This is a genomic window from Glaciihabitans sp. UYNi722 (genome assembly GCF_040549465.1).
GTDB lineage: Bacteria > Actinomycetota > Actinomycetes > Actinomycetales > Microbacteriaceae > Lacisediminihabitans.
In genome coordinates, this window is record NZ_JBEPTL010000012.1 from 1 (window position 1) to 57210 (window position 57210).

General features: G+C 63.7%; 53 protein-coding genes (1 of these 53 only partly in view). 30 read left to right on the forward strand and 23 right to left on the reverse strand.

Features of this window, described 5'->3' with window-relative positions; translation table 11 throughout:
• Window positions 1–171 precede the first annotated feature (171 nt).
• Genes ABIB56_RS10220 through ABIB56_RS10245 form a run of 6 tightly spaced genes read left to right on the forward strand, consistent with a single transcriptional unit; the run spans window position 172 to window position 6298 of the window.
• Entirely contained in the window at window positions 172–1689 is a 1518-nt protein-coding gene (locus ABIB56_RS10220) for an ABC transporter ATP-binding protein (RefSeq protein ID WP_354569099.1), read from the forward strand.
• Window positions 1686–2999: an ABC transporter permease gene (locus ABIB56_RS10225; RefSeq protein WP_354569100.1), complete on the forward strand. Its 1314-nt coding sequence runs from the start codon at window positions 1686–1688 to the stop codon at window positions 2997–2999. Before ABIB56_RS10220 ends, ABIB56_RS10225 begins: the two co-directional genes overlap by 4 nt.
• Entirely contained in the window at window positions 2996–4285 is a 1290-nt protein-coding gene (locus ABIB56_RS10230; RefSeq protein ID WP_502917592.1) for an ABC transporter permease, read from the forward strand. Before ABIB56_RS10225 ends, ABIB56_RS10230 begins: the two co-directional genes overlap by 4 nt.
• A complete protein-coding gene (locus ABIB56_RS10235; RefSeq protein WP_354569101.1) occupies window positions 4282–4722 on the forward strand; it encodes a cytidine deaminase in 441 nt (146 codons plus the stop codon). The genes ABIB56_RS10230 and ABIB56_RS10235 overlap by 4 nt, the downstream gene beginning before the upstream one ends.
• Window positions 4719–6017: a thymidine phosphorylase gene (locus ABIB56_RS10240; RefSeq protein WP_354569102.1), complete on the forward strand. Its 1299-nt coding sequence runs from the start codon at window positions 4719–4721 to the stop codon at window positions 6015–6017. The genes ABIB56_RS10235 and ABIB56_RS10240 overlap by 4 nt, the downstream gene beginning before the upstream one ends.
• Window positions 6014–6298 carry a hypothetical protein gene (locus ABIB56_RS10245; RefSeq protein WP_354569103.1) on the forward strand — a complete coding sequence of 95 codons (285 nt, stop codon included), beginning with the start codon at window positions 6014–6016 and terminating at the stop codon, window positions 6296–6298. The genes ABIB56_RS10240 and ABIB56_RS10245 overlap by 4 nt, the downstream gene beginning before the upstream one ends.
• 186 nt (window positions 6299–6484) lie before the next feature.
• Here the strand turns inward: ABIB56_RS10245 and ABIB56_RS10250 are convergent, their stop codons facing one another.
• Window positions 6485–7120, reverse strand: coding sequence for a putative endonuclease domain-containing protein (locus ABIB56_RS10250; protein ID WP_354569104.1), 636 nt, complete (start codon window positions 7118–7120; stop codon window positions 6485–6487).
• 504 nt (window positions 7121–7624) lie between these two features.
• The gene (gene uriH, locus ABIB56_RS10255; RefSeq protein WP_354569105.1) at window positions 7625–8572 is read right to left on the reverse strand and encodes a uridine-preferring nucleoside hydrolase UriH; all 948 of its coding nucleotides are present in this window, start codon (window positions 8570–8572) and stop codon (window positions 7625–7627) included.
• A 43-nt stretch (window positions 8573–8615) separates the two neighbouring features.
• Here uriH and ABIB56_RS10260 point away from each other — a divergent pair, with 43 nt between their 5' ends.
• Genes ABIB56_RS10260 through ABIB56_RS10270 form a run of 3 tightly spaced genes read left to right on the forward strand, consistent with a single transcriptional unit; the run spans window position 8616 to window position 10458 of the window.
• On the forward strand, window positions 8616–9737 hold the full coding sequence (locus tag ABIB56_RS10260) for an adenosine deaminase (RefSeq protein ID WP_354569106.1): 1122 nt from the start codon (window positions 8616–8618) through the stop codon (window positions 9735–9737).
• A 2-nt stretch (window positions 9738–9739) separates the two neighbouring features.
• Window positions 9740–10186: a PTS sugar transporter subunit IIA gene (locus ABIB56_RS10265; RefSeq protein WP_354569107.1), complete on the forward strand. Its 447-nt coding sequence runs from the start codon at window positions 9740–9742 to the stop codon at window positions 10184–10186.
• Window positions 10183–10458 carry a PTS sugar transporter subunit IIB gene (locus ABIB56_RS10270; protein ID WP_354569108.1) on the forward strand — a complete coding sequence of 92 codons (276 nt, stop codon included), beginning with the start codon at window positions 10183–10185 and terminating at the stop codon, window positions 10456–10458. The genes ABIB56_RS10265 and ABIB56_RS10270 overlap by 4 nt, the downstream gene beginning before the upstream one ends.
• Here ABIB56_RS10270 and ABIB56_RS10275 read toward each other — a convergent pair.
• On the reverse strand, window positions 10455–12194 hold the full coding sequence (locus tag ABIB56_RS10275; protein WP_354569109.1) for a phospho-sugar mutase: 1740 nt from the start codon (window positions 12192–12194) through the stop codon (window positions 10455–10457). The two genes, ABIB56_RS10270 and ABIB56_RS10275, sit on opposite strands and share 4 nt — an antisense overlap.
• On the reverse strand, window positions 12191–13024 hold the full coding sequence (locus ABIB56_RS10280) for a purine-nucleoside phosphorylase (protein WP_354569110.1): 834 nt from the start codon (window positions 13022–13024) through the stop codon (window positions 12191–12193). The genes ABIB56_RS10275 and ABIB56_RS10280 overlap by 4 nt, the downstream gene beginning before the upstream one ends.
• A gap of 172 nt (window positions 13025–13196) precedes the next feature.
• Here ABIB56_RS10280 and ABIB56_RS10285 point away from each other — a divergent pair, with 172 nt between their 5' ends.
• Complete coding sequence (locus ABIB56_RS10285) at window positions 13197–14633, forward strand: NAD(P)H-quinone dehydrogenase (protein WP_354569111.1); 1437 nt, start codon at window positions 13197–13199, stop codon at window positions 14631–14633.
• On the opposite strand, the gene ABIB56_RS10290 is transcribed toward ABIB56_RS10285, so the two are convergent.
• The 6 genes from ABIB56_RS10290 to ABIB56_RS10315 are packed head-to-tail and all read right to left on the reverse strand — an operon-like array spanning window position 14630 to window position 20040.
• Window positions 14630–15436 (reverse strand): hypothetical protein, encoded by an 807-nt coding sequence (locus ABIB56_RS10290; RefSeq protein WP_354569112.1) that lies wholly within the window; start codon window positions 15434–15436, stop codon window positions 14630–14632. The genes ABIB56_RS10285 and ABIB56_RS10290 overlap by 4 nt on opposite strands.
• On the reverse strand, window positions 15429–16262 hold the full coding sequence (locus ABIB56_RS10295) for a class II fructose-bisphosphate aldolase (RefSeq protein WP_354569113.1): 834 nt from the start codon (window positions 16260–16262) through the stop codon (window positions 15429–15431). The genes ABIB56_RS10290 and ABIB56_RS10295 overlap by 8 nt, the downstream gene beginning before the upstream one ends.
• Window positions 16263–16269: 7 nt before the next feature.
• Window positions 16270–17184, reverse strand: coding sequence for a 1-phosphofructokinase family hexose kinase (locus ABIB56_RS10300; protein ID WP_354569114.1), 915 nt, complete (start codon window positions 17182–17184; stop codon window positions 16270–16272).
• Window positions 17163–18290: an N-acetylglucosamine-6-phosphate deacetylase gene (nagA, locus tag ABIB56_RS10305; protein ID WP_354569115.1), complete on the reverse strand. Its 1128-nt coding sequence runs from the start codon at window positions 18288–18290 to the stop codon at window positions 17163–17165. Before nagA ends, ABIB56_RS10300 begins: the two co-directional genes overlap by 22 nt.
• Complete coding sequence (locus ABIB56_RS10310; protein ID WP_354569116.1) at window positions 18290–19162, reverse strand: ROK family protein; 873 nt, start codon at window positions 19160–19162, stop codon at window positions 18290–18292. The genes nagA and ABIB56_RS10310 overlap by 1 nt, the downstream gene beginning before the upstream one ends.
• Complete coding sequence (locus ABIB56_RS10315) at window positions 19159–20040, reverse strand: SIS domain-containing protein (RefSeq protein WP_354569117.1); 882 nt, start codon at window positions 20038–20040, stop codon at window positions 19159–19161. Before ABIB56_RS10315 ends, ABIB56_RS10310 begins: the two co-directional genes overlap by 4 nt.
• A 165-nt stretch (window positions 20041–20205) precedes the next feature.
• On the opposite strand from ABIB56_RS10315, the gene ABIB56_RS10320 reads away from it, so the two are divergent.
• Together ABIB56_RS10320 and ABIB56_RS10325 are read left to right on the forward strand one after the other, a co-directional pair.
• Entirely contained in the window at window positions 20206–20994 is a 789-nt protein-coding gene (locus ABIB56_RS10320) for a DeoR/GlpR family DNA-binding transcription regulator (protein ID WP_354569118.1), read from the forward strand.
• Between the two features lie 346 nt (window positions 20995–21340).
• Complete coding sequence (locus ABIB56_RS10325) at window positions 21341–22297, forward strand: hypothetical protein (protein ID WP_354569119.1); 957 nt, start codon at window positions 21341–21343, stop codon at window positions 22295–22297.
• Window positions 22298–22473: 176 nt separating this feature from the next.
• Here the strand turns inward: ABIB56_RS10325 and ABIB56_RS10330 are convergent, their stop codons facing one another.
• Entirely contained in the window at window positions 22474–24228 is a 1755-nt protein-coding gene (locus ABIB56_RS10330; protein ID WP_354569120.1) for an acetyl/propionyl/methylcrotonyl-CoA carboxylase subunit alpha, read from the reverse strand.
• A 79-nt stretch (window positions 24229–24307) separates the two neighbouring features.
• A complete protein-coding gene (locus ABIB56_RS10335; RefSeq protein ID WP_354569201.1) occupies window positions 24308–24928 on the reverse strand; it encodes a Maf family protein in 621 nt (206 codons plus the stop codon).
• Between the two features lie 40 nt (window positions 24929–24968).
• On the opposite strand from ABIB56_RS10335, the gene ABIB56_RS10340 reads away from it, so the two are divergent.
• From ABIB56_RS10340 to ABIB56_RS10355, 4 genes are all read left to right on the forward strand, one after another.
• Window positions 24969–26204 (forward strand): class I SAM-dependent RNA methyltransferase, encoded by a 1236-nt coding sequence (locus ABIB56_RS10340; RefSeq protein ID WP_354569121.1) that lies wholly within the window; start codon window positions 24969–24971, stop codon window positions 26202–26204.
• Between the two features lie 138 nt (window positions 26205–26342).
• Window positions 26343–27047, forward strand: a complete 705-nt coding sequence (locus ABIB56_RS10345) for a response regulator transcription factor (RefSeq protein WP_354569122.1) — start codon at window positions 26343–26345, stop codon at window positions 27045–27047.
• Entirely contained in the window at window positions 27037–28299 is a 1263-nt protein-coding gene (locus ABIB56_RS10350) for a sensor histidine kinase (protein ID WP_354569123.1), read from the forward strand. The genes ABIB56_RS10345 and ABIB56_RS10350 overlap by 11 nt, the downstream gene beginning before the upstream one ends.
• A complete protein-coding gene (locus tag ABIB56_RS10355) occupies window positions 28296–29330 on the forward strand; it encodes a DUF8320 family protein (protein ID WP_354569124.1) in 1035 nt (344 codons plus the stop codon). The genes ABIB56_RS10350 and ABIB56_RS10355 overlap by 4 nt, the downstream gene beginning before the upstream one ends.
• A 589-nt stretch (window positions 29331–29919) precedes the next feature.
• Here ABIB56_RS10355 and ABIB56_RS10360 read toward each other — a convergent pair.
• Both ABIB56_RS10360 and ABIB56_RS10365 read right to left on the reverse strand, forming a co-directional pair.
• A complete protein-coding gene (locus ABIB56_RS10360; RefSeq protein ID WP_354569125.1) occupies window positions 29920–30150 on the reverse strand; it encodes an acyl-CoA carboxylase subunit epsilon in 231 nt (76 codons plus the stop codon).
• Window positions 30147–31754, reverse strand: coding sequence for an acyl-CoA carboxylase subunit beta (locus ABIB56_RS10365; RefSeq protein ID WP_354569126.1), 1608 nt, complete (start codon window positions 31752–31754; stop codon window positions 30147–30149). The genes ABIB56_RS10360 and ABIB56_RS10365 overlap by 4 nt, the downstream gene beginning before the upstream one ends.
• Window positions 31755–31830: 76 nt before the next feature.
• Here ABIB56_RS10365 and ABIB56_RS10370 point away from each other — a divergent pair, with 76 nt between their 5' ends.
• Window positions 31831–32643, forward strand: a complete 813-nt coding sequence (locus ABIB56_RS10370) for a biotin--[acetyl-CoA-carboxylase] ligase (protein WP_354569127.1) — start codon at window positions 31831–31833, stop codon at window positions 32641–32643.
• Between the two features lie 3 nt (window positions 32644–32646).
• Complete coding sequence (locus ABIB56_RS10375; protein ID WP_354569128.1) at window positions 32647–33183, forward strand: PH domain-containing protein; 537 nt, start codon at window positions 32647–32649, stop codon at window positions 33181–33183.
• Here ABIB56_RS10375 and ABIB56_RS10380 read toward each other — a convergent pair.
• Window positions 33180–33734, reverse strand: a complete 555-nt coding sequence (locus ABIB56_RS10380) for a GtrA family protein (RefSeq protein WP_354569129.1) — start codon at window positions 33732–33734, stop codon at window positions 33180–33182. The genes ABIB56_RS10375 and ABIB56_RS10380 overlap by 4 nt on opposite strands.
• 85 nt (window positions 33735–33819) lie before the next feature.
• Here ABIB56_RS10380 and ABIB56_RS10385 point away from each other — a divergent pair, with 85 nt between their 5' ends.
• The 3 genes from ABIB56_RS10385 to ABIB56_RS10395 are packed head-to-tail and all read left to right on the forward strand — an operon-like array spanning window position 33820 to window position 36778.
• Window positions 33820–34938: a 5-(carboxyamino)imidazole ribonucleotide synthase gene (locus ABIB56_RS10385; RefSeq protein WP_354569130.1), complete on the forward strand. Its 1119-nt coding sequence runs from the start codon at window positions 33820–33822 to the stop codon at window positions 34936–34938.
• Between the two features lie 17 nt (window positions 34939–34955).
• The gene (gene purE / locus ABIB56_RS10390) at window positions 34956–35450 is read left to right on the forward strand and encodes a 5-(carboxyamino)imidazole ribonucleotide mutase (protein ID WP_354569131.1); all 495 of its coding nucleotides are present in this window, start codon (window positions 34956–34958) and stop codon (window positions 35448–35450) included.
• Window positions 35447–36778 carry an LCP family protein gene (locus ABIB56_RS10395; protein WP_354569132.1) on the forward strand — a complete coding sequence of 444 codons (1332 nt, stop codon included), beginning with the start codon at window positions 35447–35449 and terminating at the stop codon, window positions 36776–36778. Before purE ends, ABIB56_RS10395 begins: the two co-directional genes overlap by 4 nt.
• A 3-nt stretch (window positions 36779–36781) precedes the next feature.
• Here ABIB56_RS10395 and ABIB56_RS10400 read toward each other — a convergent pair whose 3' ends face one another.
• The 5 genes from ABIB56_RS10400 to ABIB56_RS10420 form a co-directional block, all read right to left on the reverse strand.
• Window positions 36782–37924 carry a glycosyltransferase family 4 protein gene (locus tag ABIB56_RS10400; protein ID WP_354569133.1) on the reverse strand — a complete coding sequence of 381 codons (1143 nt, stop codon included), beginning with the start codon at window positions 37922–37924 and terminating at the stop codon, window positions 36782–36784.
• 85 nt (window positions 37925–38009) lie between these two features.
• The gene (rfbD, locus tag ABIB56_RS10405; protein WP_354569134.1) at window positions 38010–38861 is read right to left on the reverse strand and encodes a dTDP-4-dehydrorhamnose reductase; all 852 of its coding nucleotides are present in this window, start codon (window positions 38859–38861) and stop codon (window positions 38010–38012) included.
• A gap of 151 nt (window positions 38862–39012) precedes the next feature.
• Window positions 39013–41499: a glycosyltransferase gene (locus tag ABIB56_RS10410; protein WP_502917593.1), complete on the reverse strand. Its 2487-nt coding sequence runs from the start codon at window positions 41497–41499 to the stop codon at window positions 39013–39015.
• Between the two features lie 55 nt (window positions 41500–41554).
• Entirely contained in the window at window positions 41555–42538 is a 984-nt protein-coding gene (rfbB, locus tag ABIB56_RS10415; RefSeq protein WP_354569136.1) for a dTDP-glucose 4,6-dehydratase, read from the reverse strand.
• Window positions 42539–42574: 36 nt separating this feature from the next.
• Complete coding sequence (locus ABIB56_RS10420; protein WP_354569137.1) at window positions 42575–43453, reverse strand: glycosyltransferase family 2 protein; 879 nt, start codon at window positions 43451–43453, stop codon at window positions 42575–42577.
• 82 nt (window positions 43454–43535) lie between these two features.
• Here ABIB56_RS10420 and ABIB56_RS10425 point away from each other — a divergent pair, with 82 nt between their 5' ends.
• The 6 genes from ABIB56_RS10425 to ABIB56_RS10450 are packed head-to-tail and all read left to right on the forward strand — an operon-like array spanning window position 43536 to window position 48572.
• Window positions 43536–44372: an ABC transporter permease gene (locus ABIB56_RS10425; RefSeq protein WP_354569138.1), complete on the forward strand. Its 837-nt coding sequence runs from the start codon at window positions 43536–43538 to the stop codon at window positions 44370–44372.
• Window positions 44369–45112 (forward strand): ABC transporter ATP-binding protein, encoded by a 744-nt coding sequence (locus tag ABIB56_RS10430; protein ID WP_354569139.1) that lies wholly within the window; start codon window positions 44369–44371, stop codon window positions 45110–45112. Before ABIB56_RS10425 ends, ABIB56_RS10430 begins: the two co-directional genes overlap by 4 nt.
• A 4-nt stretch (window positions 45113–45116) precedes the next feature.
• Window positions 45117–46115, forward strand: coding sequence for a glycosyltransferase family 2 protein (locus ABIB56_RS10435; protein ID WP_354569140.1), 999 nt, complete (start codon window positions 45117–45119; stop codon window positions 46113–46115).
• A gap of 10 nt (window positions 46116–46125) precedes the next feature.
• Window positions 46126–46734 (forward strand): dTDP-4-dehydrorhamnose 3,5-epimerase family protein, encoded by a 609-nt coding sequence (locus ABIB56_RS10440; protein ID WP_354569141.1) that lies wholly within the window; start codon window positions 46126–46128, stop codon window positions 46732–46734.
• 3 nt (window positions 46735–46737) lie between these two features.
• The gene (gene rfbA / locus ABIB56_RS10445) at window positions 46738–47640 is read left to right on the forward strand and encodes a glucose-1-phosphate thymidylyltransferase RfbA (RefSeq protein WP_354569142.1); all 903 of its coding nucleotides are present in this window, start codon (window positions 46738–46740) and stop codon (window positions 47638–47640) included.
• Window positions 47641–47675: 35 nt separating this feature from the next.
• On the forward strand, window positions 47676–48572 hold the full coding sequence (locus ABIB56_RS10450; protein ID WP_354569143.1) for a class I SAM-dependent methyltransferase: 897 nt from the start codon (window positions 47676–47678) through the stop codon (window positions 48570–48572).
• A gap of 27 nt (window positions 48573–48599) precedes the next feature.
• On the opposite strand, the gene ABIB56_RS10455 is transcribed toward ABIB56_RS10450, so the two are convergent.
• The 3 genes from ABIB56_RS10455 to ABIB56_RS10465 all read right to left on the reverse strand — a co-directional run bounded on the left by ABIB56_RS10455 (window position 48600) and on the right by ABIB56_RS10465 (window position 52938).
• Window positions 48600–49736 (reverse strand): alginate O-acetyltransferase AlgX-related protein, encoded by a 1137-nt coding sequence (locus ABIB56_RS10455; RefSeq protein ID WP_354569144.1) that lies wholly within the window; start codon window positions 49734–49736, stop codon window positions 48600–48602.
• 71 nt (window positions 49737–49807) lie between these two features.
• On the reverse strand, window positions 49808–51028 hold the full coding sequence (locus ABIB56_RS10460) for an acyltransferase family protein (RefSeq protein WP_354569145.1): 1221 nt from the start codon (window positions 51026–51028) through the stop codon (window positions 49808–49810).
• Window positions 51025–52938: a rhamnan synthesis F family protein gene (locus ABIB56_RS10465; RefSeq protein WP_354569146.1), complete on the reverse strand. Its 1914-nt coding sequence runs from the start codon at window positions 52936–52938 to the stop codon at window positions 51025–51027. Before ABIB56_RS10465 ends, ABIB56_RS10460 begins: the two co-directional genes overlap by 4 nt.
• Window positions 52939–53152: 214 nt before the next feature.
• Between ABIB56_RS10465 and ABIB56_RS10470 the strand changes: the two genes are divergently transcribed.
• The 3 genes from ABIB56_RS10470 to ABIB56_RS10480 all read left to right on the forward strand — a co-directional run.
• A complete protein-coding gene (locus ABIB56_RS10470; RefSeq protein WP_354569147.1) occupies window positions 53153–54214 on the forward strand; it encodes an NAD-dependent epimerase/dehydratase family protein in 1062 nt (353 codons plus the stop codon).
• A 177-nt stretch (window positions 54215–54391) separates the two neighbouring features.
• Window positions 54392–56374 carry a DUF7657 domain-containing protein gene (locus tag ABIB56_RS10475; RefSeq protein WP_502917594.1) on the forward strand — a complete coding sequence of 661 codons (1983 nt, stop codon included), beginning with the start codon at window positions 54392–54394 and terminating at the stop codon, window positions 56372–56374.
• 255 nt (window positions 56375–56629) lie between these two features.
• Window positions 56630–57210 carry the beginning of a DUF2142 domain-containing protein gene (locus ABIB56_RS10480; protein ID WP_354569149.1) on the forward strand. The gene runs 964 nt beyond the window's last position, so 581 of the gene's 1545 nt are visible here — the first part of the coding sequence; it begins with the start codon at window positions 56630–56632; its stop codon lies off the right edge, out of view.

Consider the following 57210-nt stretch of genomic DNA (forward strand, 5'->3'; position numbering starts at 1 on the left):
CCCGGCCCCCCCCCCGCGGGCCCCCGGGGGCCCCATCCGTCTCCCGCGCCCCGCCCGCCGGCCCCCCCCCCCCCCCCCCCCGGGGGGGGCCCCCCCCCCCCCCCCCCCCCCCCCGACCGGCTTAACTAGAGAGACGAATCCGGGCAGCGTCGCGCGGATAGATTGGGAAGCATGAAGCTCGAACTTCGTGGCATCACCAAGCGGTTTGGTGCGCTGGTGGCCAATGACCACATCAACCTCGTGGTGCAGCCGGGGGAGATCCACTGCCTGCTCGGCGAGAACGGCGCGGGCAAGTCCACCCTGATGAACGTGCTCTACGGCCTGTATCAGGCCGAGGAGGGCGAGATCCTGCTCGACGACGTCGTGCAGCACTTCGCCGGACCCGGCGATGCGATGGCCGCGGGCATCGGTATGGTGCACCAGCACTTCATGCTTATTCCGGTCTTCACCGTCGCGGAGAACGTCATGCTCGGTCATGAGCAGACGAAGTTCGGCGGGCGTCTCGACCTCGCGGCCGCTCGCTCACAGGTGCGGGCGATCTCCAGCCGGTTCGGATTCGACATCGACCCCGATGCCCTCGTCGACGACCTGCCGGTCGGCGTGCAGCAGCGGGTGGAGATTATCAAAGCCCTCTCGCGTGATGCAAAGGTGCTGGTGTTCGACGAGCCGACAGCTGTGCTCACCCCGCAGGAGACCGACGAGCTGATCGTGATCATGCGCCAGCTCAAAGAGGCAGGCACCTCCATCGTCTTCATCACGCACAAGCTGCGCGAGGTGCGCGAGGTCGCGGACCGTATCACCGTTATCCGTCTCGGGAAGGTCGTCGACGAGGCTTCGCCGACCGCGACGAACACCGAGCTCGCCTCGCTCATGGTCGGTCGCGCGGTGGAACTCACCGTGCAGAAGAAACCAGCCACGCCCGGCGACCCGGCCTTCGTCATCCGGAACCTCTCCGTGATCGACGCACACGGCCAGCTCGTCGTCAACGATGTGAGCTTCGAGGTGCGCGCGGGGGAGATCCTCGCGATCGCCGGGGTGCAGGGCAACGGGCAAACCGAACTCACCGAGGCGATCCTCGGACTGCAGCCACGGGTCACCGGTTCGATCTCCCTCGATGGCGCTGAACTGCGTCGGGCAAGCGTGCGAACAGTGCTGGATGCCGGTGTCGGCTTCGTACCGGAAGACCGCGGAGAAGACGGACTCATCGCCGAGTTCACCATCGCCGAGAACCTGATGCTCGACCGTTCTGACAAGCCGCCATTCGTCAAAGCGGGAAGCCTGCAGCTCGGCGCACTCGCCGAATTCGCCGAAGAGAAGGTGAAGGAGTTCGACATCCGCGCCCAGGGCATCGGCACTCACGCCGGACGACTCTCCGGTGGAAACCAGCAGAAGGTTGTGCTCGCCCGCGAACTCAGCCGTGACCTCCGCCTGTTCGTGGCCGCCCAGCCGACCCGTGGTCTCGACGTCGGATCGATCGAGTTCGTGCACACCAGGATCGTCGCCACGAGGGACGCCGGTACCCCGGTGATCGTAGTCTCCACCGAACTCGACGAGGTCGTGGCGCTCGCCGACCGCATCGCCGTGATGTATCGCGGCGGGATCGTGGGCATCGTGCCGGGCAACACCCCGCGAGAGGCGCTCGGACTCATGATGGCTGGCGAAACGCCGACGACGGAGGTGGCCGCGTGAGCGACCCGCAGATTCCCGCGCAGGGCCAGAAACCCGCAGAGGAGACAGTTCTCGAGCCGGGGCAGACCCCGGCAGAGATCGAACCGCAGGAGTCGCCGTCGCGTTTCAGCAGCGTGCTGAAAGATATCTCCACTGGCAACGCCATGATCTCGGTGCTCGCCGTCGTTCTGGCCCTGGTGGCCGGTGGCATCCTCATCGCCATCACCGACGAGGGGGTGCGCACCGCATCCGGATACTTCTTCTCCCGGCCCGGTGACACCTTCTCCGCCATCTGGCACGCGGTCTCCGGCGCCTACTCCGCACTGTTCCAGGGAGCGATCTACAACTTCCGCCGGCCGGGCTTCGAGAACGGCATCAAGCCATTCCTCGACACCCTCACCTTTGCTACGCCTCTCATCGCGGCCGGCCTCGGCGTCGCCCTGGCCTTCCGGGTCGGCCTGTTCAACATCGGTGGCCAAGGGCAGATGCTCATCGCCGCCGCTGCCGCCGGTTGGGTCGGATTCTCCGTCGAACTGCCGTGGGGCATCCACCTCGTGGTCACTCTGCTCGCCGGTCTCGCGGGCGGCGCGATCTGGGCGGGCATCGTCGGCCTGCTCAAAGCGCGAACCGGGGCGCATGAGGTGATCGTGACGATCATGCTCAACTACGTCGCCTACAACCTCGTCGCCTACATGCTGCGCAGCCCTGGCCTGTTGCAGGCGCCGGGGTCGAACAACCCCAAGTCGCCGCCGACCGACCCGACGGCGATCTTCCCTCGCCTGTTCGGGCTGCAGTACTCGGTCACCGTCGGCTTCGTCTTCGCGATCATCGCCACGATCATCGTCTGGTATCTACTCAACCGGTCGAGCCTCGGCTTCAAGTTCCGTGCGATCGGTGAGAACCCGAGCGCGGCACGAGTCGCCGGCATCAACGTGAAGAACATGTACGTATTCGCGATGCTCATCTCCGGTGCGCTGGTCGGCCTGGCCGGCGCCAACCAGGTGCAGGCCTCGATCACCACGGGCTTCGGATCGGGTATCGACGCCGGGATCGGGTTCGACGCGATCACCGTCGCGCTGCTCGGTCGTTCGCGGCCGTGGGGCGTCTTCGGAGCAGGGCTTCTCTTCGGTGCCTTCAAGGCTGGCGGATTCACTATGCAGGCCCTCGAAGGCGTGCCTGTCGACATCGTTCTCGTCGTGCAGTCGCTCATCGTGCTGTTCATCGCGGCCCCGCCGCTCGTGCGGTCGGTGTTCCGCCTGCCGAAACCCTCGGATCTCCCCCGGGTCAGAAGAGCAAGCGTCACAGGCAAGAGAGCGGTGGTGACGAAGTGAGCGCCGTAACGGGAGAGGCGCGCAACCCGAACACGACGATCGCCCTGGCCACAACGGTGGTGAAGAGTTGGAAGGTCCCGATCGTGCTCGCCGTGTTCGCCGTGCTGTCGATCGTGCTGTTCATCGTGTTCGGCCGGAGTGGCATCAGCAACTTCCGGCTATCAACCGACTCGGACTTCTTCCAAATCCCGCAGCTACCTCTCGACTCACGGGTGACCGGCGTCGTGGTGTCGGTGCTGCTCGTCGCGATCGCTGCTTTCGCCACCTGGCGGGTCTCCGCCGCGCGGAAGGTGCCGATCTGGATCATCGCCGTCTTCGCCGTCCTGTTCCTGGTCGCCTTCCTCGCCTGGTCAGCGACCGGCCATACCGTTCCCATATCGGGACTCCTGGTCGGAGCGGTCAGTCTCAGCGTCCCGCTCATCTTTGGGGCGCTCGGCGGCGTGATCTCCGAACGAGTCGGCGTGGTCAACGTGGCCATCGAAGGGCAGTTGCTCGCGGGTGCGTTCGTGTCGGCGGTCGTGGCATCCGTCACCCACCTGCCGGTGCTCGGGCTGCTCGCAGCGATGGTTGCCGGAATGCTGGTCTCCTTCGTGCTCGCCGCGTTCTCGATCAAGTACCTCGTCGATCAGGTGATCGTGGGTGTCGTGCTCAACGTGCTGGTCACCGGGCTCACCAGCTTCTTCTACGGCACGGTGCTGAGTGCCAACACGGATGCGCTGAACTCGCCCGACCGCTTTCCGAAGATCAACATCCCGCTCCTCAGCGAGATACCGATCATCGGGCCGGTGCTGTTCCGCCAGACGATCATCATCTATCTGATGTACGTGGCCGTCTTCGTGGTCTGGTACTGCCTGTTCCACACGCGCTGGGGCCTTCGTCTCCGTTCGTCGGGTGAGCATCCACAGGCGGCGGACACCGTCGGCATCAACGTCAACCGAACCAGGTTCTGGAACGTGTCGCTCGCCGGTGCAATCGCGGGTCTTGGCGGTGCCTACTTCACCCTCGGATCGGTCGGCGGGTTCACGAAAGAGATGACGGCGGGCGCGGGCTTCATCGCTCTCGCGGCGGTGATCTTCGGTCGCTGGGATCCGATCAGGGCCACCCTTGCCGCCCTGCTCTTCGGCTTCGCCACCAACCTGCAGAATGTGCTGGGAATCATCGGTTCGCCGGTGCCGAGCGAGTTCATGCTGATGCTGCCCTACGTGGTCACGATCTTCGCCGTGGCCGGGCTCGTCGGGCAGGTGCGCGGGCCCGCCGCGGCAGGCAAACCCTACGTGAAGTCATGACCATTCGACAGACTCAGGGCGAGGCCGACAACATCGACTGGGAGGCTCTGCGTGCCGTTGCGAACGAGGCACGTACCCACGCCTACGTTCCCTATTCGAAGTTCCCCGTCGGAGTCGCCGCGATCGTCGACGACGGGCGGGTGATCTCCGGCGCCAACGTCGAGAACGCCTCCTACGGGCTCACACTGTGCGCCGAGTGCGCACTCGTCTCGAGCCTGCACATGACCGGCGGCGGCCGATTGGTCGCGTTCACCTGCGTGGACGGTCACGGCAACATCCTGATGCCATGCGGCCGCTGCCGCCAGCTGCTGTACGAACATTCCGCACCCGACATGCTTCTCGAAACCGTCTCAGGAGTGAAGACGATCGACGAAGTGATTCCGGATGCTTTCGGCCCGCGTCAGCTCGCCGAGTACGAGAACTCGGAGAACCAGTGACCATCGAAGCCTTCGACGTCGTGGACCTGATCCACACCAAGCGCGACAGGGGCGCCCTCTCCACCGAGCAGATCGACTGGCTCATCGACGCCTACACCCGCGGCTATGTCGCCGATGAGCAGATGGCCGCCATGACGATGGCGATCTTCCTCAATGGTATGGAGCGACAGGAGATCCGCGACCTCACCCTGGCGATGATCGCGAGCGGCGAGACGATGAACTTCTCCGGCCTCTCGAAGAAGACCACCGATAAGCATTCCACCGGCGGGGTCGGCGACAAGATCACCCTGCCGCTCGCGCCACTCGTCGCCTCGTTCGGCGTCGCCGTTCCGCAGCTTTCCGGGCGTGGCCTCGGCCACACCGGCGGCACGCTCGACAAGCTCGAGAGCATTCCCGGCTGGCGCGCCTCGATCTCCAACGACGAGTTCATGGCGCAGCTGGAGAAGGTCGGTGCGGTCATCTGCGCTGCTGGCTCCGGCCTCGCCCCGGCTGACGGCAAACTCTATTCGCTGCGCGATATCACCGGAACCGTCGAGGCGATCCCGCTCATCGCCTCCTCGATTATGAGCAAGAAGATCGCGGAGGGAACGTCCGCGCTCGTGCTCGACGTGAAGTTCGGCTCCGGTGCCTTCCTGAAAGACATCGAGCAGTCACGGGAGCTCGCCCGCACGATGGTCGCCCTCGGTGAAGACGCGGGGGTCGCGACATCCGCTCTGCTCACCAACATGAATGTTCCGCTCGGCCTCGCCATCGGCAATGCCAACGAGGTGCGCGAATCGGTGGAGGTGCTCGCCGGCGGCGGTCCGTCCGACGTGCGCGCACTGACCGTCGCTCTGGCACGCGAGATGCTGTCACTCGCCGGAGTCGCCGACGCGGATGTCGAGGCCGCCCTCGACGACGGCCGGGCGATGGACTCCTGGCGTGCGATGATCTCGGCGCAGGGCGGGGACCCGGATGCCGCGCTGCCCGTCGCGCGCGAAACCCACGTGGTGACTGCCGCCCGTTCGGGCATTCTCGTGCAGCAGCGGGCGCTGCCTTTCGGCATCGCGGCCTGGCGACTGGGTGCCGGACGCGCCCGCAAACAGGACCCAGTGCAGCACGCCGCCGGCATTGACCTGCACGCTAAGCCTGGCGACCAGATCGTGGAGGGCCAGCCGCTCTTCACTCTCAACGCGGACGAGCCTGAGCGTTTTGCCCGTGCGCTCGAAGCACTCGAGGGCGCTTACCGGATCGGCGATGTCGGTGACGAGATTCTCAGCGGCGGCCCGCTGATCGTTGAGAGGATTGGATCATGACGAGTGTCACTAACTGGATGTTCCGCAACCGCGAAACGGGCAGGTACACGATCGGCCAGCCGGCAAACCTGTCGCAGAAGCTGTTCCTGTGCACCACTCTGGTCGGCATCTTCCTGCCGCGCGGCCCGGTGCGCATGGCAGCCGGGGTTGCCGCGGTCGGAACGCTCGCCTGGTGGGCCGTGGACGAGGTCGCGCGCGGGGTCAACCCGTTCCGTCGCGTCCTGGGCGTGATCACCCTCGGCGGCATCGCGTATCTTGCGCGGCGTCGCTCGCGAAACTAGCCGCAGCGACACTCTCGAGTCCAGCCCGTGTCGGGCATCCAATATCAAGTGACACGAACGCACCTTCCGCCCGCCCGCGAGGGTACAAACGTGCCCCTTGGACTCTCTCGTGCCGGGTATCCGATACCGGGGGACAAGAACGCACCCCCGCGCACGGCTCTGAGGTGCGAACGTGTCCCCTGGAAGTCAGCCACTCCAGCCCCGCGCCCTGAGCAGCCGCTTCAGCCGATCGATCAGCTCCGTCGAATCCCAGATATCGTCCGCGCTGATCCGCGTTGAGTGCCAGCCAGCATCTTCGAGCCGGGGCACTCGCTTGAGGTCTTTGCGCCATTGGCGTTTGTCGGAACGATGATGATCTCCCTCGTAGTCGAGCACCATCTTGTAGCGTATGAAGGCAAGATCGGGCATTGCGAGAAAAACGCCGGACGAACTATAGATCTCCTGATTCACCGCGAGGTCGGGCAGACCTGCGCGTCCGAAGCGAAAGCGGATCTTCGACTCCGGTGGGGAATCCGAGCGGTCGGACAGCTCGGGCAAAGCGTCTTCGAGTTCGGCACGACCGAGTCGACCCGCATATCGCCCGACCGCGGCCCGCAGATCCTCCGGCGAGGCTTTCGGCTGGCGCCACCAGAGCAGATAGTCACCGGCGCAGATGAGTTCCTCGAGGGAGAGCAATCCTGCCAGTTCGCAGAACAGGCGCGGTGGAGAGGACACCGCGAAGCCGGTGAACATTGCGATGTCGATCTCTTCGACCTGCTGTTTGTGCCCACGGATGCCAGCCGCGCGCACCGCGCGGGCGGGCGGGCGGTGGAACGCTGACATCGAGCCGGTCGTCGGCGCGAAAGCGTGCGGGTAACGGAACCTGATAGAGCCGCGCGGCGGTGAGGTGCGAAAAGAATTGATTGGGCGCCATCCGCACCGAGTAAGCCCCGCACAAGGCTGCAACCTTTTCTTCGACTACCGCGTCGGCTGCGTGACCCTGGCTCCCGACATCCGCTCTCGCAGATGACGGTCTCCGTGGAACACGCACGCCCCAAAACGGATGCTCGAGATCGCGGCCGCGGAGTCGTCCGCGGCCGACGCCCGCTTCGTTGGCTGCCCCCACCAAGAAGGGTTCGTTGTCGAATGGGGCTGGCAGAGGTATCCGGGCCGACATGGTGTCGAGGATGACGCATCCGAGCCCGACCTATCGCGGAAGGTGTTTTCGAGGTGTAGAGATGGACACTCGCGGGAAGGTGAACGAGAGGTCGGGGGACACAAAAGCATGGTCTGATGATCCGCGAGCAACAGATCTTGTCCCCTGGGGGAGACAGAGGAAGGCAGCCGCTACAGCGCGGGCTCGCCGATCCGTACCAGGGCGTCGATGATGAGCGCCCAGAACCGGGCGTGGTCGAGGTCGGTCGCGGCGTGGGTCGTGCAGCCCTCCGGAGCGGGGGAACGGAAGTCGGCCACGGTCATGCCGAGAGTGAGCGATCCGGTGAGTTCGACATCCAGCGGCACCTTCACCACCGTCATCACTGTCGGGTCGATGACGAGCGCGACAGCGCACGGATCGTGCACCGGCGGCGAGTCGAAACCCTGCATGTCTTTATAGCTCTGGCCGAAGAAGTCGAGCAGTTCCACCACGAAGCGCGCGGGGCCGGTGCCGACTGCCGCGATGGCGGCCACGACATCCGGTGTGGCGAGGGCCTGGTGCGTGAGGTCGAGGCCGACCATCGTCAGCTTCCATCTCTCGTTGAAGACGATGTGGGCGGCCTCGGGATCGATCACGATGTTGAACTCGGCGGCCGCGCTCCAGTTGCCCACGTGGTATCCGCCGCCCATCAGCACCACCTCCTTCACCCTGTCGACGATGCGCGGTTCTTTGCGCACGGCGATCGCGATGTTGGTGAGGGCACCGGTCGGTACGAGGGTGATGGTGCCGGGAGGCGAATCCATGATCGTGTCGATGATCAGGTCGACGGCGTGGCGAGCATCGGGTACGAGCGTCGGTTCCGGCAATACGGGCCCATCCAGCCCCGACTCGCCGTGGATGGATGCCGCAACCTCTCTCGCACGCACCAGCGGCCGGTGCGCTCCCGCCGCGAACGGCACCCCCGTGATCCCGGCGATGCGCGCCACAGCCAGCGCATTGCGCGTGACCTTCTCGATGGTCTGGTTGCCGTGCACCGTGGTGACGGCGACCAGCTCGATCGAGGGATTGCCGTGGGCCAGTATCAGCGCGATCGCATCGTCATGGCCCGGGTCGCAGTCGAGGATGATCTTATTCACCATATTCCTCAGGCTAGTGGTCGGTTCCAGCCGATAGATTTGGGTTATGAACACAGTTCCCCACGACTTTCTCCTGCCCGGCGGCGGAGCCAACATCAGCACGCTGCCCAAGGTCTCGCTGCACGATCATCTCGACGGCGGCCTTCGCCCCCAGACGATCATCGATCTTGCCGAGTCTGTCGGCCTCGAGCTTCCGGAGAGGGATGCGGATACCCTCGGCGGCTGGTTCGTGGAGAAATCCGATTCCGGCTCCCTCGTGGAGTACCTCACGACCTTCGACCTCACCACCGGGGTAATGCAGACCCGCGAAGGACTGATCCGCGTCGCCCGTGAATTCGTACAGGACCTTGGAACCGACGGCGTGATCTACGGCGAAATCCGCTGGGCTCCCGAGCAGCACCTGACCCGTGGTCTCAGCCTCGACGAGGTCGTCGAAGCCGTGCAGGAGGGCATCGACGAGGGTGTGCAGGAGGTCGCCCACGCTGGCGGTCGCATCCGGATCGGGCAACTCGTCAGCGCCATGCGGCACGCCGACCGGGGGCTCGAGATCGCCGAACTCGCCGTGCGCCACCGCAATAACGGGGTGGTGGGCTTCGACATCGCAGGCGCAGAGGCCGGTTTCCCGGCCGGTAATCTCCGCGACGCCTTCGACTACCTCGCGCAGCACTTCTTCCCCGCGACGGTTCACGCCGGTGAGGCTGATGGGCTGGACAGCATCCGCGGTGCCCTCTTCGACGGTCGCGCCCTGCGTCTCGGTCATGGCGTGCGCATCGCAGAGGACATCACCGTCGACCGTGAGGACGACGAGAACACCTATGTCGAGCTCGGGCGCCTGTCGCAGTGGGTCAAAGACCGCGAGATCGCCCTCGAGCTGAGCCCCTCCTCCAACCTGCAGACCGGTGCGATCACCGAGTGGGGAGACGAGCTGATCGACCACCCATTCGACCTGCTCTACCAACTCGGATTCCGCGTGACGGTGAACACCGACAACCGCCTGATGAGCGACACGTCGCTGAGCCGGGAGCTCGCGCTGCTCAGCGAGACCTTCGACTACGACCTGAGTGACCTCGAAGTGTTCCAGCTGAACGCCGCCGCCGCCGCCTTCCTACCCGTCGAAGATCGCGAGGAACTCGCCGACCAGATCATCGACGGGTTCGGACGCGCCTGACCATGTCCCTCCCACCGCTCGCCGAGACGGCGATCATCATCGGCGCGGATGCCGACGACTGGCGCGCCGCCGTGCGACAGGCCGGTCGCGCGCTCGTCGACTCCGGAGCCGCTCTGCCCGGCTATTCCGACGAGATGATCAGGATGATCGAGGAGCATGGCCCCTACGTCGTCATCGCGCCAGGTCTGGTGCTCGCCCACGCGCGGCCCGGCCCGGAGGTGCTGGCCGACGGTCTCGCGGTCGTGACGCTGGCGACGCCGGTGGCCTTCGGGCATCCGCACAACGATCCTGTGCGGGTGGTGCTGGGCCTCGCGACCAAGTCGCCAGACGAACACATCGAGACCATCGCCGATCTCGCGAACGTCTTCAACGACTCGAGCGCGATCGCCGACCTCGCTGCAGCCACGACGGTGGCCGAGGTGCAGCGCATCATGGGAGGAACAATATGAAGATCGTGGCGATCTGCGGGGCCGGCATCGGTAGTTCCGGCATCCTGAAGGTGAACACCGAGCGGGTGCTCACACGACTCGGACTGGAGGCGGATGTCACGGCCGCCCACCTTGGAACCCTCACGAGCGACGCAGCCGACGCCCAGATCATCCTGACCTCCGCAGAATTCGTGGACGCCATCGGCAAGACCTTCGCCGACGTGATCGTCATCGAGAACTACTTCGACACCGCCGAGCTGTCGACGAAACTCGAAGCGGCCCTGGGTAGTTAGGCGTCGGCGAGAAGTTTCCGCACACCAGCACCCAGCGCGTCGACCGCGGCCTGAGCTTTGTCCTGCCTCTCGAGGGCAGACCCGTCGGTGCTGGACGCGTCGAGGTAGACCTTCACCTTCGGCTCCGTGCCGCTCGGCCGCACGATCACGCGAGAGCCGTCGTCCAGCCAGATGCGCAGGATGTTGCTCGGCGGGAACTGTTCGAAGCCGTCGGCGAAATCGTCGATCAGTCGAACAGGTACGTCGCCGATCATCTCCGGTGGCGTGGCGCGGAGTCGGTCCATGATCCGGGGGATGTCAGCGAGATCGCTCACCCGCACCGAGATCTGGTCTGACGCGAAGGCTCCGAATGTCTCGGCGAAGGCCAGCCGGTGCTCTTCCAGTGTCTTTCCCTCGGCTTTGAGGTCCGCCACCATGGCGATGAACTCCACGGCGGCTGAGATGCCGTCTTTGTCCCGGATCTTGTCCGGATCGACCAGATAGCCGAGGGCCTCCTCATATCCGTAGAACAACCCGGGAACCCGCGATACCCACTTGAATCCAGTGAGGGTGTCGGCGTAGTCGAGCCGATAGTGGCTCGCCACGGCGGCCAGGGCGGGGGAGCTGACGATCGAGGCGGCGAGGACGCCGTGAGGTGCAGCCGCGCTGACCTGTCCGGCCACACTGAACTCCCGGGCCACACTGAGCTCTCGGGCCACACTGAGCCGTTCGGCCATGCGCCAGCCGAGCAGGGCGCCGACCTCGTTGCCGCTCAGCCGCTGCCATCCGCCGTCCGGATCCGGGATGCCGACGGCCAGCCGGTCCGCGTCGGGATCGTTGGCGATGACGAGCTCCGCATCGACCTCGGTCGCCGTGGCGAAGGAGAGGTCCATGGCGCCCGGCTCCTCAGGGTTCGGGAAGTTCACCGTGGGAAAGTCGGCATCCGGCTGGATCTGTTTCGCGACGATCACCGGCTCGCCGAAGCCGGCGTCGATGAAGACCCGGCGCGCGGTCTCCCAGCCCACACCGTGCATCGCCGTATAGACGTACGTGACGGGAGCGGATGATGGTCCGGCCAGCGCTGCCGTGAGACGCACGTATTCGTCGAGCACGTCCTCGCCGGCGGTTTCGTAGTCCGTGGACCGCGGAAGCTCGAGCACGTTCTGCTCCGCCGCGACCCGCAGGATCTGCGCGGCGATCTCGCCGTCGGCTGGCGGCACGATCTGCGAGCCGTCGTCGTCCCCACCGAGGTAGACCTTGTAGCCGTTGTCTTGCGGGGGGTTGTGGCTCGCCGTCACCATGACGCCGGCGCTGACGCCGAGGTGTCGCACGGCGAAGGCGAGCACGGGCGTGGGGAGCAACCGCGGCAGGATGATCGCGCGCACTCCGGCGCCGACCATGAGTTCGGCCGTGTCGGTCGCGAAGACCTGCGAGTTCTTACGACCGTCGTAACCGATCACCACGCTCGGGTTGTCCCCCTTGCCGAGGAGGAACGCGGCGAGTCCGGCCGCAGCCTGCGCGACCAGCACGCGGTTCATGCGGTTGGATCCGGCCTCGATGCGGCCTCGAAGGCCCGCAGTGCCGAACTCGAGGCGGGTGTCGAAGCGGTCGTGCAGCTGCGCTTCGGCCGCCGAATCTCCGGCCGTGGCATCCGCGATCAGCCGGTCGAGCTCTGCGCGGGTCTCGGCGTCCGGATCCTGGTCGCGCCAGGCGGCTGCGATCTCAACGATCGCTCGCTGAGCCAGTCGAGGTGTCACAGCTCGGCCACGATCCGGGCGAGCAGAGCGCTGATCACGGACTCGGCATCACGCCCGGCCTCGATGACCTCCTGGTGGCTGAGTGGGGTCTTCTGGATGCCGGCAGCCAGGTTCGTGATCAACGACAGACCGAGAATCTCCATGCCGGCCTGCCGTGCGGCTATCGCTTCGAGAGCCGTGGACATCCCGACGATGTGGCCGCCGATGGTCTTAGCCATCTGTACCTCGGCCGGTGTCTCATAGTGCGGTCCGCGGAACTGCACGTAGACGCCCTCGTCCAGGCTGGACTCGACGGTCCTGGCGAGATCGCGCAGCCGCTTCGAATACAGGTCGGTGAGGTCGATGAAGGTGGCGCCCTCGAGCGGCGAGTCGGCCGTGAGGTTGATGTGGTCGCTGATGAGAACCGGTGTGCCGGGCTTCCACGATTCGCGGATGCCGCCTGCGCCATTGGTGAGGATCATCACCGTCGCGCCGGTGGCGGCCGCGGTTCGCACGCTGTGGACGACCCGGCGCACGCCATGGCCCTCGTAGTAGTGGGTGCGCGCGCCGATCACCAGTGCGCGCTTGCCGCCGGGCAGCAGCACCGACCGCAGGGTGCCGACGTGCCCTTCGAGGGCTGGCTTGCTGAAACCGCTGATCTCATGGGCCGGAATGGTGGCTGTCGTCTCGCCGATCAGATCGGCGGCTTTGCCCCAGCCGCTGCCGAGGGTGAGGGCGATGTCGTGGTGTTCCACGCCCGTCTTCTCGGCGATCTCGGCCGCAGCCCTGGCGGCGATCTCGAAAGGGTCCGCCGTTGGATCTTCGAGGGGATTCGGGTGCGTTGTGGGCATCCGTCCACTCTATTGCCGCACCCCATCGAAAACTCAGGACTTCGGCGCGTGGAAGGTGCGCAATGGCAGCGTGGATGCATCGATCGATACCGATCTCCTGAATTTTCGACAGCCCCGGAGTGGGGTGGGGTGCGGTTTGGCCGCCACGCACTCGGCACGAGACAATGGACGCATGTCCTATGAATTCGAGCGTAAGCAACGCGTCGTCGTCGTAGGCGGTGGCCCTGGCGGGTACGAGGCCGCGATCACTGGAGCCCAGATGGGCGCCGACGTCACCGTGATCGAGCGCGTCGGCGTCGGTGGATCCGCCGTGTTGACTGATGTCGTGCCGTCCAAGACCCTCATCGCGACGGCGGAGGCGGCCAACGCCATCGGCGAAGCGACCGACCTCGGTGTGCAGTTCTTCACTCGCGGCGACTCCGGCCGCCCCATCCGTCCAGAGGTCACCGTCAACCTCGCTGCGGTCAACCAGCGCCTGCAACGGCTCGCTCGCCAGCAGTCGGAAGACATGAAGTCGCAGCTCATCAAGGCCGGTGTCAGGGTGGTGCAGGGCGACGGGCGTCTCGATGGCCCGAGCCGCGTGATCGTGTCGACAGGCACAGGCAAGACCAGCACCGATTTCGACGAGATCGACGCGGACACCATCGTCGTCTCGGTCGGCGCCAGCCCGCGCATTCTTCCCTCGGCGAAGCCGGACGGCGAGCGTATCCTCACCTGGACGCAGCTCTACAGCCTTCAGGAGACTCCTGAACACCTCATCGTCGTCGGCTCCGGTGTCACCGGTGCCGAGTTCGCCTCCGCCTACACCGCCCTCGGCTCGAAGGTCACGCTGATCTCTTCGCGCGACCAGGTGCTGCCCGGCGAAGACGCGGATGCGGCGAGGGTTATCGAGGATGTCTTCAGGCGAAACGGAATGACGGTGCTCTCGAAGTCCCGCGCCGAGTCGGTCACACGCACGAAGGACGGCGTGGTCGCGACCCTCGCTGACGGACGAACCGTCGAGGGCAGCCACTGTCTCATGGCCGTCGGTTCGATCCCGAACACCCGGGGCATCGGTCTCACGGAGGCCGGCGTTCAGCTCACCGATTCCGGCCATATCCGGGTGAACCGGGTCGCACGCACCTCGATGCCCTCCATTTATGCGGCCGGCGACTGCTCGGACTTCCTGCCGCTGGCATCCGTCGCCTCGATGCAGGGTCGCACGGCGATCTTTCATGCGATGGGGGATGCCGTGAACCCCACCGAGTTGCGGAACGTCACGTCGAACATCTTCACGCAGCCGGAGATCGCGACAGTCGGCTGGACTCAGAAGCAGATCGAAGACGGCATAGCCCAGGGCGAGATCTACAAGCTTCCGCTGGCATCCAACCCTCGCGCGAAGATGATGGGCATCAAAGATGGCTTCGTGAAGCTGTTCGCCCGCACCGGATCAGGCACCGTGATCGGTGGTGTGATCGTCGCGCCGCGGGCATCCGAGCTGATCCTCCCCATCGCGATCGCTGTCGAGCATCGCCTCACCGTCGACCAGGTCGCCCGCGCCTTCGCGGTCTACCCGTCGCTCTCGGACAGCATCACGGATGCCGCCCGTGCCATGCACATCGTCAACTAGAGCCGAAGATACCCTGACGGTTCTCGCCAGTGCCGTCCGGCGGCGAGGTGGCCGAGCGCTGCGGTCTCGAGGCGCGTCTTCGGCGTGACTGCTGCGAGCTCGGAGAGCGGCCGCCGGAAGATGAACTTAGCGACATCCTGATCGCCGGCATCCGTGTCGTGGCCCCCGTCGAAAATCGTGAAGCGTCGCTGGAAGTCGAGGATGTTCGAGTCGGCAGGCAGATACTCCGTCAGCTGGGCGTCGAGCAGCCACGACGAGCAGACGATGGTGCGGGTGGTCGTGTCGCCGAAGACGGCGTCGAAGAACGATGCCGCGCTCCCGATCGAGTCGTCGCAGGCGGCAGGCGTGAGCGGGCCGAGCTCAGGCACGTGTAGCGCCCATGCCGACTCATCAGTCGGAGGACAGAACGCCCCGACCTCGAACTGCAGTCGGCCCAGGGTGAAGACGCGGGCCTGCACTATCGACGCGAACCAGTCGATCCCGGTCAGCTCGAGACCGTAGAGGCGCAGTTTCGTGCCGATGTCGGCGATGGTCGCCTCGGTCACCTCGGTTGGCACACGATGCCCAGCATTCCAGCATTCCGTGTGCGGCACCGTCGCGAGAATGGCGAGGAGAGCGGCGTTCGGTGACATTCCTCGGGGCCACGGCGCGGCATCCGCGGCCCCGATATGGGCAGTGAGCACCTCGACCTGCGAAGGTACGGAGCTCAGATCGCATTCCGCCCAGAGGGCCTGCGACTCGGTGTGGGAGAGACCCATCCGTGCGATGACATCGGTGATGGTCTCGCGGGCGAGTTCAGGCATGCCCGAGCAACTCGAGAATCCGCGAGGTCTCGGCGGCGATCGCGTCACGTCCGCTGCGCACGTAGACGCGCGGGTCGACCAGGTCGGGATCGGCATCGAGCACCTCACGCAACGCGCGGGTGAACAGCGCGTTCAGATGCGTCGAGATGTTGATCTTGGTCATACCGCTGGCGACGGCGGCTCGCAGCTCGTCGTCGGGCAGCCCCGACGACCCGTGCAGCACGAGCGGCACCGGCACTGCGGCCCGCAGTGCGGTGATGAGTTCGCGGTCCACAGCGGCGACCCTGCTCGTCATGGCATGCGAGGTTCCCACGGCGACGGCGAGCGAATCGACCCCGGTCTCGGCGACGAAGGTCGCTGCCTGGTGCGGGTCGGTTCGTGCACCGGGCGCGTGCACGCCGTCCTTGCCGCCGACCTCACCCAGCTCAGCCTCCACGGCGACGCCGGCGGCGTGGCAGAGCTCCACGATGCTGCGGGTGGCAGCCACGTTCTCGGCATAGGGCAGTTGGGAGGCGTCGAACATGACACTCTGCACGCCGAGCTCCACGCCTTCGCGAATGAGATCGGCGTCTTCGATGTGGTCGAGGTGCACGATGACGTCGACGGATGCCCGCTCTGCGATGGCGAGCGATGCCCTGGTGATCGGCTCCAACCCCCCGTGATAGGCGATGCAGTTCTCGCTGATCTGCAGGACGACCGGAGTTCCCGCGTTTTCTGCCCCTGCGACGATCGCCTCGGCGTGCTCGAGCAGTACGACGTTGAAAGCGCCGACGCCGGTGGCGGCGGATTGCGCCGACTCGAGGATGGACATAAGGCTCCGGGTCATGACTGGCTCATTTCGTGGTGTCTGGTCGGCTGAGAAAGAGGTGGAATGCGTCGAGATCGACGTCGCCGGCGACGGGGCGCAGGACTGCCGCTGCTCCCAGCGCGGCGGACCAGCGCAGGGCCTCGTCGATCGGGAGGCCCTCCAGCAGCGCGGCGGCCAGACCCGCCGTGGCAGCGTCGCCGGCTCCGGTCGGGTTGCCGTCGACACCGCCCACGGCGGCGACCGAGTAGTCGCGCTCATGATCGCGGGCGATAATGCCGTCGGCCCCGCGGGAGGCGACGACGAGTCCAGCGCCGAGTTCCATGGCCGCGGAGAGGGCAGTTTCGGGGCTAGTGGTTCGGGTGGCTTCCAGAAGTTCCTGCAGGTTCGGCTTCAGGATGTCCGCGCCGGCGCGCGCGGCAACGACCAGCGCGTCGCCGGACGAGTCGACGAGTACCGGAACGCCGGCTGCCCGAGCGGCAGCGACCATCCGTCCAACCTCCGCCGGATCGGCCGCGGCCGGGAGCGAACCGGAGACGATGAGCATGTCGGCATCCGCGATCAGTCGCTCGATATTTGCGTGCAGCGCGGACCACTCAGCTGTCGAAAGCGTTGGACCAGGCTCGACGAGGAGCGTCGGATGCGCGTGCTGGTCGGTGACCGCGACGGTCGTGCGGGTGAGACCAGCGATGGTCGTCGTGCTCGCTTCCAGCCCCTCATCGCGCAGCGCTTCGGCGATCCAGTATCCCGTCGCGCCGCCGAGTGGGAGCACGCAGATCGGGTCACGGCCGAGGGCCGCGAGCCCACGCGCCACATTGACGCCCTTGCCGCCCGCTCGCCGGGTCACTTCGAGCACGCGGTTGGTCTCACCGAGCACCTGGCGGTCGACGCGATAGGTGACATCCACGGCCGGGTTGGGGGTCACGACGATGATTCGAGCCATTCGCCCCTCCTCATCACTCGCGCGACTGCATCGCCGTCGAGCACGACCAGGTCGGCCGCAGATCCACTGGCAAGGCCGGTGTCGGTGAGACGCACAGCTCGTGCCGGGGTGCCGGTGGCTGCGCGCACCGCGGCGGTCATCGGGGAATCGAGCGTGTCGACGAGCATCCGGAATCCGTCGGCGACGGTGATGGTACTGCCGGCCAGGGAGGAACCGTCGGTGAGGCGCGCGACGCCGCCGACGACCCGCACCGACGAGCCGGCGATGCCATACTCGCCGTCGCCGCACCCGGTCGCGGCCATGGCGTCCGAGATGAGAGCGAGTCTGCCCAGTGCCATTCGGCGAACCAGTTCTATAATGTCTGACCTCAGGTGGTGGCCATCGAGGATCAGCTCCACAGTGACGCCGTCGTCCAGTAGGGCGACACCGGCGAGACCGGCCTCTCGATGGTGAAGGGGCCGCATTCCGTTGAAGAGGTGCGTCACAACGGAGGCGCCCCAGCCGATCGCGACGCGGGCCGTTGCCGCATCGGCGTCGCTGTGGCCAAGCGCTACGGTGATGCCCTGCTCCACGAGCCAGCGGATGACCTCCTCGGCCCCCTCGAGTTCCGGGGCGATAGTGACCATGCGGATGGCTCCGCCGCCGGTCGACACGAGACGGCGGATCTCGTCGAGGCTCGGCAGGCGCAGCAACTCCGGGTCGTGCGCGCCACGTCGCGCCGGTGAGAGGTATGGGCCCTCCAGATGGATGCCGGCCAGAGAGCCGTCCTCGACGAGCGGCCGCAACCTGCGGACGGCCTCGTCGAGCGAATCGAGAGGAGCCGTGGCGACGGAGGCGAGCATGCGCGTCGTGCCTCGGCTCGCGTGATAACCGAGGATGGCGCGTGCTCCGTCCTGGTCGGCGGACCCGAAGTCCACTCCCACGGCACCGTGGCTGTGGATGTCCACGAAGCCCGGAACGACGATTCCATCGAGATGCTCGGATACCGCGACCGGGGGATCGCCGCCCCCGAGCTCCGTGACGACACCGTCGTCGATCGCTATCCAGCCGGGACTCCAGTCACCGGCCTCGGTGACCAGGCGGTCGGCGGCGAGGACGGGAGACATCAGCTCACCCGTTCCCGGAGGTGGCGGGCGATGTGGGTAGCGCCGATGACGGCAGCACGATCTCCGAGAAGTGCGGGGCGGATGTCGGGAACTTGGCGGCCGTGCATCCGCACTTCGACGGCGGCGATGAGCGGATCGAAGAGCAGGGCGCCCGATTCCGCGAGCCCGCCACCGATGACGATGGTTCGTGGGTCGGCTTCGAGAGTCGCGATGACGAGCGCGTCGGCGATGGTCTCGACCGCATCCATCCAGATTGCCCGCGCGGCCGAATCACCGGCCAGCACGAGTTCGGCCACGGCGTGAGCGTTCGGTTGCCCGGCCCGCCTCGCAATGCCGCCGGCCGAGGCGACGTCTTCCAGCCGCTGGCCGGCCAGATTTCCGTGGTCGATCACCACCTGGCCCAGCTCTCCTGGCCACTCGAGTCGGGAGGCCGGGACTCCATCGACCACGAGGGCGCTCGCAATGCCGGTGCCGATCGGTACGAAGAGCATGGCGCCGTTCGTATCTACGGAGATCGACTCAGCAAGGGCGCCGACGCGTACGTCGTGTCCGAAGGCGAGTGGTACGTCGATCGACTGCTGCACCATCGAGCGAAACCGGAGTTGCAGCCAGCCGAGGTTGACGGCGTTGATCACGATTCCGGTGTCGTCGTCGACCTCCCCGGGAACGACCAGCCCGACGGCGGCCACCGCAGACCTCTCCTGCGCGGTCTGCAGTAGGCCGATCACGAGTGCGGCTGTCGCGATTCCGGATGAGTCGTCATGCGGGGTCGACTCTCGCCATTCGCCGAGTTCCGCGCCCTCACCATCGACGAGTAGCGCCTTGACGCTGGTGCCGCCGATGTCGATTCCGAGAACGGTCGGCGAGGTCACGGGGAGAGGATCACCGAGCGGGTGAGCGAACGCGGCTTGTCGGGGTCGAGACCACGCTTGCCGGCCAGCGCAACGGCGAAGCGTTGGGCGACCACGAGGCCGGCCTGAGGATCGAGCGGATGCTGCACGAATGTCGCGCCTGTCTGGCCGACCTCGTCGCGCAGGCCTTCTGGCGCCTCGCCGAGTGACCAGACGAGACGGCCCGGCTGCGCGATGGCGATCGGACCGTGGCGGTAGTCCATCGCGGGGTAGGACTCTGCCCAGAACTGTGCGGCCTCGCGTGTCTTGAGGGCGGCTTCGAAAGTGAGCCCGATGGCGGCGCCGAGTCCGACGAAGGTGACCTGGTCGGAATCCAGCAGGTCGTCGATCGGAATCTCCATGGCGTGCTCGGCTTCGATGGCGAGGGCTTCGATGTCGTGGCCGAGATTCGCGCGAAGCACGGAGAGTGCGGTCGTGGCGAAGCGGGTCTGCACGACGGAACGCTCATCGGCGAAGGGCAGTGCGACGGTATGTCCGACGACGGCGGCGGCGGGGGGGTCCTCGACGGCGGTGATGAGTACCGTCTTCGCGGGATCGAGCTGTGTGAGCAGTGTGACGATTTCGGTGGTGGTTCCCGAGCGCGAGATCGCGACGACGCGGTCGTACGGACGGTCGGCCGGGAATTCGGAGCCGGCGAAGGCATCCGTCTCACCGAAGCCGGCCTGCTCGCGCAATACGGCGTAGGTCATGGCCATGAACCAGCTGGTGCCACAGCCGACGACTGCGACACGCTCGCCCCTCTGGGGCAGCACATCGGCGAATGTGGGCGCGATCGAGGCGGCGGTGCGCCAGGTCGATGGCTGCGACGCCAGTTCGGCTGCAACAAAGGTGTCGGTCATGGTTCCCTTTCGATCTTCGCCATTCTCTAGCGAATGCTCTCAGGAGTATAGCGATCAGTTCTGATCGAAGCTAGCTAAAAACGTCAAAGTCAATCACGTTTGATGATGATTCTGGCTCTAGGATGGGCCAGAAGACAACGAACAGCGCATCGGGAGCCCGAAAGCATGACTCAGCAACAGCGATTGAATGAGCTGCTCGAACTGATCAGCGAGCGTGGCACCGTGTCCATCGCGGAGATCAGCGAGGCGTTGGACATCTCTGCCGCCACCGCACGGCGAGACCTGTCGACGCTGGCCGAGCAGCGTCTCGTCACGCGCACCCACGGCGGAGCATCCGCTCTGGGTACCGGATACGAACTGCCGCTGCAGTACAAGATCGCCCGCCAGGCGGAGGCGAAGCTCGCGATCGCGAGAGCGGCAGCGGAACTGGTCTCGGTCGGCGACTCCGTCGGGCTCAACGGTGGGACGACCACGAGTGAGGTCGCACGTGCCCTGGGGCGTTCCGAGCGTCTGACCCGCTCCGGCGGCGACTTCGGTGTGACGATCGTGACCAATGCGCTCAATATCGCCTATGAGCTCTCCGTTCGCTCGCACGTGAAGATCGTCGTGACCGGTGGTGTAGCACGCCGTCAGTCCTACGAATTGGTGGGATCGCTGGTCTCGAACACGCTGTCCGAACTCGCACTCGACGTCGCGATCCTCGGTGTCGACGGGTTGAGCGCCCAGTTCGGCGCGACGACCCTGCACGAGGGCGAAGCAGAGGTCAGCCAGGAATTCGGTAAGGTCGCCAAACGCGTCGTCGTCGTCGCGGACTCCACCAAACTGGGCAAATCGACGTTCGCGCGTATCTGCCGACTGGACCAGATCGATGTGCTCGTCACCGATGCTCCCGTCACCACGGCGCTCGACGAAGCACTGGTCGCCGCCGGCGTGAGCGTGATCGTCGCTTCCTAGAACGCCTGCCGACCCTCGCGGGGAAGTCGCCGTCAACTATCCGGTGTGAGGGCGCCGGTGCCATCCTGTTCTGCGTGCTCGCGGCTCGGCTGTGTGCGGGGTGTTCTGCGCGCGACTTGGCTGTGCGGTGCCTGTTCTGCGCGCGACTCGAGTGTGCGCGGCCTGTTGCCCGCGCTCGACTGCGCGGGGTTTTGTTATCCGCGCGCACGTTGTAGCCGCCGCGCTGATAACAAACTCCCGCGCTGATGCGGCGGCTCCGGTCCTCCACCGGCCAGAGATCCCGCGGAGAGTGCACGAGTGCATCACATCCGACGAATGAGCGAGGCGGCCACCCCAGGATGGACGGATGATCCCGGTAGCGAGAGAGGAATGGCGCGACCAGATTCTGCTGTCTCGCACCGTCGAACTGGCCGGAGAACGAGCGGAGCTTTTCAGCCGGGTCCGTGGCGGCGATCTCCTATCCCTCTACCGGGGTGTCTATTTCCCGCTGACGCTCTGGGATCAGCTCGACCGCGACGCCCGTTATCGTGCGCGGATACACGCGGCGGCAATCTATTCGCCGCGGCCGGTGGTGTTCTCGCACGATTCGGCTGCCGCCCTGTGGCGTCTGCCGCGGTTGGGGGAGTGGCCGTCGAGGGCGCACGTGGTGCAGCCGATCGCGGACGGCGGTCGCTCCAACGCGATGTTCGCGAGGCACTCCGTCGGTCTTCCGATCGAGATCGAGGCGATCGAGGGATTGGCGGTGACCACGCTGGCCCGCACTGTGGTCGACCTGGCGGCCGGAGCATCCTTCGGGCAGTCCGTGACGCTCGCCGACGCCGCCCTGCGACGGACGGAGCATCCTCTCAGCGGAATCCCGCTGACCACTCTGGATAAGAGCGACCTCTACCAGGAGCTGGACGGCATACCGTTGCGGCGCGGATCAGCGCGAGTGCGGCGCACCATCGACTTCGCCGACGGCAGAGCGGACCGCCCCGGTGAGTCCCTCAGCCGTGTGAGCATGCACGTCGCGGGCATTACCCCGCCACAGCTTCAGGTCGCGTTGCGCGGCGCAACTGGCCGCGAATATTTTGCGGACTTTTGGTGGGAGGAATTCGACATGATCGGAGAGTTCGATGGGCGGTTCAAGTACACCGATCCTGCGTTTCTGCTGGGCCGCACGCCCGAGCAGGTCCTCCTCGACGAGAAAGCACGCGAAGACGACCTGCGCGCCGCAGGCCATGGCATGAGCAGGTGGCCGTGGGAGATAGCCCTCTCGCCGACTCGACTGCGCGAGCATCTCGGGCGCGCGGGTGTGCGCTGAGACATCCGCGCGCAGGTTTGTTATCCGCGCGGATGTTGTAACCGCCGCGCTGATAACAAAACACCGCGCTGATGCCGTCGGACCGCGCTGATGCTATCGGACCGCGCTGATGCCGTCGGCGCGCGATGCCGCCGAAACGCGCGGCAGCTACCGGGTACTAACAGAGCGCGCGGCAGCTACCCCGCGATATCGAGCAGCAGGAAACCGGATGCCACTGTCGAGCCGACCGCGGCATTAACGTTCGCGATCGTACCGTCCTTATGCGCCGTGATGGGCTGCTCCATCTTCATGGCCTCGAGCACCAGGATGAGGTCGCCTTTGACGACCGTGTCGCCCTCGGCGACGGCCAGCTTGACCACGGTCGACTGCATCGGCGCCTTCACGGAGTCGCCGGTGGCGGTCACCACCGCTCCAGCCCCACCGCGGCGTTTCGGTGCGGCAGCGGCAAGGGGAGATGCGGATCCCGACCCGAGCCGTGCGGGCAGCGAGACCTCGATGCGCTTGCCGTCGACCTCGACGACGATGCTCTGGCGGGCGACGGGCGCCGCGGCATCCGCCAGCGACCCGCTCCACGGCTCGATGTCGTTGACAAAGTCGGTTTCGATCCAGCGGGTGTAGATCGAGAAGGGCGAGGAGGTGAACGCGGGGTCGCGCACGATCTTGCGGTGGAAGGGCAGCACTGTCGGCAGGCCGGCGATCTCGAACTCGTCGAGGGCGCGACGGGAGCGCTCGAGGGCGTCTTCGCGGGAGGAACCGGTGACGATGAGTTTGGCGAGCAGCGAGTCGAAGGCACCGCTGATGACATCGCCCGTGGTCACACCGCTGTCGACGCGCACCCCAGGACCTCCGGGGAAGCGGAGGGCGTGCACCGGGCCTGGAGCCGGCATGAAGCCCAGCCCTGGGTCTTCGCCGTTGATACGGAACTCGAAGGAGTGGCCTTCGGCGATCGGGTCGTCGTAGTCGAGTGCGCCACCCTCGGCGATGCGGAACTGCTCGCGCACCAGGTCGATGCCGGTGACCTCCTCAGACACTGGATGCTCCACCTGCAGTCGCGTGTTCACCTCAAGGAAGGAGATGGTCCCGTCCCTGGCGACGAGAAACTCGCAGGTGCCGGCGCCGAGGTAGCCGACCTCCGTGAGGATCGCCTTCGACGCGGAGTAGAGCAGTACGTTCTGCTCGTCGGTGAGGAAAGGCGCAGGCGCCTCCTCCACGAGTTTCTGGTGTCGACGTTGCAGCGAGCAGTCACGGGTGGAGATCACCACGACTTTGCCAAAGGAGTCGGCAAGGCACTGGGTTTCCACGTGCCGCGGCTGGTCGAGGTACTTCTCGACGAAGCACTCCCCGCGGCCGAATGCGGCGATGGCCTCACGCGTCGCGGACTCGAAGAGCTCGGGAATCTCCTCCCGGGTGCGGGCGACCTTGAGACCGCGCCCGCCACCGCCGAAAGCGGCCTTGATCGCGACGGGCAGGCCGTGGATGTCGACGAAGTCGAGCACTTCCTGGGCTCCGGAGACAGGGTTGAGCGTCCCCGGCGCCAGAGGCGCGCCGACCTTCTCGGCGATATGACGTGCGGACACCTTGTCACCGAGCTTCTCGATGGCGTCGGGCGATGGTCCGATCCAGATCAGCCCGGCGTCGATCACGGCACGGGCGAATTCGGCGTTCTCGGCGAGGAATCCGTAGCCGGGGTGCACGGCGTCCGCTCCCGCGCGCCGAGCGATGGAGAGCACCTTGTCGATGCGCAGGTAGGTCTCGGCGCTGGTGGCTCCGTCGAGGGCGTAGGCCTCATCCGCGAGTTTCACATGGCGGGCATCCCGATCCTGGTCGGCATAGATGGCGACGGATGCGATACCGCTGTCCTTCGCTGCCCTGATGACTCGTACGGCGATTTCGCCTCGGTTGGCGACCAGGACCTTCGTGATGCGGGGCATAGTCCTTTAGCTTATTGGGCGGGGAGCGACCGCCTTTGGCGCTGGCCTACAAAGATGATGGATGACGTGCGGACAGCTTCTACAAGTCCCGGCGATTCCACAGCGAGTGCCACTCGACGCCGTACTCGAGAAAGAGGGAGCGCAGCGTGGACAGCGACAGCCCGACAACGGCGTGCGGGTCACCGTCGACCGAGGTGATGAACGGCGCCCCGAGACTGTCGATGGTGAAGGCTCCCGCCACCTCCAGCGGTTCCTCGGTGGCGATGTAGGCGTCGATCTCGGCGTCGGAGATATCGGTGGCGAAGGTGACCCCGGCGGTTGCCACAGCTCCGCGTGCCTCGCCGAGCACTCCGCCGCGATGGTCGATGAGCCAGTGGCCGGAGTGGAGGTGTCCGGTGCGCCCGCGCTGCAGAATCCATCGTTCCCGCGCGATCGCGGGCTCGTGCGGCTTGCCGTAGATCACGCCGTCGAGTTCGAAGGCTGAATCACCGCCGAGGATGAACCCGTCGATCTCCGCTGACACCACGGCCGAAGCCTTGAGCCGTGCGAGCAACTGCACCATTTCCACCGCCGATGATGGCGAGGCCGCCTCGACTGCCGCCTCCTCGTCGACGAATGAGGGGAGTACCACCGGTTCGATACCCGCGGCCCTGAGCGTTGCGAGTCTCGCCGGGGAGGTGGAGGCGAGGTACAAGCGCACCGGTGGAATGGGCACTGCGCTCCTGTGGCAAGCTCGAGGGATGGGCGAATGGCTGGGTACAGAGGTCGAGATCGAGGTTACCAACGTAGCCCACGGGGGTGTGGCGGTGGCTCGTCACGACGGCCGGGTGATTTTCGTCAGCGACGCGATTCCCGGTGAGAGGGTCAGGGCGCGCATCACCGAGGATTCAAAGAAATCGTTCTGGCGTGCGGATACCGTCGAGGTGCTCACAGCCTCAGAGCATCGTCGGCCGCACATCTGGTCGGCGGCGAGCATCGATCGTGCACCGGAGGATCGTGCCGGGGGTGCTGAGTTCGGCCACATCGCCATCGCGCACCAGCGCGAGCTGAAGCGCCAGGTGCTCGCCGATTCGCTCAAGCGCATGGCCGGCATCGAGACGGATGTCGCGGTCGAGGCACTCCCCGGAGCTGACGATGGCACCGGATGGCGCACCCGCCTGCACCTGCACGTCGCGGAGGACGGAACACCTGGTCCCTACGCCGCCCGCTCGCACCGCGTGATCCCGGTCACCGACGTGCCGCTGGCCACCGCCGAGGTCGCAGCGATCGCGCCACTCGACGAGAAGTTCCCCGGGGCCGATCACGTCGATGTCGTCGTGCCGTCGGTCGGGAATCCCTTCGTGCTCACCGGGAGCCGGGAGAGGCCGAAAGCGCAGCGCATCGTGGAACGGGTTGGCGATCGCGACTTCCGACTTGACGTCCGTGGCTTCTGGCAGGTGCATCGCGGGGCGGCGCAGACGCTCACGACAGCCGTGCAGGAGGCGATCGACGAGACGCTGTTCGATCTGCGGGCGGCCAACCTCGACCTCTACGGGGGAGTGGGGCTTCTGGCCGCCGCCGTCGGCGACCGCTTCGGCAAACACCTGCGGATCACCACTGTCGAGAGCGATCCGCTCGCCACCGACTACGCGGCGGGGAACCTCGCAGAGTGGGTGGGGGCCGCCGCCGTCACCGCTCGGGTCGAACGGTTCGTGCAGCAGCTGGGAGCATCCGCGACTGCCACCGAGCGCGCGAACCTCGATCGGGCGACAGTCGTGCTCGACCCCCCACGCTCCGGCGCGGGTAAGGCCGTGGTGGCCGAACTCGCCTCGCTCGGCCCCGCCCAGATCGTCTATGTGGCCTGCGATCCCGTCGCCCTCGCCCGCGATGTCGCTCTGTTCCGTGAACGCGGCTACGAGTTGACCAGGCTGCGTGCCTTCGACCTCTTCCCGAACACCCATCACGTCGAGGCTGTCGCAACCCTGCACAGGCGGTAGCCGCGTCGTCATCGGAAGCTCGTCCTGTTTGCGTTACGACTCCGTTGGTCAGGTGCAGACCTCGACCCGCCTCGGGGCCGGTACGATTGGCCCAGGAACAGCTGGATTCCAGAACCACTGCGGGAGACAGGATTGGTCATGGCGCAAACGACAACCGATGAGCCGCGAGCGAGCGTGCGACCGACCGGAGTGCGCGTCTCTGTGGTCGATGACCACGAATCGGTGCGACTCGGATTGAAAGCCGCGTGCATCGAGGCCGGCTTCGATTTCATCCTGGCTGCGGCATCCGTGCAGGAATTCGTCGATAATCTCAACGGTCGTGAGAACGACGTCGTGGTGCTCGACCTGTCGCTTGGCGACGGCTCCACCGTGACCGAGAACGTGAAGCGTGTGCAGGCCACCGGTTCGGCTGTGCTGATCCACAGCATCGCGGATCGGGTCGCCTCCGTTCGCGAGGCGCTCGCCGCCGGTGCTGCCGGCGTCATTCCCAAGTCGTCGGCCACCAAGACCGTGATGTCGGCGGTCGAGACCGTGGCTCGCGGAGAGGTGCTAAACAACCTCGAGTGGGCGACGGCGATCGATGCCGACCGTGACTTTGCGAAGGCCCAGCTTGGCCGCCGTGAGCGCGAGATCCTGCACCTCTATGCTTCCGGCCTGCCGCTCAAACTGGCTGCCCAGCAGCTCGGTATCGGGTACTCGACAGCGCGCGAGTACCTCGACCGCATCCGGGTGAAGTACGTCGAGGTGGGGCGCCCCGCTCCCACCAAGGTCGACCTGCTCCGCCGCGCCGTCGAGGACGGCATTCTCCCGGGCCTCGACCCGGATGGCGGCGATGGTCGCTAGCGTCCCGATAGGGCAGGCGCGACAACCACACAACCCGATCAGTCGCCGGCAGATCGAGACTGTCGTCTCGCGCTCAGTGGCTATTTTCGGGCTCGCCTTCGGAGCGCAATCCGTGCCGGCGATGCTCGGCCAGATGTCGGAGATACAGACCGTCTGGTACTACGTCATGGCCATCGGGATCTTCGGCGGCCTCGTGGCTTCCATCGTTGCCTCGTTCGCGCGTCGGTTGGTCAGGTTCATCAACGGCTATATCGCCCTCGCCTATCTCGTCGCGCTCGTCATCTGGCCTTTCGTGGCGAGGGACCCCGGCATGGTTGCCGACGACCGCCCATGGCTCTGGCTGCTGTGCACCGTCGGTACGTCGGCCGCCGCCGTCGCCTTCAGCACCTGGGCGGCGACCGTCTATCTCGTGCTCGCACCGGTCGTCTACGGCATTGTGCGGATCACGCCATCCGGTGGCGGCAAGACCTGGGAGTCGGCAGCCCTCGACACCGCTTACGCGATCATCCTCGGCGGTGCCGTGCTGATCCTGATCACCCTGTTACGCCAGGCCGCCGCCTCGGTTGACAATGCCCAGTCGACAGCGCTCGATCGCTACGCGCACGCGGTGCGCCAGCACGCGACGGAGGTGGAGCGGGTGCAGGTCGACTCGATCGTGCACGACAGCGTGCTCACCACCCTGCTCTCGGCAGCCAGGGCATACACGCCGGAGGCCAAAGAGCTGTCCACCCGGATGGCACGAAACGCCATGGGTCATCTGAAAGACGCTGCGGCGACCTCACCGGATGACGATGCCACGGTGAGCATGGACCAGCTCGCGCATCGCATCGTCGGCGCGACCGCGACACTCTCCGCACCCTTCGAGCTGAAGACCGCGCACATCGAGAACGGCGTGATCCCCGTGCAGTCAGCGGAGGCCGTGTACTCCGCGGCCGTGCAGGCCATGGTGAACAGCCTCCAGCACGCGGGGGCGGGCGACGATGTGCGCCGCTGGCTCACCATCCAGGCGAGCGTCGGTGGCGGTATCCAGGTGGATGTCGGAGACACCGGCGCCGGATTCGATGTCGATTCTGTGCCGACCGAGCGTCTCGGACTCCGGGTCTCGATCATCGAACGGGTGGCCAACGCGGGCGGAACCGTGGAGGTCGAATCGAGCGCTGGCCGCGGAACCGTGATCAGCATCGTCTGGCCGCATCCGGACGCCATGCCCACTCTCGCCGCAACCGCGATCGGCGAGCAGGTGGCGCCGTGATCATCTCCGTTCCGCGCTATCTCATCATCGGCCTGGCCGCCATCTTCTCCGCCTACCACCTGCTCCTCGCCACGGTTTCGATCGATGTGCCGAGGGAGAAGGGGCCGTATATCGCGGCCATGGCCCTGTATGCGATCGCCACGATCGCCAGTCTCTGGCTCTCGCGCAGCCCGCGGATGCCGATCTGGATGGCTGCCTTCAACGCGGTCGTGGCGCTGGTTGTGCCGCTCCTGGTCACCAGCCAGGTGCAGGAGGTGCCGAAAGACAGCTATGCGGCCTGGTACACGGCGGCCATCGGCACTCTGATGGTGATCACTTCGACCCGGCACCGGCACACCTTCGCCTGGATCGGCATCGGCGCCCTCATCGTCGAGACGATCGCCTGGTCGGGGCCGGGCGGGCTTATCGCCTTCGGCGTCGTGGGCGATGTCCTCTGGGTCGGCGTCTCCCACGCCCTCTCGCTCTCCCTGGCCAAGGCCGGCCGCGACACCCGCCAGTACGCCCTTGCCGAGCGTGAGGCCGTCGAATGGCGGGCCGCGCAGGAGGCGCACGTCTCCGAACGCCAGTTCCGCCTCGGGCAGACCAGCCGGATGTCGCTGCCGATGCTCCGCCAGATCGTGGCGGTCGGCGCGGAACTCACCGAGGGCCAGCGTCTGGAGTGCCTCTATCTCGAGGGCGCCATTCGCGATGAGATCCGCGGACGTAAACTGCTCAACAACCGGGTGCGCGAGCAGATCATGGTGGCCAGGCGCAAGGGAACGACGGTCACCCTGCTCGACGAGGGCGGCCTCGACGACCTCGACGCCGGCGATCTGGAGCGCGTACTCAACAGGCTCGCCGAGGCGATTCGCGACACCCAGACCGGCAAGCTCATCGCCCGCACGGTTCCCGAGGGATCGGACATCGCGATCACGGTGGTCGGGTTGAGTTCACTCGATGACGGCCACGCGAGCGCTCTCGGTAGCCACAACATCGACGATGAAGAGGACCAGGTCGACCTCTGGCTGGAGATTCCGCGTGCCGCGAGCTGAGCCGCGCGTCGTAATCTGAGCCGCGCGCCTGGCCGCCGCATCCATCCGCGCGGTGTTTCGTTATCCGCGCGGATGTTGTAACCGGCGCGCGGATAACAAAACGCAGCGCTGACGCACGCGGACGCCGCTACGGCAACTCGCGCGGGCACTCGGCGCTTAACGGGAAACGGGACCGGCCCGAAGGCCGATCCCGTTCCAAACCCCGGGTCAGGGCGATAACCCGAATATCGCCCTGACCCGCCCCCACGTCATTAGCCCGCTTACCCTAGTCGGCTAATGGATGGTGGTGTAACTCCAAAGAGAGACACCTAGCAAGATCAATAGTGCCGCAGACCGACCTGTCGGCAAAGTCGTCACTTTGGGGGACTTATGGGGTACATTTCTGTACCCCTACTAGGAAAATAAGCCTGAAAACGCCGGGATTTGGCCCACCGAACAACGGAAAGCGGGGTACATCTGACTGTTTGCTGGCCTTTTCCTCCGTGTTCCGAGGGGTCTACAGCGATATCCGTAGCAGTTCCTTCGGATTTCGTCGTTATGAACCATTTCAGGTCGTGAAACCGCAGAATTACACCCCTTTGGGGGACATTCAGGCCGAAAACCCTCGCCAGGCGCCAGCACCGGGTGTGAGGTTTCCACGGATAGGCCGTTGACTCCGCTGCCAGGCGCTCGGCGTGCGGTCGTCGCGCACACCCTCGTCACTGAGTTGCTCGAACACGGCACCGAGCACGGCGGTGACGGCCGCCAGTTCAGCCGGGGTCGGGTTACCGCCGGTCACTGCGAACACTGGAGCCGCGGCATCCGCACGCTCGTCGGTCACAGCGGGATGTTCCCGTGCTTCTTGGGCGGCAGGGTCGCCCGCTTCGTCTTGAGCGCTCTGAGGCCCTTGATCACAGCCACGCGGGTAGCGGCAGGCTCGATCACGCCGTCGAGCTCTCCACGCTCCGCAGCGAGGAACGGGGATGCCACATTGTAGGTGTATTCGTTGGCGAGCTTGGTGCGCACCGCAGCGACATCCTCACCGGCTGCCTCTGCCGCTTTGATCTCGTTGCGGTAGAGGATGTTGACAGCACCCTGCCCTCCCATCACGGCGATCTCCGCGGTCGGCCACGCATAGTTGAGGTCGGCACCGAGTTGCTTGGAGCCCATGACGATGTAGGCCCCGCCGTAGGCCTTACGGGTGATGACCGTGACGAGCGGCACCGTCGCTTCCGCGTAGGCGTAGAGAAGCTTGGCTCCGCGCCGGATGACGCCGGTCCACTCCTGGTCGGTGCCTGGCAGGTAGCCAGGCACGTCGACGAGGGTGATGATCGGGATGGAAAAGGCGTCGCAGAAGCGTACGAAGCGCGCAGCCTTCTCGCCGGCTTCGATGTTGAGGGTGCCGGCCATGGCGTTCGGCTGGTTGGCGATAACGCCGACTGAGCGGCCCTCGACGCGACCGAAACCGACGACGATATTGGGGGCGAACAGCGGCTGGGTCTCTAGGAAGTCGCCGCTGTCGACGATGTGCTCGATGACCGTCGTGACGTCGTAGGGCTGGTTCGGGCTGTCGGGAATCAGGGTGTTGAGTTTGCGGTCCTCGTCGGTGATCTCAAGTTCCACCTCGTGGTCGTAGACGGGCAGCTCGGCGAGGTTGTTGTCGGGCAGGAAGCCGAGCAGCGTGCGTGCGTAGTCGAGCGCGTCGTCCTCATCGCTCGCGAGCCAGTGCGCGACACCGGAAATCTTGTTGTGGGTGAGGGCTCCGCCGAGCTCCTCCATGCCGACATCCTCGCCGGTGACGGTCTTGATTACGTCAGGACCGGTGACGAACATCTGGCTGGTCTTGTCGACCATGATCACGAAGTCGGTGAGCGCAGGCGAGTAGACCGCGCCGCCGGCCGCCGGGCCCATGATGATCGAGATCTGCGGGATCACACCGGACGCGGCCGTGTTACGCCGGAAGATCTCCCCGTACTTGCCGAGGGCGACGACACCCTCCTGAATGCGCGCGCCGCCGGAGTCCAGCATGCCGATGATCGGCACCCCGGTCTTGAGCGCCAGGTCCATGACCTTGATGATCTTCTCGCCGGCGACCTCGCCGAGCGAGCCTCCGAAGATGGTGAAGTCCTGGCTGTAGACGGCGACCTGGCGACCGTGGATGGTGCCGGTTCCGGTGACGACGGCGTCGCCGTACGGCCGCTTCTTCTCCATGCCGAACGCATGCGTACGATGCCGCACGAACTCGTCGATCTCCACGAATGAGCCGTGATCGAGCAACTGGTCGATGCGCTCCCGGGCGGTCTTCTTGCCCTTGGAGTGCTGTTTCTCGATGGCGGCCTCGCCGCTGGCGGTCACCGCTTCGTGATAGCGCACCTTCAGGTCGGCGAGCTTGCCCGCTGTCGTATAGATATCGTTCTGGGCTGGCACCGTATTGTCTGCAGTCACGCGTTCACTTTACCGTCGGGTATCACCGCCACCCCCTTGGCGATGTCCTACAGAGTCCGGTCGATACCCTTGGGGGATGCAGCTTCCCCTCAGTGCCGCGATCGCCAACCGCTTCGAGTTTCTGAACGAGGTCGGCTCGACCAATACGGAACTGGTGAGTCGAGCATCCGGTGCTCTCGGCGAGGAGTGGCCAGACTTCTCGGTGCTGGTGACGACCAGCCAGACGAACGGGCGCGGGCGTCTGGGCCGAGTCTGGGTCGCGCCGCCCGGCAGCTCGCTGGCGATCTCCGTGCTGCTTCGGCCCACTCTTCCGGCCGGTGAACCGCTCGGACTCGAGCACTACGGCTGGCTGCCGCTGATCGCCGGCATCGCGATGACGAAGGCCGTGGCCACTCTGGTGCCCGAGCACTCAGTCACGCTCAAATGGCCGAACGACGTGCAGATCGACGGGTGCAAAGTCTCCGGACTCCTGGCCGAACTGCTCCTCAGCAGGGAGTCCGTCGTGATGGGCGCGGGGCTCAATCTCGCCTTCGCCGAGGCAGACCTGCCGACGCCGACATCCACTTCCCTCGGGCTCAAGGGTGTCGTGCTCGCCGGTGAGGAGCTGGCGGATGCCGCGCTCGCCGGCTACCTCGCAGAACTCAAGGCGCTCTACACCGAGTTTCTACGGCGGGGAGCCGATCCTGGCGCGAGCGGGGTGAGCCAGCAACTGTCGGAACTGTGCAGCACGCTCGGCCAGGAGGTCAGGGTGCAGCTGCCGGGCGGGGACGACCTGATCGGCACGGCGATCGACATTGACCGCTCCGGCCGGCTCAGCGTACGCAGATCGACGGATGGCCGGGTTGTGTCTGTCGCCGCCGGCGACGTAACGCATCTGCGGTATGAATAGGTCATGACTTCTGAGGCGCCGGAGAGCGAACGCGTGGTCGCGCGCCTGCGGCCGCACGGTCGTGCGATGTTCTGGCCGTCGATTGTGCTGATCGCGACGGTGGGTGCCATCGGATACTTCCAGGGCAGCTTTCCGGAGCAGTGGGAGAACATCGCCGTGCTCGCGAGCGGCGGCCTCATCATCCTGCTGCTCTGGTTTCTGCCGCTTCTGGCCTGGCTGGGCAAGCGCTACATCATCACCACCCGGCGCATCATCCTGCGCACCGGTTTCTTCGTGCGCGTGCGTCAGGAGCTTTTGCACAGCCGCGGCTATGACGTGACGGTTCGCAAGAACGGGTTGCAGAGCATGTTCGGCAGCGGCAACGTGCTCATCAACACCGGGCTCGATCAGCCGGTGGTGCTCAAGGATGTTCCGAGCGCAGACCTGGTGCAGGGGGCGCTCCACGACCTCATGGAGAAGAGCCTCAACCCGATCGCCGCACGACGGCAGGCCGAGGCGTCACGGCAGTCGGACGAGACAACGGCCTGGGGAACGCGCTAACTCGCTGCTTCGCGGCTCGCGGTGGCGTCGTCCTCGAAGATCGCCGCCTCCGCTGCCTCTGCCCTGTTCTGGAGAGCGGTCAGGCCATCGCTGCGGTGGTGCCCGTAGACCCAGAAGCGGTAGAGCAGAAAACGAAATGCCGTACCGAGGAACAGTCCGACGATGTTCGACGAGATGTTGTCGGCGAGCAACGAGGTCACGCCGAGCAGGTAGTGCGAAACCCAGAGGCAGAGCAGGCCGATGAGAAGGCCGCCGATCGAGACGACAGAGAACTCGCCGAGCTCCAACAGGAAGTTCTTGCGGCGGTGCTCGCGGAAAGTCCAGTAGCGGTTGCCGAACCAGGTGACCACGGTGGCGATGGCGGCGGAGATGATCTTGGCGCCGATTGGCCCCTGGAAGAAGTGTCCGTGACCGATGACGCCGAGGCGGAGGGCATTGAAAATGCTGACGTCGGTCACATAACCGAGGAGGCCGATCACCCCGAACTTGAGCGCGTAGCGCAGCAGCTTCTCCCAGAACATTCCGAAGAGATCGACGAGGCGAGTGCGCACTGGTGTCCTAGGTTCGCTGAGCGGCTACAGAAGAAGAATCCTACCGGCGAAGGCTTGAGGGAACGCGCGTAGATAGGCTGGTCGGATGGCACTCAGCGTTGGCGTAATCGGTGGCGGACAACTGGCGCGGATGATGATTCCCGCGGCGATCAACCTGGGACTCGACATCCGCGTGCTCGCCGAAAACGCAGGAGAATCGGCGGATCTCGCCACCACATCGCTCGGTGACTACCGAAATGTCGACGATGTCCTGCGTTTTGCCGAGGGTGTGGATGTCATTACCTTCGACCATGAGCATGTGCCGCAGGAGATACTCCACGAGTTGGTGGCCCGTGGGGTGACTGTGCATCCGGGGCCCGACTCTCTCGTCTACGCGCAGGACAAACTCCTCATGCGCAAACGGCTCTCAGAACTGGGACTGCCGATGCCGGAGTGGGCGCGCATCGAGAGCCGTGAGGATCTGCAGGCTTTCCTGGATGTCAACGGCGGTCGCGCTGTCGTGAAAACCGCCCGGGGTGGCTACGACGGCAAGGGCGTGCGCGTCGTAAGCGCAGCGGACGAGGCAGATGACTGGCTCGCCCGCGGCGATTCGCTTCTGGCCGAAGAACTGGTCGAGTTCCGGCGGGAACTCGCCCAGCTGGTCGCTCGTCGTCCGAGCGGCGAGATCGTGGCCTGGCCCGTGGTCGAGAGCATCCAGCGCGACGGCGTCTGCGCCGAAGTGATCGCGCCGGCACCCTCGTCGGCGGGCAAGCTGGCCGACGTCGCCTCCGAGATCGCCCACACCATCGCCGAAGGCCTCGGCGTCACCGGCGTGCTCGCCGTCGAGCTTTTCGAGACCACCGACGAACGCCTGCTCATCAACGAACTCGCGATGCGCCCACACAACACCGGGCACTGGAGCATCGACGGATCCACCACCGGCCAGTTCGAGCAGCACCTTCGCGCTGTACTCGACCTGCCCCTCGGGGCCACCGGATGCCGCGACGATTGGTCGGTGATGGTGAACATCCTCGGCGGTCCGTCGACCGGCGCTCTCTCCGACCGTTACGCCGGGGCGTTCACCGACCAGCCGACGGTGAAGGTGCACAACTACGGCAAGGATCCGCGCCCGGGTCGCAAGGTCGGGCACGTCACGGCGGGGGGCGACGACCTCGAACAGGTGGTCTTTCAGGCGCGTGCCGCTGCGGCACATTTTCAGGACTAACACCTAGGCTGATCGCCATGCCCTTGTCCGTCGTTGCCGTTGTCATGGGCTCAGACTCCGACTGGGCCGTTATGCGCGAGGCATCTGCCGCGCTCACGGAGTTCGGCGTCGAGCACGAGGTGGAGGTCGTTTCGGCGCACCGTACGCCGGAGAAGATGATCGCGTACGGCAAGGAGGCCGCAGGACGCGGCATCCGTACCATCATCGCGGGTGCCGGTGGCGCAGCCCATCTGCCGGGAATGCTGGCCGCTGTCACCACACTGCCCGTGATCGGGGTTCCGGTCCCGCTCGCGAAGCTCGACGGCCTCGACTCTCTACTGTCCATCGTGCAGATGCCCGCCGGCGTGCCCGTCGCGACCGTCTCGATCGGAGGAGCGCGCAATGCCGGGCTTCTCGCCATCCGGATCCTCGGGGCATCCGATCCCGCTCTCGCCTCGAAGCTCAGCGACTACGCAGAGAGTCTCAAGACCCTCGTCGCTGAGAAGAACGCGGCGCTGAAGTCCACGCTGTGAGTGCTGTCAGCCCGATCCGGTTCCCGGACTTCCGCTCACCCCAGACCATGACCAAACGGGCCTGGTGGCTGGTCGGGCTGAACCTCCTCATCCCTGGCTCCGCCCAGATTCTGGCCGGTAACCGTCGGCTGGGGCGCTTCGGTGCCGGCACGACCTTCCTACTCTGGTTCCTGGCCGTAGTCGGCGTCATCGTCTATCTCATCGCCCACTCGGTGATCTACACGATCGTCACGAACCCGATCGCCCTCACCGTGGCGCAGCTGCTACTCGCCGCCTACGCGATCCTCTGGATCGTGCTCACCCTCGACACGCTTCGGATCACCCGGCTGGTCAAAGCCGCCCCCGGCGCTCGTCCGCTCATCGCCGTGTTCGCGGTGCTCGCCCTTCTGGTGACCGCAGGCACAGCGAGTTACGGCGCCGTGACAGCCGGAACCGCGCGCGCCGCCGTCAGTCAGATCTTCGCCGGTTCCACCATGGCTCCGCCGGTGAACGGCCGCTACAACATCATGCTGCTCGGTGGCGACGCCGGCCCCGACCGCACCGGCCTCCGCCCCGATAGCCTCTCGGTCGCCAGCGTCGACGCCACTACTGGTGCCACCACCATCATCGGCATCCCGCGCAACCTCGAGAAGGCGACCTTCGCCAAGGGTTCGCCACTCTACAAGCCCTACCCGAACGGCTACAACTGCGGCGACCAGTGCCTCATCGACTATCTCTATACCTATGGTGAAGAGCATCCGTCGCTCTACCCGAATGCCAAGAAGAATGCCAGTTCGCCGGGCGTCGAGGCGATGAAGGATGCCGCGGAGGGCGTGCTCGGCATCAAAATCCAGTATTACGCCCTCATCGACATGCAGGGCTTCTCCGACCTGGTGGATGCGCTCGGCGGCGTCACCGTGGACGTACCCGCTCGCACCCCTATCGGCGGTGTCACCGGCGCCCGGCCCACCGGCTGGATCGAAGTCGGCAAGCAGAAGATGAATGGCTACACCGCGCTCTGGTATTCCAGGACGCGTTACGACAGCAACGACTTCCAGCGCATGGCGCGTCAGCGGCAGGTGCAGGAAGCCATCATCAAGCAGTTCCAGCCGTCCATCATCCTGAGCAAGTTCCAGGACATCGCCGCAGCGGGTACGCAGGTGGTGAAGACCGACGTACCGAACGCGGCACTCGGTGGTTTCGTGGACCTGGCGGAGAAATCTCGTAAGTTGCCGATCACCCACCTCGAGCTGGTGCCACCGGCGATCAACAATGGCAACCCGGACTTCGGCCAGATCCACCAGATGGTCTCGAAGGCGATCGCGCCGAAGTCGACGCCCGCGCCGTAGCAGCTAGAGGTCGGCGTGCAGCTGCCAGACCTTCTCGGCGGAATCTGACCAGCTGAAGGCCCGTGCCCTGTCCTGCCCGAGGTACTTGAGCCGCTCCGCCAGAGCGTGGTCGTTCAGCACCGAGCCGATGGCGACCGCCAGGCGCTCAGGATATCCATCCGCATCCTCGCGTTCGACGACGACGCCGGCGCCATCCGACACCTCGACGACCGCCGGGTCGTCTGAATGAATCACCGGCGTGCCGAAGTTGAACGCTTCGATCACCGGGAGTCCGAATCCTTCGGCAAGGCTGGGGAAGACGAAGGCGGCTGCCCGATCGAGAGCCACGGCGAGGTCGGCGTCGGCGAGGTACCCGAGCGACCTCACGCGGTCGGGGTCGAGTCCGGCCTCGGCCGCGATGCCAGCGATATCGAGGCCCTTCCAGCCTTCAGGGCCGGCGATCAGTAGCGGGATGTCGGCGAGCTCAGGCCGAGCGAGGGCCTTGATGAGCGGGATGAGGCCCTTGCGCGGTTCGAGAGTGCCGACACTGAGAAGGTAGCGGTCGGGGAGTTCCAGGCGGGCCGCGCGGACATCCGGATCCACGGGCAGGGTGAGCTTGGAACTGACGGCCCCGCCGATCACCCTGATCCGATCGCCGAAGTCCACGATCTCGGAGAGCTGGTCGGCGACGGCGTGGGTGGGTACGACGACGGCGTCAGCGTACCTGTGCGCACGTTTGACCATGCCCTTGTACCAGCCGAGCCGCCTGGACGAGAGCGCCTCCGGGTGGGTCCATGGGATGACATCGTGGATAGTTACCACCGACTGCTCACCCGCATTGTTGAGACGATCGTGCTTGGAGAGCGGGGCGAAGAGTCCGGTCGCGTGAAGCATCCCGCTGCCGGGCAGGCGGGTGAAGCCGTGCTGCCAGGCCAGCTCGAGTTGGCGGCGGGCCAGCGTGCTCTTGAAAAGCCCGGACATGCCGGGCAGCAGCGTGGTGAGGAGTTCGTAGTCGGTTTCAGGGGAGGCCGAAACGATGCCGGCCACGTCGCACCCGACAGGAGCGGTGCGAATCAGTTCGCGGGTGAGCTCTTCGGTGTAGCGCCCGATTCCGCCGGGAATCGGGGCGACGATCTGGTCAACGATCACGCGAAGGGTCGTCGTCATGTCGCTCCAATGAAATTGTCGTGGCTGCCTCAAGCCCGTCCCGACTTTACCAGCGCGACGTCATGCCCCGCGAACGGGGTCATGGTCAGGCGTCGAGCACACCGGCCGACTGTGCGGCGGAGAGTGCCGCGCGCCAGTTGCGCATCGGTGAGATGCCGACGCGGCTCCAGGCGTCGTGGCCGAGTACGGAGTAGTCGGGTCGCGGCGCGGGCCGCACGAAGTCCGCGCTCGTCGTCGGTTTTACACGCTCGGGGTCGAGTCCTGCCACGAGGAAGATCTCCTTCGTGAACTCGAACCAGGTTGCCTCGCCGGAGTTAGTCGCGTGATAGACGCCAGCAGGGGCATCCGAATCGAGCAGTTCCACGATCTGACGGGCGAGATCCGCCGTCCAGGTCGGCTGGCCGAGCTGGTCGGTGACGACGCTCACCGTATCGTGGCTGGCGGCGAGCCTGATCATCGTCTTCGCAAAATTCGGGCCGCCGGCTCCGTACAACCAGGCGGTGCGCACGATATAGGTGCCGCTCGGATGCTCGGCAAGCGCCAATCGCTCGCCCTCCGCCTTCGTGCGCCCGTAGGCCGAGATCGGGTTGAGCTCTGTCGTCTCTGCGTAAGGGGACGTGGCGGATCCGTCGAAGACGTAGTCCGTGGAGACCTGCACGAGGCGTGCTGCGTTCTCACGCGCCGCGATCGCCAGGTTCTGGGCGCCGATGGCGTTGACAGCGTAGGCCTCGTCTTCGTGAGTCTCTGCGTCATCCACCTTGGTATAGGCGGAGGCATTGATGACGACACTGTGGTCCGCCACGGCGACTCGCGCAGCATCGAGGTCGGTGACGTCGAGGTCGGCACGCGTGACGGCTGTGACATCACGGCCGGCCAGCGCTCTCTGGAGGTCTTGGCCGAGCATGCCGCCGGCTCCGGCGATGAGGTAACTGGTCATATTCACAATGGTGTCATCTTCTTCTATCTGTCAGATTCAGGAGAGGACACGAATGAGCCGGGCAGCGGTATTCCCGACACGGGCAAGTGAGTCTTTTCGAGGCGGGCGTAAAACGTCTTGCAAAACCGCATCTTGCGAGCTGAGCTATTGGCTAGCGAAAGCGCCGGAGTCTATAGGCGATTTTTTGTACGACGACTCGTGGGCCACCGTTCTTCAAGTAGAAGAGTGTTCTTGATACACCGTGTCTGAAACCACTCTTGCGCCTCGGAGCCGTGCGTCTCAACTCGATTGCCGATCGGCCACCCCGCCGATTCGCCGATCGGTAATCTGATGCATGCACCGGATCGGCCACGAACCTGATCAACGGATCTAGTGCCCGATCCCAAAAGAATTCTTCGCGTATTCGCGCTACATTCGCGCGGCACTCCTTGATGAATTCCTCATCGAACAGCACTCTTTCAAGTGCTTCCGTCAGCTGAGCCACGTCTCCGGTCCGGACAACCAAGCCCAGATTGTGTGTCTCCACCAGCTCAGCGAAAACATCCCCCTCAGTCGTGACTATTGGCAGCCCAGCCCACAGGTAGTCGAGGATTCGTGTGCGAAAAGACATCGTTGTCTCGATGTGCGCGCGATGAGTGCTCACGCCAGCGTCGGCTTCCGTCAGGTAATTCTGTCGATCGGAATAGTCGACCCAAGAGTCATTGAAGAAGACTGACGAGTCAAGAACACCGAGGGTGCGCGCAAGCTCGCGAGCTTCTTGGACTATTGCCATTTCCGGGACGCCGGGGTGTGGGTGTTTAGTTCCCTGAAAGAACAAACGAACATTGGGGCGTGTCTCGGAAAGCACCGCTACCGCTTGCACCAAAATCTCTGGGTCAAACCAGTTATACAGTCCGCCGCTCCAGAGTAACAATTTGTCGTCGCGATCAACGCCCGCGAGAACATTTTTTAGAACATCGCGTTCGTGTGCGGGGGGAGTTCGCGAGAGTCCGAACGGCACAACCGATATCAAATGATTGAGATCTGGGTCCCCGGCGTAGTTTGCTGGATTCACTCGACCCAGCGCAGCGAGTTGTCCGAGATAAAAAAGTCGTTGGCGTTCCGAAGCACAGATGAAAAAATCAGCACGAGACAACTGTTGGTTGAGAGATCTCGTAGCGTTGGTCACACGATCGTCCCAGAGTTCCCGAGGAAGATTTCTGGCTTGTTCCAACTGTTCTAAATGCATTGGGTCGTAGATGTCCGCGACGATGATTTTCTGAGATCGCTGTAGCGATTCGAAGGAATCCATCGCGTGCCCTTGGAAAATGATGACATCGGCCCATTGTTCCCAGGGGGAGAAATCACGATCGTTGCCCGGTCGAACCTCAACGATGTTGAAGGGCGCACCCATCTCATCGACGTGTGTCAGCGACATGAGGGTGACCTCATGCTTGTCCGCCAGCGCTTCAGCCATGCTCCACGCGCGAATAGCGGGGCCAGCCAGCTTCTCTCCGATGGGATCGCCGGTAATTATGAGCACACGTGTTCGAACTGGCGGGTCGAGTACGTCAAAGGCGTTCGCGATGTTCATATAACCGTCAAGATAATAGGGATCCTGGTTCGACGGTGCATCCGTGTCTCCAAACAGTCTCCACAACCGATTGTCTGAAACGATTCGGGAGGATTGGACCTTCTCGCGCGAGAGTTTTAGCGACGGCAACTGCGCGACGAATTGATCGATGGCAAAGAGCGATGCAACCGACTCCTTCGCCACGTCCATCGTCAACTCGCTGTCGCTGCTGTGACGCGTGATGTCGAGCGCCGTCGAATCGAGCGAGCCTTTGGCCACTGCTCGTCGGACCGAGAGCGCCATCGCGGCAGGGAGGGCCTGATCCAGAGAGCCCTGCTCCAGATTTTTGAAGAGTGTAAAGAGCGCATTTCGCTCGAGAAGATAATTCTCTTTGAACTGCCCGAGTGACGCCATGGAAGCATGGTGCTTGTGAAAGGCGATCGATTCAGGGTTGTAGCGAAAGCGCCAGCCGAGAAGGTTGAGCCTCCAACCCAGATCAACATCCTCAAAGAACATGAAATATCGTTCATCGAATCCCTCGAGTTCATCGAATACTGACCGCCGCACAAACATGGCCGAGCCAGTTCCGAATAGAACGTCTCTTTCGTCGACGAGGTCCTTGGGGACTAGCTCGCCGGCAAAAGGCTTGAATCCCATTCCGAACCACGTCAGGCCGGCGCCGATGTAGTCGACCCGCTTACCGCCCCAGTCCAACACCTTGCTCGCCACAGCGCCTACACGAGGTTCTCCGACGAAAGTCGACACCGCGGCACGCACCCAGGAGGAATGAGGCTTGGCATCGTTGTTCAGAAATGCAACATACTCTCCATGACTGTGCTCAACGCCAAGGTTGCATCCACCCGCAAAGCCGAGATTGCGCGGTGACACCACCAGATTGACGTGCGGAGCGGCCTGCGAAATCTGCTGCGCGCTGTCATCTCCTGAGTCGTTCTCGACCACGATGATTTCTATCGCGTCACTCGGCCAATCGAGTGCGTCCAGCTGACGGATGGCTTCGATCGTGTCGCTAGCTCCGCGGAAGTTGACTAGCACCACCGAGACCAGTCCTGCTGTCACAGCCTTCATCGTTGTCTGCAATCGCTTGGATAGTAAATATCAGTGGCCATAATCTAGCGAGGCGTCACAGCGCGGCGCGCTCTTTCAGCGGCTCCCACCATGCACGGTTGTCGCGGTACCACTGCACGACATCCGCAAGTCCCTGTTCGAAGGGCACCAGTGGTTCGTATCCGAGTTCTGCACGGATCTTGGAGATATCGACGCTGTATCGCAGGTCGTGACCTAGACGGTCTGCCACGCGATCGACGTACGACCAGTCCTTGCCTGTCGCATCGAGCAGCAATTGCGTCAGCTCTTTGTTAGTTAGCTCTGTGCCGCCCCCGATGTTGTAGATCTCGCCGGCCTTGCCATCGGTGAGCACCAGCGCGATTCCGCGGGTGTGGTCATCCACGTGCAGCCAGTCCCGAATGTTGTTGCCCTCGCCGTAAAGCGGAACGTGCTTGTCATCGATCAGGTTCGTCACAAAGAGTGGGATGACCTTCTCAGGGAAGTGGTAGGGACCGTAGTTGTTGGAGCAGCGGGTGATCGACGCATTGAGGCCATGGGTGCGGAAGTACGAGCGCACCAGCAGGTCGCTGCCGGCTTTGGACGCTGAGTAGGGGGAGTTGGGCTCGAGCGGTCGCTGCTCGTCCCACGATCCCTTGGCGATCGATCCGTAGACTTCATCAGTTGAGACATGCACGAAGCGCTTGAGGTCGGCGCGCAGCGCCGCGTCGAGCAGTCGTTGGGTGCCAAGGACATTCGTCTCGACGAAGATTCCGGAGTCTCGCACCGAGCGGTCCACATGCGACTCCGCGGCGAAGTGCACAACGGCGTCGACGTGCGGAAGTAGGGTGTCGAGCAGAGCGGAATCCCGGATGTCACCCTGCACGAACTCGTAGCGTGGGGAGTCGGCGATCGGCGCGAGGTTCTCGAGGTTGCCGGAGTAGGTGAGCGCGTCGAGCACGACGACCTCCGCCCCCTCGAGGCCAGGGTACGCGTCCTGGAGCGTTCGACGCACGAAGTTGGAGCCGATGAAACCGGCGCCGCCGGTGACGAGAATTTTCATGGGGAGTGTTGCCTCCTTGGCACAGTCTGGACAATTCTAATGATGGCCGGATCGACGTTTGGGAACAGCAGAGCGTATCGAGAGGCCCGCGCCGAGGACGACTCGAACCGGCCACAGCAGTGGGCCCGAATACTTGCGATTGAGGAATCGCCGTGCGCTCAAATGGTGCGCCTTGATCATCAGCGCAGAATTTTCGGTAGTGGAGTGTGCGCCGGAGTGTGTAACCACAGCGGCAGGCTCGTACAGATTTCGAAAGCCGGCCCTACCGAGCCGATAGCCGAGATCGACGTCTTCGAAGTACATGAAATAGCCGTCATCGAACCCGCCGAGTTGATCGAATGCCGTTCGTCTCACGAGCAGGCAGGCGCCGGACAACCAGCCGGCATCACGCCGCACGCCGGTGTTCGACGAGTCGCGTCGATAGGCACGCGTCCAGGGGTTGCCAATCCAGATATTCGCAAATAGCGCATGACCGATGCCGGTACGCAGTGACGGCACCGCACGAGCGGATGGATAGAGTTTACCATCGGTCATGATGGCTGGTCCGACCGCCCCGATCGCCGGATCGCTCTCTCCCGCGTTTACGAGAATGTCGATCGAGCCAGGATCGAGCGCCACGTCTGGGTTGCTAATCAGGATCCACTCGACGGTTTCGGGCAGGGTTCGCACAGCCCGATTCATCGCCCCTCCATAGCCGTAGTTGCGATCGAGAGGGAGGTAATTCACGGATGCAGCTGTGGTGATCGATTGCAACTCTGCGTCATCGGTGCGATTGTCAGCGACAACAACAGAGAGAGGGTGTGTGCTTGCCGACGGGATGGAGCGAAGAAAACTATCGAGGACATCCCCGGAACCGTAGCTCACCGTGATGACGGCGACGGCTGGCGTCGATGGGGTGTTCGGAGAGGGTGTCATCGGTAGGTAATCATACTTCTAGGCTAGATTGTTCCGAGATTCACGGCTCGATTCGTGAGCACCGCGAACCCGGCGAGGATGAATGAAATACCTGAATGAAGTGTGGGGTTCCCGCGAACTCCTCTTCAATCTCGTTTCCCGCGAGGTGCGGGGTAAGTACAAGCGCACGGTTTTCGGCCAACTCTGGTCGTTCGCCAATCCACTGGCATTGATGCTGGTGTACACGCTCGTATTCAGCTTCCTGATTAAGGTCAAGCCGCTGCCCGGTGATCCGAGCGGACTCAACATCTTCGCGCTCTGGTTGCTGTGCGCTCTTCTTCCGTGGACCTTTTTCGCCAGTGTTGTCAGCGCAGGATCGGGGTCCCTGGTAGATAACTCAAACCTGATTCAAAAGGTCTCGTTCAGTCGGGTTGTGCTGCCGTTGGCGACTGTCGGTTCAGCGCTCTATAACTGGGGTTTCGAGATGGCAGTGCTGCTTATCGCGATCTCCATCGTCGGCGGCTTCGTCCTGCCCTGGATACCTCTCGTCATCGTCGCAATGCTGCTGTTGGCGGCCTTCGCGGCCGGAGTCGGCCTTCTGCTGTCCATTTCCAATGTCTACTTTCGAGACACCCAATATCTTCTGAGCATCGTGCTCCAGTTTTGGATGTACCTCACGCCGATCATCTACCCGATCACTTTGGTCGAGAATGCGTCTAAAAACGTTGGACCGCTCGCTGGCACGCCCGTAACGATCATCGGCATCTATGACCTCAACCCGATGACGCATTTCGTGTCGCTCTTCCGTCAACTCATCTACGACAACCGGTGGCCCAACCCCGTCGAGTGGCTGATCTGCCTGATCTGGGCTCTCGCGGCTTTGGGGATCGGAATGCTGGTTTTCCGCAGAAACGAACGAAACCTGGCGGAAGCACTATGAACAACGTCGCAGTGAGTGTCGATCACGTCACGAAGAGTTTCCGGATGTACCACGAGCGAAACCAAAGTCTCAAGTCGGCCATCATGCGCGGCCGTACATCGGTGCACGAAGACTTTCTCGCCCTTGATGATGTGTCGTTCGACGTACCAGCCGGGTCGACCTTCGGGCTAATCGGAAGTAACGGATCCGGCAAGTCGACTCTGCTCAAGTGCCTCGCGAATATCTACTACCCGAACGAGGGATCGATTACTCATTTCGGCAAGATCGCCGCGATGCTTGAGGTCGGATCCGGCTTCCATGCAGAACTGTCCGGTCGCGAGAACGTGTTCCTCAACGCTTCGATCCTCGGCATGTCCAAAAAGGATGTCACCCGCAAGTTCGATGAGATCGTGGACTTCTCTGGGGTCGAGCAGTTCATCGACCAGCCCGTAAAGAACTACTCCTCGGGAATGTACGTGCGTCTCGGTTTCGCGATCGCTATCAACGTCGACCCGGACATTCTGGTGGTGGACGAGGTGCTCGCTGTGGGTGACCAGGACTTCCAAGAGAAATGCTTCCAGAAATTCAGAGACCTCAAAAAAGCGGGGAAGACTGTCATTCTGGTGAGTCATTCGATGGGATCCGTCCAGGCAATGTGTGACAACGTCGCTTGGCTTGACCACGGGCACCTTCGATCCGTTGGGGACGCGAAGCCGACCATCGATGCTTATCTCGACTCCCTCCGCACGGACTCGGAATAGTCGAGTGTCAGGCACGACGCTAGGGGTCTCGGTGGCGCTGTGCACGCGCAACGGTGAGGCATTCATTATCGACCAGATCCGGAGCATCCTTCAGCAATCGGTACTGCCCCGAGAGATAGTTCTGTCCGACGACGCCTCCACCGACTCGACCGTGGAGCGCGCGGTCGAGACGGTGGCCTCGCATGAGCGCTCAGTCGACCTGGTCGTCCTACGGAATCCAAAGCCATTGGGGGTCACGCTGAACTTCGAACAGGCAGTGCTCGAGTGCCGGTTCGAGTTGATCGCACTCTGCGATCAGGATGACGTCTGGTATCCGGACAAGCTCTCACGAATGACAGCACGATTCGAACATGACGAGCATCTCCAGCTTCTCTTCAGTGACGCACAACTCGTCGGTGTCACTGGTGAACCGCTGGGCGACTCTCTCTTCCACGCGATTGGCTTTACTGGTGCTGCGGTGCGAGCGGTCCACGAGGGAGAGGCATTCTCGGTGCTCTGCAAGCGGAACGTAGTCACGGGAGCCACGGTTCTCGTACGGCGCGACTTCGCTCGTGCGGTTGCGCCCTTCCCCGCAGGTTGGGTGCACGACGAGTGGATAGCCATGGCCGCTTCCATCGTGGGGCAACTCGATGTGCTCGATAAACCCCTTGTCGACTATCGCCAGCATGGCAACAATGAGATCGGCGCCAGCAGACTCTCAATTTTTGCGAGGTTCGCGCGAATAGCCGAAGCAGGCTTCGAACGCAATCGTCGCCTTCTCGACCGAGCAACGAACCTTGCCGCGCGGCTGCCGACCCTCCCGGGAGCCGTTTCGGCGAAGCAGGCTCACTCAGTAAAGCAGAAACTAGAGCACGAGCGAGTGAGAAGCGGCCTTTCTCTCCACCGCCTGGAAAGGATCACACCCGTTTTTCGCGAGATCACAACCGGCAGATACCACAGCTTCGGACGCGGACTCTTCGACGCGGTACGAGACCTGCTCCAGCCGCTTGGCGCCCCCCGGTAAGCTCGAGTCCGTGCAAATTCGTGAACTGTCAGTGCCGGACTCCTACGAGATCACCCCCCTCCAACGGGCGGATGACCGAGGGGTGTTCTTGGAGTGGTATCGCTTCGACCGTCTTTCCGAGGTCATCGGACATCCACTTACCCTTCGGCAGGCGAATAGCTCCGTCTCGAAGCGGGGGGTGGTGCGCGGCATCCACTTTGCCGACATCCCTCTTGGGCAGGCAAAATACGTGACTGCTTTGCACGGGGCAGTGCTTGACTTCGTCGTCGACATCCGGGTTGGGTCGCCGACCTTCGGGCAGTGGGACTCGGTGCGACTGGACGATGTGGACCGACGCGCCATCTACATTGCGGAGGGTTTAGGTCACGCGTTCGTTGCCCTCACCGGGGGGGCTACGGTGAGCTACCTCGTTTCCGACACCTACAACGCATCAAAAGAACACGGCATAAATCCCCTCGACGAGACCGTCGGTCTCGTATTCCCGCCAGAGGCTGGCGAGCTTCTTCTTTCGCCAAAAGACACTGAGGCGCCGTCCCTGGACGGGGCCGCGGCCAGCGGTCTGCTTCCGCATTGGAACGAAGTGAAGCGCCACTACGACACATTGAAGCGGGGGGCCTGACTCGTGCGTGGAATTATCCTGGCCGGTGGCTCGGGAACCCGTCTGTGGCCGATTACGCGCGGCATCTCGAAGCAGTTGATGCCGATCTATGACAAGCCGATGATCTATTACCCCCTTTCGACGCTCATGATGGCAGGCATCAGCGAGATCCTCATCATCACCACTCCCGAGTACAACGACCAGTTCATCGCGCTCCTCGGCGATGGCGGCGACCTCGGTATTCATCTCGAATATGCGGTGCAGGAGTCTCCAGATGGACTAGCCCAGGCGTTCATTATCGGCGAAGAGTTCATCGGCGACGAAAGCGTCGCTTTGGTGCTGGGAGACAATATTTTTCACGGGGCAGGCTTGGGCAATTCGCTGCGATTAAACGGCGAGCTATCGGGCGGTCTGATCTTCGCTTACCACGTTTCGAATCCCACCTCGTATGGAGTCGTCGAGTTCGATGACAAAATGATCGCGATTTCGATCGAGGAGAAGCCGACCAGGCCCAAGAGCAACTACGCGGTCCCCGGACTCTATTTCTACGACAACTCGGTGGTAGAAATAGCAAAGTCGATCGAACCGAGCGCCCGGGGCGAGCTGGAAATCTCCACGGTGAATGAACGGTATCTCGCGGCGGGAAAGCTGCAAGTGCAAGTACTTGATCGTGGGACGGCTTGGCTGGATACTGGGACTTTCGAGTCGATGATGCAGGCATCCGAGTATGTGCGAGTTATTGAAGACCGGCAGGGGTTCAAAATCGGGTGTATTGAAGAGATCGCCTGGCGCTCCGGTTGGATCGACACGGAGCAACTGCTCAAGCTCTCGGCGCCTCTCGTCAAGAGCGGCTATGGAGACTACCTGCGCCAAATCGTCGGCGACGAAGGTGCGGGTGGGACGATTGTTCACACTCCAAATCTCTGAGACGCTCTGTGCAGATGATGGGAAAGGGCCACGCGATGACATCTGATGACTCCACCTCGGTCGAGGCGGGATTTGGTTCAGCGTCATTTTGGGAGCCGCGGCATTTGGCGCCCTCCGCCTGGCGTGAGCACGCACCGTTCGGCTACTGGCTGATTAGTGCGACGCGGCCGCGCACGATCGTAGAGCTCGGCACCCACAATGGATTTTCCTTTTTCGTTTTCGCGGAAGCAGTCAAGCGCCTCGGGTTAGGCACGCGCCTGTTCGCCATTGATAGTTGGCAGGGAGACGACCAGGCCGGGTTCTATGGCGAGGATGTCTACCAGTCAGTAGTGCGAATCGCCAGCAAAGACTATGCCGACTCGACTGAGCTGATTCGGTCTTACTTCAGCGATGCCGTCTCGCGGTTTGAAGATGGATCCATCGACCTGCTTCACATCGATGGGCGGCACGGATACGAAGACGTGCGCGAAGACTTCGAAACCTATCGCCCCAAACTCTCCTCGAGGGCGGTCGTCGTTTTCCACGACACCCATGAATTTCAACCTACCTTCGGAGTACATAAATTCTGGGGCGAACTGTCCCTCACTGCTCCCTCCTTCGAGTTCCACCACGGCCACGGGCTCGGTGTACTCGCATTCGGCGCGGAGGTGCCGAGGGAGGTGCGAGAGTTCCTCGCGGCAGGTGCCGCCGATCCCGTCCGCATGCGTCGTGCCTATGAGGTCAGGGGCGCGGAAGTCAGCGCTCTATTCGCCCAAGGCGAACATCTGACCGAGTTGGAAAAGGAGAACGCGAACCTGAGGCACGAGCTTCTGTGGAGGGACGCAGCGCTCGGCCAATCACGGGCCGAGCTCGATCAGGTTCGTGCAAGCACGAGCTGGCGGTTAACCGCCCCGCTGAGATTCGTGGGCAGAAAGTTGCGCCGATCGAACTAATACGTCGCCAAGGTCACCGGGTTCGGGCTACGACGCTGGTACGAAATTCAAATGACGTTCGGTGATCTGCAGGATCACCACATCGGGGTGATACTCGCGGGCCAGAGCCGGGATGTCTGGTTGAGTGTCTGGTGTTGAATCGAGATTGTGTCGGACTTGCCAGGTCTGAGCGAAGGATTGCTGCAGCGGTATGGACAGTGCGTTCCCGTAGGAGTCACGCACAAATAGCGCGGTATGGTCGGTCTGGGAGCTCTCGGTACGGGTCTCGGCAGGAAGGGAGAGCAGGTCGGTCGGGGTGTCGCCACTCACGGTAGACATCGCACCGGTGTGGTCGGTCACGACGACGGGGCGAAGCGGGGTCGCATAGTCCGGCACCGTCCAGTTCGGCGCAGCATCGGCGATACCGTACGGCGCGAATTCGTTATGATCGGCGGTCACGGACACGCCGTCGATCGTCGGAGCGGAAAGACCCCCCGTCGCGGGCAAAGTCGCATCAATGCACGCCGCAATCGACTTCCATCCCACCCACGCGCCGTAGTCGGTCCAGTGGCTGTTGGTCTTGCTATAGGTCTGGTGCTCTTCGCTTGCTTTCCGCAAGGGATTTCGAAGGTCGACGATCGGCAGGTCAGGATACCCAGCCAGAAGCTGATCGAGCGGCCCGGACCCGCGAATCGCCTGTGCCCAATCCGGAAGCTTCTCCGGATAAACATCCCACTTGGCGGGAGTGATCACGATGACAAGAGGGATCTTCAGGGCGCTCAGGCTGTCCCGTAGAGCGGCAAAATGATCATGCCATCGAGTCGCCTCGGCAGTGGTGAGGTAACGCCGGCCGAGTGCCTGCGAGAAGTTCGCGGCTTGGACGTCCCCCCAGTCGTACCAGCCATCTTTCTCCGCGACATACGGCTGGGTGAGATCCGGCTGGTGGGCAGTCCACACCGCTTCGGCACGCGCTCGCGCATCCGGCGTGCCTAACCAGGGCTGCTGCGCCGGGGCCTTGATTGACCGATGGCACAGGGTGGGAAGCGCGGAGCTTTCTCCCGTCGACTTCGATACAGATGAGGAGACGGGGGCGGGTCGAGCAGCCTTCGCGGCGGCCGCGTCTTGACGGTGCGCGACGACGTTTCCCACGACCGCCGCGATGAGCGCAATCACAACGAGGACCACGAGCGGTACGTATCGCCAACGCCTCCAGTGGCGAGGGTCGAGCCTCTGCCGCGGCGGAAGTTCACGAAGACTCACGAGCGTCGCCCGTCAGCCGAGCCAGTGTCCTTCGCGGACCCGACCGGCATGAGAAACGATTGGATCCGGCTGCTCACGAGAGCGATGCGGTCGCGCGCTGGCGTGGCTCTCTGAAGCGCCCGGTCGACAAATCCGGGAGTCCAATCTTTCAGACCCATGGCCGGCTTTTCGATCAGATGCCAACTCAAATATGCAGCAATGTGCACGAGCACGATCACCACGAGGTGATAGACCAGCCACCCCCGGTTCTGCAATCCGAAGTAGGCGACGAAGGTCATGATGGGCCAAGCGAAAATATAGATACCGTACGAGAAGTCACCGAATCGTTCCCAGTTCTTCAGGATCGTGACCCGCGTTGCGAACCACATGAGGAAATAGTAGAGGGCGTACTGCCCGAAGACCAGGAAGCCGCCTTTGCCGTAGGTGAGCACCGCGAAGACCAGGCAGGCGAAAGCCACACGGCCATCCATGGGAATCTTCTCCGCATAGAGGGCGAAGAGTATGCCGACCGCAAACGGCGGCAGCAGTAGCAGAATGTAGATGTCCTGGAACAGCGGGAGGTATTTGCCGAGATCGCCGATTCGAAGCCATTGGAGGGTGGAGAGGGCGATCATGGACAAGGCGATGATGGCACCCACCTTGCGGTTGGCCAGCGCGCCGATTAGCCCGAGAACTCCAACGGCGATGTAGGCGCTGAATTCGTAGATAAGGGTCCAGGCCGAACCGTTCCAATCACGACTGCCGAGAAGCTGGAAGTACGGGAGTTGCTCACCCAAGCCCGCGATATTCCGCTGCCCGAGCGCGAGGAACATGTTGTTTGCGAAGTAGCTCAGCGGTGATTCGCTCGGAGCCGAAAAAAAAGTGGAGAGCGGGCCGACACGATGCAACCACGCGATCGGGGCCAGGACGAAGGCGGTTACGAGCAGCGCAACCCAGAACGCTGGAAAGATTCGAAGGATTCGACGCCAGAAGAAGCGCGGAAGTGTCGATCGCCCCATGCGGCTCTTCGTAATGAGAAATCCCGAAAAGAAGAAGAATCCGCCGACGGCGACGCCACCGAGCGACTGCTCATCGCTCCACTGGGTCCCGAGGTCGTGGCCGCCGTAGAAACCCCCGATCGGACCCGCATGGGAAAAGATGACGAGGAACGCCATCAGCCACCGGATAAAGCCGATGCTGTTCGCGCGCGGGTTGAAGGTGCTCGAAAGACTCTTCACGGGGTTGCCGCCTTGGCCTTTTTGGCCTCGCGGCGCGCGCGGCGACGGCGCCGCAGAGGCTTTGTCAGAAAAAGGAGCATCGTAGCAATTCGAAAGTGGTACCGGAGGAGAAGGTACGCGATCACGCTGCGCTGGCCACCATCCACCAGCTTCACCAATGGGCGCATCGCGTGTATCTGGTCGTAGGCGAAGCCGGAAAGCCCGGCACTCATCTGGTCGAGTTTGTATTCCAGAAAGGTATGACTGATCGCTGCATAGTCGGCATTCGCGACTGTCCTTGTGTGGAATCCGAGTTCTGCGGCGGCGTAAGCTACCAATCTCTCCTGTACGTGCGAGAGGGTGCCGTCTCCATACTTGCCCTCGGGAGCGTAATCCTCAAAGTCCCACTGGTGCCGTGTCATAGCGAGGAGGGCCTTCGGTCGAGCGATGAACATGCCGCCGTAGGGGGCGAGGGGCGACGACTCATCGAGCGCCACCTTGATGCCGAGTTTCTTCATCAAGGCTTTTGCTTTATCGAAGTTCGTGAACCAGGCATTGCCCATGGTTGGATAGCCGATGTGGATCATGGGGGGGTAGACCGCCCCGAGTCCGGGTTCCCGCTGGAACAGTTCGACCAGGTTCGCTGTGTATCCCGGACTGTAGAGCAGGTTGTCGAGCTGCTGCCGCTTGAAGAATGTGCCGGGCCCCGCTCCGTCCTGGGCCGAACGCTTCGAGTGGACCTTGACCACCAGGTCGTATTCCTCGCTGAGAAGCACGTCCCGGCAGGTGACGTAGAAGGCACTCTGATCGCGACCCCGGTTCGATGGCACGATCCGAATTTCCGATTTTTCCAGGTTCAGGTCTGTGCGCCTCTCGATGACCGAGCGAATCACTTCGGCCTTAGCTTCGTCGCTCGTCGTCACGACAAGATCGAATTGGGAGGGGAGTGTCGAAAGTCGATCGAGCAATTCGTCGGTCATATCTTCGTAATAAATGTGAACGATCGCCACAGTGCGGAGCGGCGATCGACCGTCGTAGCGCACTGCATCCGAGGGCAGGATCTCCATCATCGAAGCGTTGGTGTAGAGAATCTTCGCGGTAGCGCTGCGAGTCATGCTCTGCCAGATGAAACGTTCCGGATATCCCTGGGATGTCGCCGACTGCACAAGCCACCGTCCGATTATTGCTTCTCGGTCGAGGTACAGAGGGTCGTGAAAAAATGGTCGTCGCTTGACTACGGGACATCCGTCGTCGAGAAGGGTAATGGCGTTCTCGAAGGCCGGGTGCATGCTCGGCGCATAGTTCTCGTGGGGAAAAGCGACAGCGTAGCTGTGCCCCAGCCGTTCGAAATGCTCAGTGAATCGGGATTCGTGCAAGAGGATCGACTCGCGATAGGACTTAATTCGGGGCATTTCGCCCCAATAGCGCTTCCATTCTTCGGTGAGAAACACCGAACTGCGCACCGCGATCCAATGCGACTGGATGTGCGAGGGCATCACGCCCTTGAAAGTGACGGGATTGGGGTCCGTGGGGCCGTGGTCAGTGATCCCCCAAAAGCCGACATGGAGGGCATTCATGCGATCGAAGAGCGGCTCGAACGGCCGAACAGGACCGAACCAGGTGTAATTCATGAGAATGAGTTCGTCGAACTCGGCCAACCGGGCTTCGCCGAATCGTTCAAGCGCCATGGCGTAGCCGCCCACGTCGAAACCGACGTTCTTGCGCTCCCAGAGCTCGTCGACAAAGGGCTCGAGCGCGGCACGCCCAGTGTCCGAAATCACTCCGTTGAAGATGACGACGATGCAATCCGCGAATGGCCTGAGACGCTCGAGCTTGTACGGAATGTAGTCATCGACGTTTCCGCGCGCATCGTAGATGAGGTAGAAAATGACGCGACGCCCGCTCGGCGGGAAGGTAGATTCGATCGTCATAAGGAGGTGCGTGGTGCTTCCGGTGAGTGCGGACCATGAGAAGAGGAATCGTCCCGGTCATCACGGGTGTGAACCGTCTAAGTGTACGGGACTAGATGGGAGACAGGCCGATTGGCCACTTCTACAGACTCGAACGCCGTGTTTCCTGATCGTCGGGCTAGTACGGTGGCAGGATGGCGCGACCCGCTTCGCAGACGCAGAGGAGAAATAATCGATGGCAACAGGTGACACAGTGCTCGTGACAGGTGGGGCGGGATTCATCGGGTGCGCTCTTGCCGAGCGGCTTGCCCCGACCGCCGATCGTTGGGTCGTCCTCGACAATCTGCATCCACAGGTGCATGCAAGTGGTCAGCGGCCGGATGCGCTTCACCAGAGCAGCGAACTGGTGGTTGGAGACGTCACAGACCCCCAGACGTGGGATGACCTGCTGTGCGACTTCCGCCCAGACATCGTTGTTCACCTCGCAGCCGAAACGGGAACCGCGCAGTCCCTGAGTGAGGCGACCCGACACGCCCAGGTCAACGTCGTCGGCACCACCGAAATGCTTGATGCCTTTGGTCGCCACGATCATGTTCCGGGTCATATGGTCCTGAGCAGCAGTCGAGCGGTGTATGGGGAAGGGGCCTGGCAAAAATCGGATGGCACGTTGTTCTTCCCGGGCCAGCGTTCACACGCCCAGCTTGCCGAGGGGCAATGGGACTTCCCAGATGCCGCATCGCTGCCGTCATCATCGATCGGGACCCTGCTCGCCCCGACGAGCATCTATGGTGCGACGAAGGTCGCCCAAGAGCACATCCTGACGGCATGGGCAGGTGCCCACGACGCGGCCTTGACGGTCCTCAGATTGCAAAATGTCTACGGACCGGGCCAGTCCCTGACCAACAGCTACACCGGAATTGTCTCCCTGTTCTCACAGCTTGCGAGGGCCGGCAAGTCGATTCCGCTCTATGAAGACGGTTCGATTGTTCGGGACTTCGTTCTCATCGACGATGTCGCCGACGCTTTCGTCGCGGTGCTTCAGCGCGGGCCAGCAGGCCGTTCCGAACCGTACGATATAGGTACGGGGCTTGCGACCACGATCGCGGAGCTGGCCAGGTCGATCGCAGCCTTCCACTCGGCGCCAGAGCCCCACATCACCGGTCAGTTCCGAGACGGCGATGTCCGGGCGGCATCCTGCAACATCGCGCCGACGCTCGCGGAGCTCTCCTGGAAGCCCCGTTTTGCACTAGACGAAGGCATTGCCCGTCTTCAAGAATGGATCGAGAGCCAGGTCTGACGCACAACGCGGGGGCGATGCGGATCATCTGTCGACCTGGGTGAACATTCGGTACTTAACTCTGAAAGCGCAGAAGGACATCTCTTGATGACACAGAACGACGCGGTCGATTGCCCCCAGGGCGGCTTCCGGAGTGGATTCAACCGGGTGAAGTGGGCGCGATCACGCGATCGCTGGATGCAGCCGACACCGTCGGATCTTCCTAACAGCCGGATTTTGTTCGCTTTTCCGCTACTCCTCCTGGTTGTTCTGGCAGTCCTTGTGGGTGCCGGGATCACCGGATCTTCTTCCGGAATACTCAACCAATTCTTTGAGAACGGCCCCGACCATCGGCTGATCGCCGGGTCGGCGAAAGCGGTTCGCAGCGACGAGTGGCTCGTGCAAACACCCCTTGTCATCTCCCAGATGGAGCAAGGCTTGCCCCGGTTCAACCAGAATCTTCCCGGGGGCACCGATTCAACTGTTCAGAGTGACTTGCCGTCTCGCGATTGGTCGATGATTTTTCGCCCCCACCTCGCAGGATTCCTGTTGCTCTCGGAGAACTCAGCGATGTCACTTCGGTGGTCGTTGCCGGGGTTCGCGCTGATGGCAGCCTGCTATGCATTTTTTCTCACTGTCCGCCCGAGGAATCCTGTTTCCGCCGCCGTCGTGTCAGTGGGCTTCTTTTTCGCACCTTTTTTCCAATGGTGGTATCTCCCTGTCACTTTTTGGCCCGCAGCATGGTGCTTCGTCGTCATGACCGCCGCGATCTGGGTATTACGGTCGCCCCATCGCGGGTCCAGAATAATCTGGTCGGTCCTGGCCGGGTACCTGACAGTGACCGTGGCAATCGGCGTCTACGTACCCTTCATGATTCCGGCACTTCTAATGTCGGTCGCGTTCGTCGTCGGATTCGTCCTTACCAGGTCCAGTGCCGAGATCCGTGGTTTTGCCGCCCGGATCCGGGCGCTGATCCCCCTGCTCGTCGGTGGAGTTGCAGCGACCGGCGTGGTGGCGATCTGGGCAGTCACCCGACTGTCAACCATCGAGAGATTCTCCGCCACTGTGTACCCCGGCCAGCGGCTTTCCGAAACCGGTGCGATCAGTAAGGACGGAATTTTGAGCCTGTGGGCTGGTCCGATCTCCCGCTATGTGGGGGCTATCGACAAGCCTCTCGACCTGAACGCGTCGGAGGCATCCAGTTTTATCTTCGTTGGCCTGTTCCTGTTCATTCCTCTGCTCTGGAACACCGGGAAGAAATGGCGGAAAGATAAAGCGTTGGACTGGTTGGTGGTGGTACTTTTTGCCTTTCTCGTCCTTGTCGTGGCCTACCTGGTGCTGCCCGGATGGGATGCAATCGCCCACCTTTTTCTCCTCGACAGGTCGCCCGCGGCCAGAATCCGCTTGGGGCTCGGGCTGCTCAGCGTTGTGATGATTCCGGTCTATGCCACGCGTTATGAAGAAATGGCGCAGACGATGGGAGTGAAGCAGCGCCGAATAGTTGTCGGAATAGCGGTCGCGGTCGCGATTGCGACACAGGCCGTACTCGTGGGTGTCCTGGTTCACCGAGGATCGAACCTTGTGGGCACCTGGCCCTGGGTGCCCGGGGTCGCGGTATTCGTTGTTGCCGTCTACCTTTTCGCCCGCCGATCGACTCTGCTCGGTGCCGTCGCGTTGCTCGGGGTGTCTATTTTTGCCGCGGGTGGCGTTAATCCCCTCTACGTCGGAGCCTACGATTTGAACAAAACTTCACTGGTGCGGCACATGAAGGCGCTTCCTCGCGCCTCGAGCGCCGCCTGGATCGGTGTTGGCGGCACCTACCTTCCCAATGTGGTTCTTGAACAATCCGGACTGCACTCCTATAACGGGTTTCAAAGTGCGCCGTCACCCGAAATGTGGAAACGGGTTGATCCTGCATCCAAGTACGGGCAGGTGTGGAATCGACTCGCGAGCGTGAGTTGGTACGGGGGCGCCGGAGCACCCAGGCCGGTGAACCCCCAAGCTGATGCGATTCTGGTCAACTTCGATTCCTGTGCTGCTTTCGCACAGCGATACATCACTTACGTCCTCAGTGATGTCTCGATACGACAAAGCTGTCTCTTGCTGGTTGAGACAGTGCATCAGGGGCCCTCTACGTTCTCGATTTATCGCGTGTCGCACAGTGCACAATCGGGTGGTTAGCGACGGGGTTCGGCTCACCAGCTCTTCGTTTCCGTCTGCCACGCGGGCGCTTGCTAAGGTTGACACTCGTCTAGCCCCCTCCAGAGCCCACGAGCCGAAACAACGGCCGCTTCATGGAAAATGGCTTTCACCGTGGCGAATACGTGCCAACACGGCCGGTCCGTCACACTGTTCCGTTGCCAGATCTAGCTGGAGGTCGTGTCGCTAGTGCGAAACCTAATCGTGAGGCTCTCTGGTTCGGGAAAGGCAACCTTCTTGATTGCCTGGCTGGCGCTGTCGCTGGCTTCTCTCGCTTGGGCGGCGTCCACCCCGTTGGCGGGAAGCCCCGACGAACCTGCCCACATCATCAAGGCTGCTTCTGTCGTGCGCGGCGAATTTCTCGGGGCGCGAGCTAACGAACCCTACTATCGCAGCGTCGAAGTGCCGATCGGCTTGTCCGAGGCTTCGAGCTGGCCGTGCTTCATGATGAATTCCTCTGTCAGTGCTGCCTGCGCACCGCCCACCAAGTCGGGACTCGAACTACGCTCGGCGTTGACATCGGCCGGCTTGTATAACCCGGTCTATTACGTCTTGATCGGTTGGCCTAGCCTGTTCGTCCCCGATGCCCAGCTGGCAGTGTTGGCGATGCGGGCGCTCAGCGCGATCTTGAGCAGTTTCTTCCTCGCCTTCGTTTTCGTACTTCTGCTGCGCATGGCACCTCGCCTCATCGCCGGGATCGCATTCTTCGCCGCTCTTACGCCAATGGTGCTATTTCTCAACGGCTCGGTAAGCCCGAACTCATTGGAAATTGCGGCAGGGGCCGCTCTCGCGGTTGGGCTGTTGTACTTTTCACTGCG

Bases quoted from the DNA above. Each gene is read 5' to 3' on its own strand.
- ABIB56_RS10450 (WP_354569143.1), top strand. From the start codon at position 47,676: ATGACATCTGATGACTCCACCTCGGTCGAGGCGGGATTTGGTTCAGCG.
- ABIB56_RS10250 (WP_354569104.1), bottom strand. From the start codon at position 7,120: ATGTCAGCGTTCCACCGCCCGCCCGCCCGCGCGGTGCGCGCGGCTGGC.
- ABIB56_RS10265 (WP_354569107.1), top strand. From the start codon at position 9,740: ATGTCCCTCCCACCGCTCGCCGAGACGGCGATCATCATCGGCGCGGAT.
- ABIB56_RS10280 (WP_354569110.1), bottom strand. From the start codon at position 13,024: ATGCCCACAACGCACCCGAATCCCCTCGAAGATCCAACGGCGGACCCT.
- ABIB56_RS10315 (WP_354569117.1), bottom strand. From the start codon at position 20,040: ATGACCGACACCTTTGTTGCAGCCGAACTGGCGTCGCAGCCATCGACC.
- ABIB56_RS10465 (WP_354569146.1), bottom strand. From the start codon at position 52,938: ATGACGATCGAATCTACCTTCCCGCCGAGCGGGCGTCGCGTCATTTTC.
- ABIB56_RS10285 (WP_354569111.1), top strand. From the start codon at position 13,197: ATGTCCTATGAATTCGAGCGTAAGCAACGCGTCGTCGTCGTAGGCGGT.
- ABIB56_RS10325 (WP_354569119.1), top strand. From the start codon at position 21,341: ATGATCCCGGTAGCGAGAGAGGAATGGCGCGACCAGATTCTGCTGTCT.
- ABIB56_RS10375 (WP_354569128.1), top strand. From the start codon at position 32,647: ATGACTTCTGAGGCGCCGGAGAGCGAACGCGTGGTCGCGCGCCTGCGG.
- rfbB (WP_354569136.1), bottom strand. From the start codon at position 42,538: ATGAAAATTCTCGTCACCGGCGGCGCCGGTTTCATCGGCTCCAACTTC.
- ABIB56_RS10350 (WP_354569123.1), top strand. From the start codon at position 27,037: ATGGTCGCTAGCGTCCCGATAGGGCAGGCGCGACAACCACACAACCCG.
- uriH (WP_354569105.1), bottom strand. From the start codon at position 8,572: ATGGTGAATAAGATCATCCTCGACTGCGACCCGGGCCATGACGATGCG.
- purE (WP_354569131.1), top strand. From the start codon at position 34,956: ATGCCCTTGTCCGTCGTTGCCGTTGTCATGGGCTCAGACTCCGACTGG.
- ABIB56_RS10400 (WP_354569133.1), bottom strand. From the start codon at position 37,924: ATGACGACGACCCTTCGCGTGATCGTTGACCAGATCGTCGCCCCGATT.
- ABIB56_RS10345 (WP_354569122.1), top strand. From the start codon at position 26,343: ATGGCGCAAACGACAACCGATGAGCCGCGAGCGAGCGTGCGACCGACC.
- ABIB56_RS10260 (WP_354569106.1), top strand. From the start codon at position 8,616: ATGAACACAGTTCCCCACGACTTTCTCCTGCCCGGCGGCGGAGCCAAC.
- ABIB56_RS10370 (WP_354569127.1), top strand. From the start codon at position 31,831: ATGCAGCTTCCCCTCAGTGCCGCGATCGCCAACCGCTTCGAGTTTCTG.
- nagA (WP_354569115.1), bottom strand. From the start codon at position 18,290: ATGTCTCCCGTCCTCGCCGCCGACCGCCTGGTCACCGAGGCCGGTGAC.
- ABIB56_RS10420 (WP_354569137.1), bottom strand. From the start codon at position 43,453: ATGACACCCTCTCCGAACACCCCATCGACGCCAGCCGTCGCCGTCATC.
- ABIB56_RS10475 (WP_502917594.1), top strand. From the start codon at position 54,392: ATGCAGCCGACACCGTCGGATCTTCCTAACAGCCGGATTTTGTTCGCT.
- ABIB56_RS10290 (WP_354569112.1), bottom strand. From the start codon at position 15,436: ATGCCTGAACTCGCCCGCGAGACCATCACCGATGTCATCGCACGGATG.
- ABIB56_RS10300 (WP_354569114.1), bottom strand. From the start codon at position 17,184: ATGGCTCGAATCATCGTCGTGACCCCCAACCCGGCCGTGGATGTCACC.
- ABIB56_RS10340 (WP_354569121.1), top strand. From the start codon at position 24,969: ATGGGCGAATGGCTGGGTACAGAGGTCGAGATCGAGGTTACCAACGTA.
- ABIB56_RS10470 (WP_354569147.1), top strand. From the start codon at position 53,153: ATGGCAACAGGTGACACAGTGCTCGTGACAGGTGGGGCGGGATTCATC.
- ABIB56_RS10270 (WP_354569108.1), top strand. From the start codon at position 10,183: ATGAAGATCGTGGCGATCTGCGGGGCCGGCATCGGTAGTTCCGGCATC.
- ABIB56_RS10430 (WP_354569139.1), top strand. From the start codon at position 44,369: ATGAACAACGTCGCAGTGAGTGTCGATCACGTCACGAAGAGTTTCCGG.
- ABIB56_RS10320 (WP_354569118.1), top strand. From the start codon at position 20,206: ATGACTCAGCAACAGCGATTGAATGAGCTGCTCGAACTGATCAGCGAG.
- ABIB56_RS10410 (WP_502917593.1), bottom strand. From the start codon at position 41,499: ATGAAGGCTGTGACAGCAGGACTGGTCTCGGTGGTGCTAGTCAACTTC.
- ABIB56_RS10220 (WP_354569099.1), top strand. From the start codon at position 172: ATGAAGCTCGAACTTCGTGGCATCACCAAGCGGTTTGGTGCGCTGGTG.
- ABIB56_RS10295 (WP_354569113.1), bottom strand. From the start codon at position 16,262: ATGACCCGGAGCCTTATGTCCATCCTCGAGTCGGCGCAATCCGCCGCC.
- ABIB56_RS10425 (WP_354569138.1), top strand. From the start codon at position 43,536: ATGAAATACCTGAATGAAGTGTGGGGTTCCCGCGAACTCCTCTTCAAT.
- ABIB56_RS10330 (WP_354569120.1), bottom strand. From the start codon at position 24,228: ATGCCCCGCATCACGAAGGTCCTGGTCGCCAACCGAGGCGAAATCGCC.
- rfbD (WP_354569134.1), bottom strand. From the start codon at position 38,861: ATGACCAGTTACCTCATCGCCGGAGCCGGCGGCATGCTCGGCCAAGAC.
- ABIB56_RS10235 (WP_354569101.1), top strand. From the start codon at position 4,282: ATGACCATTCGACAGACTCAGGGCGAGGCCGACAACATCGACTGGGAG.
- ABIB56_RS10385 (WP_354569130.1), top strand. From the start codon at position 33,820: ATGGCACTCAGCGTTGGCGTAATCGGTGGCGGACAACTGGCGCGGATG.
- ABIB56_RS10245 (WP_354569103.1), top strand. From the start codon at position 6,014: ATGACGAGTGTCACTAACTGGATGTTCCGCAACCGCGAAACGGGCAGG.